The following is a 54,991-nucleotide window of genomic DNA, read 5'->3' as shown; positions in this document are numbered from 1 at the left end:
GCCAGCACGCCGGCCTGACGCATGCCACCGCCGACCATCTTACGCAGCCGCCTAGCCTTGGCGATAAAGGCTTTCTCACCGCATAGCACCGAACCGACAGGCGCACCCAACCCCTTGGACAAACACACCGACACCGAATCGAAATGGCGGCCGATGTCTTGTGCCGTGCAACCCAACTTGACCACTGCATTGAACAGTCGAGCGCCATCCAGATGAAGAGCGAGTCCACGCTCATGCGTAAACGCTCTAGCCTCTGCCAAATAGGCGAGCGGCAGGACTTTGCCATGCATGGTGTTTTCCAGAGCTAGCAAACGCGTGCGGGCGAAATGGAAGTCATCCGGCTTGATTGCATCCGCGACGCGAGCCAGATCCAACGAACCATCCGGCTCCATCTCGACAGGCTGCGGCTGGATCGAACCAAGCACCGCGGCGCCGCCTGCCTCGTATTTGTAAGCGTGGGCCAACTGACCGGCGATGTACTCGTCGCCCCGCTCGCAATGCGCCATCAGCGCCAACAGATTGCTCATGGTTCCGCTGGGGACAAACAATCCAGCCTGTAATCCCAGCTGCGCCGCCAGGCTCTCCTCCAGCTGGCGGACCGTAGGATCCTCGCCATACACATCATCGCCGGTGACGGCACCCAGCATGGCCTCGCGCATCGCCGAGGTGGGCTGCGTGACCGTATCGCTGCGAAGATCAATCAGATTCATCAAAGATCCTTACCCGAATGGATTCGTCCACAGGTCACACGCCGCCTGTGCAGCCGGGACGACCTTAACGCAACAACCGAGTATCCAAAACCTTCGACCCACCACCCAACATTGTTTCAGTGATATCGATGAAGTCTTCAGTGGTTACCCGGTCTAGGCGCATCAAGCCCCGTGCAACGTCATCCAGCGAGTGGCGGCCCTTGCTGCGCTGGCGGATCTCCCGGTCAAGCTCCTGTAGCAGCAGCACAGCTCTGGCTGTGATCGGGCCACTGGATCGCTCGGTACGTAGACTATCGACCTTGCGACTCCATTTGGTCAGGTGCTCCCTGACCGCCTGGTAGCGATCCTCGCTCATGCCGCCAGCGCGGCGCATCAGTTCGATTGCGTAGTACTCGGCCAGCCCTTCGCTGATCCAGTCACTGCGGTCTGCATCGGAGATTCGGCTGAACACATGAACCAGCTCGTGCACCAGCGAACTGGTGCCATTCTCACTGACCAATGGCCGGTCGGCGTGCATGAACAGCGAGTTAGGGCCAGACAAGCCGCCCCGCCACATCGGGTCACCAGCCCCGACAACCAATAGTTTTCCGGGATCGCGCGGGAATACATTCTGCATTTCAGGCCAGACGAAGGTCAGCAAGGTGAGGATATCCATCCTGCGCAGCCCCTCGCCCACCGGACCTGACACCGATACATCAGTCTCGCCCAATTGGGCGCGGCGGCTGCCTAGCTTGCCGGCAAGAACCCAGCCGGTTGGGCGATCAAAAAGGCGCTCGGGATTGTCGATGCGGAAGCGATTCTTGCCGATACGTGGCCAGCCGGTCTCTACGCTCTTCCAACCTGCCGGCAGCTCGAACTGCAGTCGAGAAACCAGCCTGACGCCATCCTGCTGGTCAAGCCGACCGGCAGGCACCAGATCGTCTCCGCGCAGCAATGCCCAGTCGTCGGTCATCCGCGCATCGAAGCGGCCGTTTTTGCGCTGATGACTGATCTTGACCCGGTAATTCAGCCGCGCCTCGCCAGGCGCGGGCCGCCAGACACCGCGACCACCCTGCTGCTCCCAGCTGCTTTCGCCATCGGTTTGGAAATCGCTGTAGGCACCTTCCCCGCCGAGATTCAGATCGAGAAACTTAACGGCGCTGCCATCCTCAAGGAGGAGCTCCACTTCTGCCGCATCCTGTTCGGGAACGAACTTGACGGTGTAGTCCAGATCGACCCGTTTGGCCGCTTGAAGTGGCGTCACGAATGAGAGCAACAGAACGGCAAGCAGCGGTAACTGACGGCGGGGCATCGAGCGGCTCCAGATTGGGTTCAGTGCTATGACGACGCGGGTCGAAGTAGATTCAACCGGCCCGGAATATCAGATGATCTTCCCAGTCTTCGTCAGCCACGGAGCCTTCGGCGATCATACGGCCCGACTGGGAAATTCGCTCGGCATGTACGGCATCCGGATCGCCACACACCAGATGATGCCAAAGCGGAAGATCTTTGCCTTCAGCTACGAGGCGATAGCCGCAGGTTGGCGGCAACCATTTGAATTGCGCCGCGTCTTTAGCTGTCAGCTGGACACAGTCAGGAACACTGGCGCGGCGATTGGGGTAGTCAGTGCATCGACAGCTTTTCAGATCAAGCAGTTTGCAGGCGATCCGTGTGTAATAGACGCTGCCATCCTCTTCATCCTCGAGCTTTTGCAGGCAGCACAGGCCACAGCCGTCGCACAGCGACTCCCACTCGGCCGCGTCCAGCTCGGCCAGAGTCTTGCGCATCCAGAAAGGTTCGACTTTTGCCGCCATGAAAATAGCCATCTCAAGGAAAGTTGCGAGTCTAGCCACTGCCGAGGAGCTGGCCAAGCACGGGGAAGTTCGGAGCGGTTAAGGCAGCGCAAAGCCGACCAACGGCCGCCAGCCCAGAGCTCTACATCGGGTCATTTCGCCGGAGTAATTCTTCCGGCAAGTGCTCGATATACTCCTCCTCGGGCGGCGGCATCTGCAGGTGATAACCTTGTTTCTCGAGGTTATCGAGCACCGTCGCAATGTCCTCCTGCGCCAGCTTGCGTTCAGGCGTAAGGACGATATCAAAGGCAAGCTGCGGCGGGCCGAAGGCGGCAAGCAGGGCTTCAGGGACCTGGGCGAGCGCTTCGCTGCGCTCGACGTACAGGTACATCCCGCTCTTGCGCGGGCTTCTATAAATGGAGCAGATGCGTTTCATGATTTCTCTTCCAGCACTTCGAGAAGGGCCTGCCCCATTCGTTCGCGACGCCAACCACGCAGCGAATCAGGCAGTTCGTAAGGACCGTCGGGATATCCGGTTTTCAACAAGGCTTCCAGCACCTTCTTGCGCAGCATCAGTTCCGGTGCGATGTCCATGACTTGGGCTTCCCGCTGACCGACAGCACGTAGTTTTTTCAGCAGTCCCGACGCATCGAGTGGCAACGGCTCCGGTAAAGATTGCGGCCAGTCCTGCTCGGGCGTAGCGGCGGCCGTACGGATCAGCTCGAGCAAAGTGTCGCCATCCTGGCGCACCGTGCGCGGGTGCATGTCATCGATACGCGCCAGGCTTACCAGATCAGTCGGCTGGGTGCGCGCCAGCGGCCAAAGGCTGTGCTCACGTAGCACCCGGTTGCGCGGCTGATTACGTGCTCGCGCCTGCCGCTCACGCCAGGCCGTCAGGACTCGCAGCACTGCAAGCTGACGCGGTTTGAGGCGCCAAGCCTGTTTGACCTCACGGTAGGCTTCGTCAGGGTCGGTTTCACGCTGTAGATTGGCGACCAGCTCCGCACCATCCTCCAACACCCAAGCACGCTTTTCGTCGGACAGCTTTGGCAGCAGCGCCTCGTACAACTCCGCCAGGTGCTGTGCGTCTTCGGCTGCGTAGCGCACCTGCATCTCACTCAACGGCCGCTGAAGCCAATCGGAACGGGTCTCACCTTTTGGCAGCTCGATGTTCAGCACGCTCTGCACCAACCGCGAGTAGCCCATTGAGAATCCGATGTTCAGATAGCCGGCGGCAAGTTGCGTATCGAACAATGGCACCGGCAGGCTGCCGGTAAGCCGCCAGAGAACTTCCAGATCCTCGCTGCAGGCATGCAGGACTTTCACAACAGACGGGTCCGTCAGCAGACCCGCAAACGCAGACCAATCGGTAATCAGCAACGGGTCGATCAGATAGGCACAACGCCCGTCACCGACCTGCAGCAGCGCAGCGATCGGGTAAAACGTATCGACCCGCATGAACTCTGTGTCCACCGCTACATAAGGCAGCTGGCGCCACTCGGAACAAAGTCGGGTCAGTTGCGCATCGTCCAGCACCCATTGAGTTTCGATGGCCACTAGGCCCTCCTTGTTGTTCAGCGTTACGACCGACGAGCGGGCGAAAAGGCACGCAGTATATATCGCGTCCCGGTATTCGCAGCGCATTGATCGGCTCTAGCAACATGCGTGATAACGTTCTCGAGAAATCCGCACGGAGATCTGCCATGCCGCTTGCTCAACTGATTGACACCGCTGGACTGACCGCACGACGCTCGGAGCCAAACCTGTGCATTCTGGATTGTCGGTTCGCGCTCGAAGACGCTGATCAAGGTAGGCGCAGCTATGAGCAGTCGCATATCCCCGGGGCGCGCTTTCTCGATCTGGAAAAGGATCTCTCAGGCCCAGTAGTTCGCGGCCAGACTGGTCGACATCCGTTGCCGCAGCCGGAGCATCTGATCGCACGCCTTCGCGCTGCAGGCCTGAACAATGACAGCGAAGTCGTGCTCTACGACGATGGTCCTGGCGCATTCGCCGCGCGGGCATGGTGGCTGCTGGCATGGCTAGGCAAACGCAGCGGAGTTTACCTACTGGATGGCGGTTTCAAAGCCTGGTGTGAGGCTGGCGGGCTGGTAACCGAAAAATTGTCAGATTGTCAGCCCGGCCAGTTCGATGGCACGCCCGACGACGATCTGCTGATCTCTGCACAACAGCTCACGGAAAGCCTTGGGCAGCCAGGCCTTACCTTGATCGATGCTCGTGCCCTGCCCCGATTTCTCGGCGAGCTCGAACCAATCGACCCCGTGGCCGGACATATTCCCGGCGCTCGCTGCGCGCCGTTCTCTGAAAACCTTGATGCCACGGGGCACTTTCTCTCCCCCGACCAGCTGCGCTCACGATTCGACCGGTTATTGACCGATCAGCCAGCAGCCACCGTCGTGGCTTACTGCGGATCTGGCGTAACGGCCTGTCATAACCTGTTTGCCCTGTGTCTGGCCGGCTACCCACTGGCCAAACTGTACCCAGGCTCATGGAGCGAGTGGATCACCGATCCTGAGCGCCCCTTGGCCTGACCCAAGCAGCAAAATATGACTGCATGGTCAAACCAGGCCTGATGGCTTTTATCTGCTATTCGACCGCTTATCGGCGCCGATCGTCGCGCTTTACGAAAAATTGCACTCTTTCGTTTGCGACGAATCAGAGAAGCTTGATAGGGTCCGAGCCGCTTTTTCCCCTGGAGTACAACAATGAAAAAAACATGGTTGAAGACCGCGATTGCAGTAGCCGTAGGCACCCTTTCCACTCAGGCCATGGCTGCCGGCTTCGCCCTCAACGAACAAAGCATCAGCGGCATGGGCACCTCGTTCGCCGGTCGCTCTTCTTCTGCCGATGACGCGTCCACCGTTTTCGGAAACCCTGCAGGTATGGCGCTCCTGAAGCGCGAGCAGGTGAGTTTGGGAATGGCGGCGATCCATGCCAAAACTGACATAAGCGATAGTTCCGGCTCTTTTTCTGGCCCAGCCTTAGGTGGGGCAACGTTGCCCTACAGCGGAAGTAGCGACGGGGATATGGTCCCATTCACCGCTGTTCCGATGGGTTACTACGTTAAACCGATCGACGAAAAATGGGCCGTTGGGGTTGGCATTTATGTGCCTTTCGGTCTCGTGACCGATTATGAAAGCGGCTTTCAGGGCCGTTATTTCGGCGATTACAGCGAAGTGCGCGTGATCACAGTGCAGCCCACTGTTAGCTATCGCTTCAATGAAAAGCTGTCGGTAGGCTTCGGGCCGACCATCAACCGTATTGACGGTGAGCTGCAAAGCAAGTCTCCCAACGCCGTCGGCCCGCTGGGCTCCAATGACGGTCGGGTCAAGGTGACTGGCACTGACACTGCGCTAGGCTTCAACGCCGGGGTCTTGTACGAATTCACACCGCAAACCCGCGCGGGCGTAACCTATCGCTCTAAAGTCGCTTATAAGCTTGAGGGGGACACCGAGCTTTCCGGTGGCAGTTTTGCTCTGACAGGTGCAGCGGGCGACTACGACGCGTCGCTTGAACTTGACACGCCTGAATCGGTTGACGTGTCGCTTACCCATGAGCTCAACGATCAGTGGACGCTGTACGGCGGGGCAATGTGGACACGCTGGAGCCGTTTCGAAGCAATCGTCATCGAAAACGACGGTATTCCTGTTCCCCTACAGGGCAACCTAGCACCTATCGTCGAGGAGCAGGATTGGCATGACACTTGGTCCTATGCCATCGGCGCAGCTTACAAGCTGAACAGCGAATGGACGCTTCGGACCGGTTTGGCGTTTGATCAGAGCCCAACCAATAACACCCATCGTTCTCCGCGCATCCCAACGGGCGACCGCACTGCAATCAGCTTAGGCCTGGCATGGAATCCGACCGAAGACGTAACCGTTGACCTTGCCTACTCGTACCTGCGCGAGGAGGAAGTCGAGATCAGCCGCGACCGTTCCTATTCAGGTGGCCTGCTAGAAGCGAACTACGATGCTAGCTACAAGAACAGAGCTCACGGTTTCGGCGCTGCCATGACCTACCGCTTCTGATGCACCCGCCCCGACCGCTCGGTCGGGGCATCCTTCCGCTACTTTGCCAACGCCTTTTCCACCGCAGCGATCAGCTCTGGATCGTCCGGTTCAACTTTGCTCGAGAAGTAATCGACCACCTTGCCGTTGCGATCGACTACATACTTGTAGAAGTTCCAGCGCGGGGCCCCGCCGGCCTGCTCGGCCAGCTCGCGAAACAACGGAATTGCGTCGCCGCCACGCACAGGCTGTGTCTGCGTCATCGGAAACGTCACGCCGTAATTGACGTAGCAAACCTCAGCCGTCTCCGCCGCATCGTCTGACTCCTGAAAGAAGTCATCGGACGGCACGCCAAGAATCATCAGCCCATCATCTTTGTAACGCTGGTACAGCGCCTCCAGCCCTTTGAACTGAGGGGCGAAGCCGCAAAAGCTGGCGGTATTGACCACTACTAACGCCTTGCCCTGAAACTGCTCACAGAGATCGATGGTTTCCTTTGATCGCAGCTTCGGAAGCTCATGCTGAAGCAACGCTGGGCACTGCTCGGCCGCTGCAGGACCAGCCATTAAAAGCAGCGCAAGTGAAGCGGCAATCCATTTGATTTTCATAACAGAGCTCCAGGTGGAATCGAAGCCACGCTACTCCCGAGTCACGCCGGGAGCAACGGTGTCTATCGGCCAAGACAAGGGCCACCACAAAAACGCTATATACAACTCTATATAGCGCTTGCCAGAATGGTCACCCCGACCGGAGCCGATCATGAGCGATTCCAGACAATTCGAGCCATTGCGCATTGACGGACAACTCTGGTTCAACCGTGGCGAAAAAGGCTACCTCGGCGGCAAACGCATCGAGCTGCTCGAACAGATCGAGGCTACCGGATCCATTACCCGGGCTGCCAAGGCCATCAATCTCAGCTACAAGGCGGCTTGGGATGCGGTGGATGCGATGAACAACCTTTCCGAGCGCCCACTGGTAATGCGCAGCGCAGGCGGGGCCAAGGGCGGTGGGACGCAACTGACCGACTTTGGTCGAGAGATGCTGCACATCTGGCAGCGCATGCAGCACGAGTACGAACGCTTCCTGGCACAGGTCGCCCAGGGTATCGATGGATTCGAAGATTTCGACAAACTACTTCGGGCAATCGCGATGAAAACCAGTGCACGCAACCAGTTCCGCGGCCGCATCACCCAGGTAGAAAGAGGCGCGGTGAACGGCAGCGTCAGCCTGGATATCGGCGACGGGCAAACCATGACCGCGACGCTGACCAACGACAGCATCGACGAGCTTCAGCTCGCGACCGGCAAGATAGCCATGGCGCTGGTAAAAGCCAGCTTTGTCCTGCTGTCGCCCGATCCAGAGGTGAAAATAAGCGCCCGCAACCGCTTGAGCGGGACAGTCAGCGCGATCACGCCGGGCGCGGTCAGCTGCGAGGTCAAGCTGCAGCTTCCCGGCAACCGCACGCTGAGTGCGGTCATCACCAACGAAAGCACAGAGGCGCTCGGATTAGCCGTGGGCCAGCCCTGTACGGCATTGGTCAAGGCCTCCCAAGTAATTATCGCGGTAGATTGACGAAGATGATGAATCGAACCCGTATGACGCTCATCGCGGCTTTCGCTGCACTCACCCCCTTGATGGGCCTCGCTGGAGAAGTCCAGGTTGCGGTTGCGTCGAACTTCACCGCGCCCATGCGCGTCATCGCCGAACGATTTGAGCGAGACACCGGGCACAAGGCGCTGCTGGCCTTTGGCTCGACGGGCAAGCTCTACGCACAGATTCGCAACGGCGCGCCCTTCTCGGTACTGCTGGCGGCCGATGAACAGGTTCCCGCCAGGCTGGAAGACGAAGGGTTGGGCGTCGCTGGAAGCCGCTTCACCTATGCCATTGGCACACTGGTGTTGTGGTCGGCCAAAGAAGACCTCGTTAATGATCAGGCCGCTGTGCTCAGTGACCGAGCGTTTCGCCACCTGGCCATCGCCAACCCTAAGACCGCGCCGTACGGGGCCGCGGCTGTGGCCACGCTAAAAAAGTTGGGCCTGTCAGATTCGGTCCGGGGCAAATTGGTGCAGGGCGAAAACATCGCACAAACGCATCAGTTCGTCGCCAGCGGCAACGCCGAACTCGGCTTCGTTGCCCTTTCGCAGGTAGTTGAAGATGGATTGATACGGCAAGGTTCAGGCTGGGTGGTGCCTGCTGCCTACCATCCACCGATTCGCCAGGACGCCATTTTGTTGAACAAAGGTCAGGACAACCCAGCGGCGCGAGCACTGCTCGATTACCTGCAAAGCGCAAAGGCAGCCGAGGTGATCAAAGCCTACGGTTATGACCGGTAGATGATGGAATTGCCCACTCTGGATGACGCCAGCCTCTCTGCCATATGGCTGACACTTAAACTCGCCAGCGTCACCACCCTCCTGCTGCTGCTATTAGGTACGCCGATTGCCTGGTGGCTGGCGCGGACCCGCTCACGCCTTAAAGGCCCCATTGGCGCCGTGGTGGCGCTGCCTCTGGTGCTGCCGCCAAGCGTGCTCGGTTTCTATCTGCTGGTAGCGATGGGACCCAATGGACCCGTTGGGCAACTGACCCAGTCGCTCGGTCTGGGTGTCTTGCCGTTCACCTTTGCCGGCCTGGTTGTGGGGTCGCTTTTCTACTCGATGCCCTTCGTCGTGCAACCGTTGCAGAACGCCTTCGAAGCCATTGGTGTACGCCCCCTGGAAGCCGCGATGACCTTGCGTGCAGGGCCAGTGGATACCTTCTTCAGCGTCGTGTTGCCGCTGGCTCGGCCAGGTTTCGTAACCGCCAGCATTCTCGGCTTTGCCCATACAGTCGGCGAGTTCGGTGTAGTGCTGATGATCGGCGGCAACATTCCGGAGAAAACCCGCGTGCTGTCCGTGCAGATCTACGATCACGTCGAAGCCTTGGAATATACCCAGGCACACTGGCTCGCCGGTGGGATGCTGCTGTTTTCCTTTCTTGTACTGCTCACGCTCTATGCGAGCCCCATTCGGCAGGGGTGGCGCGGATGACCAGCAACCCGAGCGGGATCCATGCTCGCCTGCGCCTGACCCATCCAGGTTTCACGCTGGACGTCGATGTCGAACTACCGGGGCGAGGTGTTACCGCTCTGTTTGGTCCTTCGGGCTCGGGCAAGACCAGTTGCCTGCGTTGCATCGCCGGGCTCGAACGCGGCAGCACGGGCGCGCTGGTGGTCAACGGCGAGTGCTGGCAGGACTCAAGCCGTGAGTGGTTTATGCCACCGCACCAGCGCGCCATTGGCTATGTGTTTCAGGACGCCAATCTTTTTGCCCATCTGTCCGTCAGAGGTAATCTCGAATTCGGCATGAAGCGCATCCCGGCGAAGGACCGGCGCGTCGCTTGGAATCAGGCTGTCGAGTTGCTGGGTATCGAGCACCTCTTGGAGCGCATGCCGGAGCGGCTTTCCGGCGGAGAAAGGCAACGGGTCGGCATCGCGCGCGCCCTGCTTACCAGCCCACGCCTGCTGTTGATGGACGAGCCGCTGGCTGCGCTCGATGTGAAGCGCAAACAGGAAATCCTGCCGTATCTCGAACGTCTACACGACGAACTGGATATCCCCCTGCTCTATGTCAGCCACGCGCCAGACGAAGTGGCGCGACTGGCTGATCACCTGGTTTTGCTCGATGAGGGCAAGGTCGTGGCGCAGGGCGCACTTCATGAAACCCTGGCACGCCTGGATCTGCCGACCGCGTTCGGTGAGGATGCCGGGGTCGTCATCGAGTCGGAGGTTGCCGGCCACGATACCGATTACCACCTCACTCGCCTGACGTTTCAGGGCGGTGATGTGCTGGTAGCGCAGCGGAGCGAAGCGGTCGGGCATCGGCTGCGCTTTCGCGTCCATGCGCGGGATGTCAGCCTGACGCTGGAACGTGCAGAGGGCACCAGCATCAGCAACCTGCTACCGGTGCAGGTGGATGAAGTCGTCAGTGCCGATACGCCCGCGCATGTCCTGGTCCGTCTAAATGCCCAGGGCACACCGCTGCTGGCTCGCATTACGCGGCGCTCGGCCGACCAGCTCGGCGTCATCGAAGGTAAGGCGCTTTGGGCGCAGATCAAGACAGTCGCTCTGCTGGGATGAGGTGCCTGGCTAGCCCAGCAGCGCCAGACCAACCAGCACCGCGCATTCCACCAGTTCCAGCAAAGCTCCGGCAGTGTCGCCTGTGGTTCCGCCCAGACGCCGGACCAGACTACGACGCACCAGCATTCCAACCGCCGCTGCAACCCCCAGCGCAAGCCAGCCACTGGCTCCCATCAGCACGCCAGCAAGCACGATCAGCGCCAGTACGAACCGTGCCTCTGAGCGCGGCATGTGCTCGGCTAAGGCTTGGCCCAAACCACCCGGCCGCACATAGGCAGTGGTAAGAAACAGCCCCAACATTGCGCTTCGCCCCAACAGCGGAACTGCCAACAGCATCAACAGGTTGCCTTGCTCAAGCAGCGTCCATAGCGCGACGAATTTCAACAGCAGCAATAACACCAGCACGGCGACCGCAACCGGACCGCTGCAGGGGTCTTTCATGATCGCCAGAGTGCGTTCCCGGTCGCCGAATCCGCCCAGCCAGGCATCCGCACTATCGGCCAGGCCATCGAGGTGCAACGCACCGGTCAGCCAGACCCACACGGCTAACAGCAGAGCAGCTTTTAGTGGCGCCGCCGCGTTGCCAAGCGCCATGCCAAGGAAGCAGAGCATGCCGCCCAACAGCAACCCCACCAACGGGTAATACAGCAGGGATCTGCCGATCAACCGTGGCTCGGGGATGCTGTGCAGCCGCACCGGGAGGCAGGTCAGAAACTGCAGCGCAATCAGAAAGGGCTGCATCGTTCTTCCAGCCAGAGCGTGGCGTCGTTAAAACCGGTTCTCAGGCCGAACAAAGCGCCATGACTAACCTCGACCTGCAACAGACATTCGCGCGGCAGACCACGGGCCTCTGCCAGCAACAGCCGCATCACGCCTGCGTGGGTGACGAGCAATACACGTTCGCCCGCGCAACGATCGGTCAGACGCTCGATTGCCGCCAGCACGCGCTTCTCAAAGTCCGCGACGGGCTCCGCACCGGGCGGAGTGAATCCGTACGGGTCGTTCCAGAAGCGCCCTAGGGCTTCGCTCTGATCGATCATCAGGTCGGCGGCGGTGCGCCCCTCCCAATCGCCAAAGTCCAGCTCGCGCAGGTCAGGCTCAAGATCGAGCTCAAGGGATTGTTGCTCGGCGAGTTCAGCCGCGAAGTCCGCGCAGCGGCGCAGGGGCGAACTGATGATTCGGTCCCAAGGCCCGGCACCGGCGACGGCGGCACGCATCTGCTGCCAACCCTTTACGGTGAGCGCATCATCCAGCCGCCCCCGAAATCCGCCACCGGACTCGGTTTCGCCATGTCGCAGCAACTCCAGCTGAACGCTCATGAGTGCTTCGCCGCGACAGCGGCTTCGTCGAACGTGGCCATGCCGTCGTGAAGCGCGCAGGCCAGCCGAAGCAGCGGAACCGCCAGCGCCGCGCCGCTGCCCTCGCCTAGCCGCAGACCGAGATCCAAGAGCGGGTGCGCATCCAAGGCTTTAAGCACAGCCAGGTGCCCCGGCTCGGCCGACCGATGCGCGAAGATCAGCCACTCACGACACGCCGGGTTCAGACGCACAGCGCACAGCGCCGCCACGCTGCAGATATAACCGTCGACCAGTGCGACGATTCCTAGCTGCGCGCACGCGATATAAGCGCCGGTGAGCGCGGCCAGTTCGAAACCACCGACCCGCTGCATCCAGCCGAAGGTGTCGTGCGGCCCCGCATGCAGCGACAGCGCCCGCTCGATGACTGCACTCTTATGGGCAATACCCGCCGCATCCAGGCCGGTGCCCGGCCCAGCCAGTTCGTGCGGCGCGCAACCCAGCAAGGCGCAGGCCAGCGCCGCCGCAGTAGTGGTATTGCCGATGCCCATTTCGCCGCCAATGAACAGCTCGCTGCGCTGTTGCTGCGCCCGCAGCACAGTGTCGCGCCCAGCCTCCATGGCGAGCTGGCAGGTTTCGGCACTCATGGCCGATTCTCTGGTGAAATTGCGGGTGCCCGGCCCCAGCGAAAGATGGCGCACCCGAGGCAGCGACAACGGAGCCACCGTTCCCAGATCAATCACCTCCAGCGTCGCGTCGAGCTGCTTGGCAAGCACACTGATCGCGGCGCCGCCGTTGACGAAGTTACCAAGCATCTGAGCAGTGACCGATTGCGGAAATGCCGAGATACCTTCCTCGGCGACACCGTGGTCTCCGGCAAAAATGGCGATGAAAATACGCTGAACCGAGGGTCGCTCGCGCCCTTGCAAAGCCGCCAGCTGGGGGATCACCGCGTCGATACGTCCCAGCGCACCCGCCGGTTTAGTCAGCTGAGCATCGCGCTGCTGTGCCGCCCGGCGTGCCACTTCGTCCGGTATCCGGCAGGCCTCCAACCACCACTGCGTGTTCAAAGCGCCACTCCTTTAAGGGTCATTGGCAAGCCCGCCACGGTAAAGATCACCCGCTGACAACGCTCGGCGATGGCTTGATGTAACAGGCCGGTTTCATCGACATAACGCCGGGTCAGCTCGCCCAGCGGCACCACACCCAGCCCGGTTTCATTGCTCACCATCAGTACCCGTCCCGGCAGCTCATGAAGACACTCGAGCAAGGCATCGCGCTCCTCAACCAGGCGACTCGCGTCGTCCAGCATCAGCAAATTGGTGAGCCATAGTGTCAGGCAGTCCACCAGCAGGCAGCGATCCGCACGGGCGTGTTCGCGCAGTATCGAAGCCAGCGCCAGCGGTTCTTCAATCAGCCCCCAGCTGGCAGGGCGCCGGGCACGATGATGAGCGATGCGTTCGCTCATCTCGCCGTCAAGCGGCTGGCTCGTGGCGATGTAGGTGACCGCCAGGCCACTTTCAACGGCAAGCCGCTCGGCCAACCGACTCTTGCCGGACCGCGCCCCACCGAGGATGAGCTCAATCATGCCCCCGTCTCCCTTGATAGCCCGCAGAGCGCCAACAGGTGCGAGGCGTCCAGATGCTTGTCCACCAGATCCGCCAGGCGCTCGATGTCGCGTTCGCGCAGTGCCTGGTAATCGACCCGCTGCGCCTTCTCCAGCCCGGCCCAGCGCAACAGTGACTCGCAAGCAGCGGGAGACTCGAACAGGCCATGGAGGTAGGTGCCGAGCACCTGACCATCCTCGCTGATCGCACCATCACCGCGCCCCTCTTCGAGTCGTACGGCAGCACGCTCCAGTGCCGGTCCGTCACTGATGCCCGCGTGAATCTCGTAGCCGGTGATGTCGGCGCCATCAATCGCCAGTCGACCCCTGACGTTGCGCAGCTGCTTGTGCGCAGCCAGCGTTGTGGAGAACCTCAGCAGTCCCAGCCCGTCGCTTTGCCCAGCCGGTCCTTCCAGCCCCAGCGGGTCGGCAATTGCGTCGCCCAGCATCTGCAGGCCGCCACAAATCCCCAGCACCTTGCCGCCGTAGCGCAGATGCCGCTGGATCGACGGCTCCCAACCTTGCGCGCGCAGCCATGCGAGGTCCGCGCGCACGCTTTTTGAGCCCGGCAGAATAATCAGATCGGCAGATGGCACAGTTTGCCCCGGCCCGATAAAGCAGAGATCAACCTGCGGATGCAAACGCAGCGGATCGAAGTCGGTGTGGTTGCTGATACGTGGCAACACCGGCACCACCACTTTCAGGGTCTGCTCGCTCTTCGCCGACTGACGCACGTCGACGGCGTCCTCTGCTTCGAGGTGGAAATCCATAAGGTACGGCAGCACCCCGAGAACGGGCTTGCCCGTGCGCTGCTCAAGCCAATCGAGGCCCGGCTGCAGCAGCGCAATATCACCGCGAAAGCGGTTGATAACAAAGCCTCGGACCCGTGCCTGCTCACTTGGGCTGAGCAACTCCAGCGTGCCGACCAGATGCGCGAACACCCCGCCTTTATCGATATCGGCGATGAGGATTACCGGGCAGTCCACCTTTTCGGCAAAGCCCATATTGGCGATATCGTTGGCGCGCAGATTGATCTCGGCCGGCGAACCCGCGCCCTCGACCATCACCACCTGATAGCCATCGCTGAGGCGCTTGTGCGACGCCAGCACCGCTTCCATCGCCACGCGTTTGTAGTCGTGATAGGCCACTGCATCCATGTTGCCGACGGCTTGGCCGTGAATGATGACCTGCGCGCCAACATCGCTGTTGGGCTTGAGCAGGATTGGATTCATGTCGGTGTGCGGCGGCAATCCTGCGGCCTGGGCCTGCACTGCTTGCGCGCGGCCGATTTCGCCCCCGTCGGCGGTAACTGCGCTGTTCAGCGCCATGTTCTGCGGTTTGAACGGCACGACGGTGACACCCATACGCTTGAGCCAGCGACAAAGCGCGGTCACCAGCGTGCTCTTGCCAGCGTCGGAGGTTGTGCCCTGAACCATCAAGGTGCTCATGTGCGTACCGCCTGATAGCTGATCAGCGCCCGGGTCAGCCGCGCCCATCCGGCTTCGTCCGCCGGCAGCCCGAAGCGCACACTCGACGGATACAGGAAGCGACGCACCAGAATGCCCTGGCAGGCCAGAAACTCATGGAGCATCGTGGCTTCCTCCGTCACAACCCAATGAAAAAGCCAGCAGCCCCCGGTGGGCGGCAACCCCTGCTCTGTAAGCAGCTGCGCCAGTCGCTCGCTATCGCCTCGCAAGCGCTCGCGTTGACGGTGCTGCCCCTCACGATCACCAAGCAAGACGGTACCGATGAAACGTGACGGGCCGGCAATCGGCCATGGCCCAAGGGCGTCGCCGAGCACGGACAGCAAGCCTTGCTCCGCCAGCACGAAACCCAATCGCGCACCGGCCATGCCGAAAAACTTGCCGAACGAGCGCAAGACGATCAGCCCTGGTAAGTGGCTATGCGGAGCCAGGCTGTGAGACGGGGTTGGGTCCATGAAAGCTTCGTCGACAATCAGCCAGCCACCACGCTCGGCAAGACGGCCATGCCAGCCGAGTAATTGCTCCGGTGGCAGCAGACGTCCAGTGGGGTTATTCGGGTTGACCACAACCAGCACATCGAGACTATCGAGGGCCCGCGGCACGCTGCCCTCGCTGAATTCGCTGAGGCGGTGCCCTTCCCGGCGCCATGCCGCTGCGTGCTCTGCATAACAGGGCGAGACGATTCCAACCTGCAGCGGCCCGCGCAAGCGCGGCAACATTTGAATCGCTGCCTGAGAGCCGGCCACTGGCAGCAGCGAGGTGGCACCGAAATAGGCCTGTGCGGCGGCCTCCAGTTTGTCTTCTGTTTCCGGCAGACGCATCCAGGCTTCCGCGGGAATGGCCGGCAGATCGAAACCGTAAGGTGCAATGCCTGTGGAAAGATCCAGCCAACCCTGCAGCGGAATATCGAAATGCTCGGCCGCCCTGCGCAGCCTTCCGCCGTGCTCAAGCACTCAACCAATCTCCGAACAACAGCACCAACAACCACAGACCGACGCCCGCCCAGACCATGTCCAGTGCGCGTTCGATGTCGCGCGCCTGAGGCGCATCGCCTTCGCCAAGCACGGGTCTGTGGTGCAGCTCGCCGTGGTAGACCGCCGAACCGCCCAACGCCACGCCCAATGCCCCCGCCCCGGCAGCCATCACGGGCCCGGCGTTGGGGCTGTCCCACTGAGGCGCCTGGGTGCGCCAGCAGCGCCAGGCTCGGCGCGTCTGGCCCAACAAGGCGTAAGTCAGCGCAACCAGCCGGGCAGGTATGAAGTTGAGCACGTCATCGATACGCGCCGCAGCCCAGCCGAATCGCTCGAAGCGCTCATTGCGGTAGCCCCACATGGCATCGAGCGTATTGCTCAGCCGGTACAGGACCACGCCTGGCGCGCCTGCCAGCACGAACCAGAAAAGCGCGGCGAATACCGCATCGCTCCCGTTCTCCAGTGCCGACTCGGTCGCCGCCCGGGCAATGCCGTGCTCGTCGAGCTCGCGCGTATCGCGGCTGACGATGAACCCGACACGCAGGCGCGCCTCGGCCAAGTCACCCTGGCGCAGCGCACGGGCAACCGGCAGCAAATGGTCGCCAAGACTACGCAGACCCAGAGCCATATAGAGCAAGCAGATCTCAACCAGCCATCCAATGCCCGGCAATGAACCGAGTAGCCACGCCAATCCCATAAGCGGCAGCACGGCGAGGCACCAGGCAGTTACGCCGTGGCTGCGCCAACCGCGACCGTCGGGCCCGTTGAAGTGACGCTCGAGCCGGTCAGCCAGCGTGCCGAATGCAACCAGCGGGTGACCGCGACGCGGTTCGCCGAGTGCCGCATCCAGCGCAACCCCCGCTAAACAGCTTAGGGCCACGCTCACGACTGCTGATCCCAGTAATTATCGAACAGCAACTCGGAGAGTTGTCGCGGCTGGGTCCAACCTTCTAGCGCGAGCATTGGCGCAGGGTAGAACTCAGCCACCGGGCCAAGGCAAATCACCGCAACCGGCTTGGCCCCCGTGGGCATCTGCAGCAGATCGGCTAGCGCTTGAGGATCGAAAAGCGATACCCAGCCCATGCCCAGCCCTTCAGCCCGCGCAGCGAGCCAGAGATTCTGGATCGCACAGGCAGCCGAAGCGAGGTCCATGTCCGGCATTGTGCGACGGCCAAACACGTGGGCCTCGCGACCCTCCATCAACGCGACGACCAGCAACTCAGCGCAATCGTGAATGCCCTCAACCTTGAGCTTCATGAATGCCTCGCCACGCTCGCCCAGCGCATCAGCGGTCAGGAGTCGCTCCTCCTCGACCAGATCGGCAATGGCGCTTCGCAATTCAGGAAGGCTGATACGCAGAAAACGCCAAGGCTGCATCAAGCCCACGCTGGGCGCCTGATGCGCGGCTTCGAGCAGGCGCGCCAGCAGCGCCGGTGGGACCTCGCCTCCGTTGAAATGTCGCATGTCGCGCCGCTCGCCAATGGCCCGGTAAACTCCGGCCCGCTGCTCGTCGGTGAAAGCCGAATCGCTCATGGATAGAGCATCGCCGCAGCCGCGCGGAAATCGGACGGCATGTAGAAGTGAATATAGGAAGCCGTCAGCCGACCCTGTCGGTACACCGCCTCAGCCGTTCGTTTGTAGTTCGGGCATTCGCCTCTCGCCAGTGGCTGCATTGGCGATTCGAGCGAGGAATGGTGAAAGGTGTGGCCACGCAGGCGCCCCTCCGGCAGCTGCACCTCCTGCAGCGCCAGTGCGGTAAAGCGCTTCTGCATCTGCGCTTCGCCAGGAATCAAGCCAAGCATGCTTTCCCGGATTCCGTCCTGGCCGGTCAGGCCGTCGAGCAGATAAAGCATGCCGCCACATTCGGCAAGCATTGGCTTGCCTGCATCGTGATGGGCGCGTATCGCCTCGGCCATCGCATGGTTGCGGCTCAACGCTCGCAGATGCAGCTCCGGGTAGCCTCCCGGCAAGTAAAGGCTATCCACAGCAGGCAAACGGGAAAATCGCAGCGGCGAGAAGAACAGCAGCTCCGCGCCCAGCGCTTGCAACAGATCGAGATTGGCCTGATAGACGAACGAGAAGGCGGCGTCACGTGCCACACCGATACGCACCCCGCTCAACAGTTTCGGCAGTGTCTCGGGTGCCGGTGGCGGAAAGCTGATCACTGCTGGCAGGCTGCAATCCGCGCTCGCCGCCAGGGCGTCGGCAGCCGCGTCGAGTCGGGCGTCCAGATCGGCCAGCTCCTGCGCCTGTACGAGACCCAGATGACGGCTGGGCAGGCCAACGGATTCAGCGCGCGGCAGGGCGCCGAACCAACCGAGATTCTCAGGCAGGCAGTCGCGAAGGATTTCACCGTGTCGGCTGCTACCGACCCGGTTGGCCAACACACCGGCAAACGGCAGATCCGGCTGATAACTGGCCAAACCGTGGGCGAGCGCCCCGAAGGTCTGTGCCATCGCCGAACCATCGACTACCGCCAAAACCGGTACTCCGAACTGGCGCGCCAGATCCGCTGCCGAGGGCGTGCCATCGAACAGTCCCATGACCCCTTCGATAAGAATCAGATCGGCATCGCGCGCCGCTTCCCAGAGCAGGCGGCGGCTTTCGGCCTCGCCCACCATCCACAGGTCGAGCTGATAGACCGGGTGGCCGCTGGCGCGCGCCAGCACCATGGGATCCAGGAAATCCGGACCGCACTTGAATACACGCACCCGTTTACCTTGACGGGTGTGCAAGCGAGCCAGGCCAGCCGTTACGGTGGTTTTACCCTGACCTGAGGCGGGCGCGGCTATCAGTAAGGCTGGGCAATTATGCGACGTGTTCATTGCCCGCCTTCGCCTCCAGCAGCACACACCCTTAGCTCAAGCGTCAAAGTTCGATTCCCTTCTGCGCTTTCACACCCGCTTTGAAAGCATGCTTGACCAAGCTCATTTCAGTCACGGTGTCGGCGGCTTCAATCAACCCCGGCGGCGCGCCGCGGCCGGTGACCACCACATGCTGCAACAGCGGTCGCGACTCGATATCAGCCAGCACCGGATCAAGCTCCAGGTAGCCATATTTGAGCGCGATGTTCAGCTCATCCAGCACCACCAGGCCAACCTCCGGATCGGCCAACAGTTGAGCCGCGACGTCCCACGCCTCCTTTGCTTTGGCGATATCACGCTGGCGGTCCTGGGTTTCCCAGGTGAACCCTTCGCCCATCACATGGTAGCGAACCTCGTCGGGAAAGCGTCGGAAGAAACTCTCCTCGCCGGTGCTGGCAGCGCCTTTGATGAACTGCACCACGCCAACCTTGATACCGTGGCCGAGGGCACGAGCCACCATGCCAAAGGCCGAGCTGCTCTTGCCCTTGCCATTGCCGGTGTGGACCAGCAGCAAACCGTACTCGTCCTGTGCTTCGGCAATCTTCTCGTCTACCACGGCCTTTTTACGCTGCATGCGCGCCTTGTGGCGGGCATCGCGCTCACTGGACTCACTCATGCTCGAGCGCCTTCACGCTGTGCAGTCCAGGCACGCAGCCCGACGAACAAGACCGCAGCGGTGCCGACATACAGCGCCAGATTGCCCAGGTAACGGGGGTAGTAGGTGCCGATGCGCTCAGCCAGCTGCGCCAGGCTCGGTTCCGGATAGCGGCCGGAGAAAAACAGGAAACCACCGCCGGAAAACAGGTAGCACACGAAGGCGCTGAGCACCACGACGCCCGCCAGCAACGCCAGGCTGCTCAGTTGGTCACGGTGCAACCGCGCATACATCCGTCCGCCGAACCACAGGGAGCCGTAGGCAGGCACAAGCATCCAGTAAGCCGGTGACATGCAATAACTGCTCACGCCCTGCCATTGGATGGCGGCGAAATCCAGCAGCGACGCCTCGACAAACAAAGCCGGAAACACCCAGCGCGGCGCCAGCAGCACACCCGCCAGAAAGAACACCGCCCATGAAGCGCTTGGCAAATTTACCGAGGCGAAGTGTTGGCCACGGGTCATAGCCATCAGCACCGCCAGCGCAATACCGACAGCCAGTTGGGCTCTTGGGGACAGTTTTATCATCGGTGTTCTCCTTTGGGGCAACGCGCCAGCGGGCGCGATTAGAGTGCCTGGTAGCGGATCGTGAAATGGATCGCGCGGCCTGGCTGTTCATAGGTCTGGGCGGTTTCGTAATCGCGGTCGAACAGGTTGCTCAGCTTTGCCTGCAGTCGCCAGGCATCATCGAGACGGTACTCACCACGCAAGTCTACGAGGGCGTAGCCGGGCAAACGCTCGGCTTCGGTATTGCTGGATTTGTCGAAACGCTCACTCGCTGCGTACAGCGTTGTGCCGACAGCAAAGCGGCCAATGGCACGGTCCAGGTCCACATTCAGCGTCCGTTTGGCGCGCCGCGGCAGCAGATGTCCGTGATTGGCTTTGCTACGGTCCTGTGGGTCTAGGACGGTCACCGAGGTGACGACATCCCAGCCCAGCAGCTCGGTGCCGACCACGCCTTCTATCCCGCGAATGCGCGCCACATCGACGTTCTGCGGCTGCATTGGACTGCTGCCACTCCAGATGATCAGGTCCTCGATCTGATTTTCGAACGCGTTGAGGCTCCACTCGCCCCATTGCTGCTCTCCCTTCAGGCCCAGCTCATAGCTCTGCGACTCCTCCGGCTGCAGGTCGGGGTTGCCGGCAGTGAAGCCGGTGTCCGGCGCGTAGAGATCGTTGAAGGTGGGCGCCTTGAATGCCGTGCCGTAGGACGCGCTCAGTATCAGGTTGTCACGCAGGTCATAGCTCCAGCCAAGATTGCCGGTGTCATGGTTGCCGAACTGCTCGTTGTCATCGCGACGCAGGCCGGCCAACACGCCGTGACGGCCGAAGCGACCCTGGTACTGAAGATAGGCGCCCTTGTTGTCGCGCGTGTCGACCGCATAGTCGTCGGTGACGTCGATGCGGTCTTGCTGGTAGTCGAAACCAAGGGTGAGCAGCTGATCTTCAGCCACGCTGAAGTCATTCTGCCAATTGAAAGAATCGCGCTTGGTATCGAAACGCGAATAGAAACGACCGTCACGGAAGTTGTCGGTGTTGTCTTCGCTATGCCCGGCCTGCAGGGTGACCAGCCATGGATCGATTGGCGTGAATCGTGCCCGGCCGCCGATGACTTGCTGGCTGCCGTCGCTATAGGCAAAGCGGCCCGTAGCACCCGAAGTGGACCGAGAGTCGTAGTCGCTGTGAGTGTCGACGTGCAGCCAGCTGCCATCCAGCACCAGCCCACTGTCGAAGCGGTAGCCGCCGCGCAAGGCGCCCGACAGCTCACGATAACCGTCGGCATCAGCTTCATAGGCGCGAGGCGAAGTGGGCCGATAGGCTCGCGAATTGATGCCGTCGGTTGACGCGCTCGCCACGCCGAGATTGAACCAACCGGCACCCTGGCTACCGGATATGCCGGCGGTACCGTCAAAGCTGGAGCGACTGCCCGCGCCTGCGGAGAAATAGGGTTTGAACCCTTCGCCATCGCCGCGCCGCGTGAAGATCTGCATGACCCCACCCACCGCTTCCGAGCCGTACAGGCTGGAACGCGGACCGCGGACGAGTTCGATACGCTCGATCTGCTCGACCGGTATGTTCTCAAGCGACGCACCACCCGATGTGGCCGATCCGATTTTCACCCCATCAACCAGAACAAGCAGATGCTGGCTGCTGGTACCACGCAAATACACGGAAGAGGTTTTGCCGCGTCCGCCGTTGGAAGCAACGTTGACGCCCGCCAGGCCGCGCAGCAGTTCAGGAACGCTCTGCACCTGACTGCGCACAATTTGCTCGCGGGTAATGACGCTGGTGGAGGCAATCGGGCTGAGCACCTGCTCGGTCCGCGTGGCCGTAACCACCTGTTCGTTGAGATTCAGCGGCTGTACCGGCTGAGCATGGGAAAGCGAAGCATAGCCAAGCAGCACGAACGCTGCCGAGGTATTGAGGGTCTTGCAGGTCAAGTTCAGGTCTCCGTCGTGCCCGCCGCACGACAACAGTCGATAAGGGCAGACGGAGAATGCGAAGGGAGCGCAGGTGCAAGCAGCCGCACCCCGATCAGCGCCCGCCGCACTGCCGTGGAATGCGACAGGCCGGTCTCCGGGCTTGCGAGCGGATGCCTTGCATCCTGGAACCGCGGCCTTCCCATGCCTGTGGCACAGTGGCTGTGAGCGGTGTCCTGTCTCGCCTACCGTTGCGGGGGCAGCGCCGGAATCTTCATCGAATGAACCGGCTTCCCTGTTTCACCCCTCTGGCGTTTCGCCAGGGGGCACCTGAAGCAGCGCGGAGGGTAGTCCAAGGCCCTGCGCAGCGCAACCGAAAGCGATCAGGACCCGAGCCAGAACAGGTTTCGGGAGCGCTGCTTGCGATTTACCGGAACGCCGGGCGCCGATTGGCTTCGAATGCAACAATGCCACCGTCACAGACATCAGACGAGAAGACAGCCACCCATGACCAGCATCGTGCAGATCTCCGACACTCACTTCGGCACCGAACAGCCCGCCGTCGTGCAAGCCATGGAAGACCACGTGCGCGAGCACGGCGCGGACCTGCTGATCTTTTCCGGTGACATCACGCAGCGCGCCAGGGCCGGACAGTTCGCCGATGCTCAGGCCTTCGTGCAGCGCCTGCATGGGCATGGCATCCCGAAGGCGCTGGTGATCCCGGGGAACCATGACATCCCGCTGTATAACGTCTTTGCGCGTTTGTTCATGCCCTACCGCAACTACCGTCGCCACTTTGGTGACGATCTGGAGCCGACCTTCGAAAACGACGAGATGCTGGTCATCGGCCTCAACACCACCCACCCCAGGCGCCACAAGGATGGACTGGTGACCGACGAGCAGGTGCATGCGGTTGCCCGGCGCCTCAAGCAGAGCGACTCGAACAAGATCCGTATCGTGGTGGCGCACCAGCCCTTCGGCGCGATGGTGCTTAGCGATCTGAGCAACCTTCAGCACAACGCAGATAATGCGCTGCACCGTTGGGCCGATGAAGGGTTGGATCTGGTAATGGGCGGGCACATCCACCTGCCCTATGTATTGCCCTTGTCCAAGCAGTACACCGCGCTGTCTCGCGAGATCTGGATGGTCCAGGCAGGCACCACCCTCTCATCACGCGTACGCGGCACCTCCCCAAACTCGTTCAATCGGTTGAAGCTGCACCCGGGCGCGGACAAGAAGGTCTGTGTCGAGCGCTGGGATTTGCTCGATGATCAGTTCGTGCTCGGATCGCACTTCAACCTGCATTGGTAAACGCAGCAGCTCACCCACCGGTTCAGAGCTGCCGCGTCCCGAGCGCGGTTCAGCCCACCGCGCCTGCCACAGCAAGCCCGGTCAGATACACGCCAGCGAAGCCGAGATTGAATGCAACGAACAGGTACAGGCTGTATTTGAGGTAGCTACCGAAGGTCAGCCCCGGCACCTTGCTCATGGCCACGATGCCGGCTGCGGAACCGATGACCAGCAGCGAACCACCGACGCCCACCGCGTAAGTCAGCACCATCCACTCGGCGATGCCCATTTCAAGTCCGGACTTCAGCAGTGCTGCGGTCAGCGGTACGTTGTCGATCGCGGCCGACAGGATGCCCATCAGGTAGTTGGCGCCCACGGCGGGCACCTGGTCATAGATACGCACCAGGCCGTCGAGCACATGGATTTCCTTGAGCATGCCGACCAGCAGCAGGATGCCGAGAAAGAACAGCAAGGTCTCGAACTCAACCTGACGGACGTATTCCAGAATCGGATCGGTTTCGATGTCGTCGCTGAAGAAGCGCGCCACCAGAAACATGATCGACAACCCGGTCAGGAAGGTCAGCACGGGCGGAATCTGGAAGAAGAAGTTGCCAGCGATGGTGCACAGGATTGTGCCGAGAAAGATCAGTGCGATGGCAATGTCGACTCGGCGTACATCGGTGCGATGGCTCTCCACCACGACCTGCCCGCTCATGCCCAGCGAGAGCATCGCCGCTAGCAGCATGACCGCCAAAAAAGCCGGGAGCGCCAGCAGCAACAGCTGCAGGATCTCTACTTTTCCGGCTAGGAAAATCATCAGGGTCGTGACGTCACCGGTGATCAGCGCCACGCCGCCGGAGTTCACTGCAAACACCACCAACGCCGCGTATTTGATGCTCTTCTCAGCGCTGAGCTTGAGCGACATGATCAACGTGATGGAGACCAGCGTCGCGGTAATGTTGTCCGCCAGCGAGGAGAACACAAAGCAGAACGTCGCCGTCAGGAACAGCAGCTGCCGCTCGCTGATCCGCTTTGGCAAAACCAGGTAGATCAGGTTCTCAATCAGGCCTTTCTTGTTCAGGTAGGCGACAAAGGTCATCGCCGCCACCAGAAAGATCCACAGCCCGGCGATCTCCGCGATGTTTTTGTTGAGGCTGGTGAGCACCAGGTCGCGTTCGGCGCCCTGCGGGGAAAAGATGAACAGCAGCATCCACGCTAATGTGCCGAAGAACAGCGTGACCTTGGCTTTGTTTACATGGGTAATTTCTTCAAGAACGACACCGAGCAGAGCGGCCACGGCGAGGCCGATCAGCACGTACTGAAGTATTTCAGGCATGGGACACCTAACGGATAAGGAGGGACGGTTCGTGCGCGGATGCGCACCCGAGAAGTTGGGGCGCCGATCATAGCCAAAGTGCGACAATTCGACACCTGACAAATGTCAATTCGAAGATATTTCGAATTATTCCGCCGCACGGGTGTGGCTTGGCAGCCGTTTAATGGCGTGGCACGAAGCCGGCAGGCTTGGCCGACAACCAGTCAACGAAGGTGCGCAGCCGAGCATCGGCCAGCAACGCGTCGCGGCTGTTGAAGCTGAGCGCCAGCTCCTTTTCTGTAAACAGGCGATGGATCTGGTTGTGGCAGGGCCGGCAGACCCACAGCGTGGCGGTAATACGCTCCTCACGAGGGAAGCGCTTTCGGATATAGGTTTTGCCGTGCAAGGCTTTGGGAATGAGGTGATGGCGGGTCAAAGGCGCCTGCCGCAGGCACAGCTCGCACACTTCAGGCTGGTCGGGCAAACGCAGGAGTGGCGCCATCTAACGACCTCTTACTCGCAGCGCCTGAAATCCGCACCAGCTCGGCGTCGCGGGGAGCAGAGAAAGTAAATGCCGGCGCCTATCATGTTCGACTCCCGCCAGCGTTAGGGGTTTTGAGCGAGACGGTCACCGTCCAGCACGCGCTTGGCGCTGAGGTAGCTCTTCTGCCAATAGCTGTTGGAAAGACTGTCCAGGCGTACCGTTCCGCCGGTTGAGGGTGCATGGACGAAACGCCCTTCGCCGACGTAGATGGCCGCGTGACTGACACGACGCCCGCCGCTGGTGGCAAAGAACAGCAGGTCACCTGCTTTCAAGGCATCACGCCTGATGGTAGCGCCCCGCATGGCGTTCATCTCGCGAGTCGTACGCGGTAATGCAACGCCGGCTGCGCCTCGGTAGACGTAGGTAATCAGACCACTGCAATCGAAGCCGCCATCAGGGGAATTGCCGCCGTAGCGATACGGCGTACCCACCAGTCCCAGAGCCGTGAACAGTACGTCTTCAGCAGTGCCGGGAAACTCGTGCGGTGTTGGCAAAGGCGCGACGACTACCGGTTCGACCGGCGCTTGGCTGGAACAGGCAGCAAGCAGCATCGCGGCTAGCAGAACAGCTGTAGAACGAGCCAGAAGAGGCATGGCAGAGCAGTCCAGGCAAATGAGCCATCACTCTGCCGGCATGCAGAAATGGATGCAAGCCCGATGCAGATCTATCTCAGCACTCAGTGATGACTGGAAACAGCGCTTGAGTTATGGGCAAGGACCAGGACGCGCTTGGCTTGCATGAAGCTGGAACGCCAGTACTTGTCATCAAGGCTGTCGACGCGAACGCCGCCGCTGCGACTACTGGACGAGTGAATGAACCGGTCACCGCCGATGTAGATACCGGCATGGCTGACCTGACCGCGCCCACGGTTGTTGAAAAAGACCACGTCGCCCGGCTCCAGCTCGCTGCGTTTGATCTTCGGTGCTTCCAGATTGATCATTTCGCGGGTAGAGCGTGGCAGCTCGATGCCGGCCTCCTTGCGAAACAGAAAACTGACGAAACCACTGCAATCAAAGCCGGTTTTCGTCGAGCTGCCACCGTAGCGGTACGGGGTGCCCACCAGCGTGAAGCCGCGCTCAAGCACGCTATCGGCCAGAGCTGGCAACTCGTAGCTCTCGTCATCGGCGAGTTCACGAAGTTGCTGCTCGGTGGGTTCGTCTGTTACGGCTTGAGAGTCGGCATCAGCCTCTGCTATCTCGACCGGGAAATCGAACTGGAACTCCTGCGACAGCAGCGGACTTTCAGTCTGCTCCGGCTGCGCGGCACAGGCCGCCAACAGCGTAATGAGAGCAAAGGGCAACAGGGGTGCGAGGCGTTGGCGCATAGCACTGACAGGTCGGGAAGTTGAAAGTGGCGAAACTATGCCTGCGGTCGCTCCGATGAGCAAATTCTATTGCCGCAAATGTGACCGACTAGCTGCGGCAAAACGTCTGCGCGACCTGCACTTCAACTCACAGTTGATCATCCGTCGCGGCGATTTTCTCGGCCCAAACCGAAGATCGCCCCTAACAGGTTATCGCCTCTGAGTTGGTGGACCACAGCGAACATTACGTGGCCATACCAGTAGTACCAGAGCAGCTGGCCGAAGAATTTATGCTGCAAGGTGTAGCGTGTGAACGCCAAACCATCGGCTGGTGGGCCGACGTGCCCGGGTGGGATCATCGCGAACAGAATCATACCGGTAGCTGCACAGCCGCTGAGTGCCAGCAGGCCCAGCCCATGCACGAAGCTGGAAAGCCCACGACGCGGGCCGCTTGGCGGCAACTTGCCGTGCACCAGGTCAATACCCTCACGCAACACCATACGGCGCCCGTCGCGCCCCCACGGAAACAAGCGCTGCAGGTCGTACACGGCATAGCTGTAAAGCCAGAACAACAGCACGATCAGTGCCGCCAGCATGCCGACCAACCGATGCCAGGGAAACAGGTATTGGCTACCAGGATCGGACATCCACAAGCTGCTGAACTGCTGGAACATCGCGGTCAGGGCGACGGCCCAGTGCAACAGGCGCAACCTGATATCCCAACGCTCAGCCATGATCGTCCCGCTGTTCAACGCCCACAGCGCTCGCCCCCAGGCGTCAAGGCCGAGCAACCGAAGCCGCCACCATCGCAAGTACGTGGCGCATCGTTGCGCAGCATCTCGGCCATTTGCATGATCGCCTGCTCGAGCCGAACCCTCAGGGTAGCGTCCATGGTGATCTCTGCCAATGCTTGGCGCATGCACAGCATCCATTGGTCGCGCTCGGCGTCACCTATCTGGAAGAAGCGATGTCGCATTCGCAGCCGCGGATGGCCGTGCTTCTCAATGAAGCGGGAAGGTCCGCCCAGCCATCCGGAGAGAAAGTCGAAGAGCCGCTCGCGGATTTGAGTGGTATCCGCGCGGTGCATGTCGCGCACTGTCTCGACGCTGGGCTCGCTGAGCATGACGTCATAGAAGCGGTCGACCAGCTGGCGTAGCGGCGTATCGCCGCCCAGTTGCTGGTAAGGAGTGAGTTCAACGGTTGCGTTCACGTATTGCTCCTCTGAATAAGCCGAAACGGTTGCAAAGAACTGTGCCGCCGTGGCAGATCAGCCAGCCGCGCTACTGCTGCGCGCGCCACAGGATCAGGTAGCCAAGCCCCATCAGCAGCCAGGCGGCCGCTGGATGGAATAGCAGGCGCCATAGCCAATGCTGTGGCACGAAGCCGACTCCATGAATGAAGCCCGCTGATATGCCCCACATCACCAGCATCAGCTGTGCGTGGTTGTAACTACCTGCTCCGTCGAGCATCACCGCGGGGTGAATCAGCAACAGCAGGGCCAGCGGCGAGGCCAGCAGCAGCGAGAGCACGCAGCCGGGCCTGCGGTAGAGAATGCTATTGACCGAGCCGATCACGGCCTGGCTCCGCATCGAGGTCTTGGGTCGCTTCGAACCAGAGCGCGCTGATGATGCCGAAGCTGCAAGCCAGCAGTACGCCGAGAATCCAGGTGAAGTACCACATGATGATTTCTCCGTAGGGTCGTTCTGGCCAGACGCGTTGGCGCCTGGCCATAGGGTCAATACAAGCCGTGCGGGTTGGCGTTGATGGTCTGATCGTTGAGCCTCCCCCACATGCGGACATAGCTCCACAGCGTGTAGCAGAGGATCAGCGGCACGAAGATGCAAACCACCACGAACATGATGCCCAGCGTCTTGTAGCTCGATACGGCGTCCCACAGGGTAAGGCTGGAGGCCGGGTCGAGACTCGACGGGAAGACAAAGGGGAACAGGGCGAAGCCGGCGGTGCAGATGCTGCCGACAATCATCAGACTGGTACCGAGAAAGCTCACCCCGCCGCTGTTACGACTGGCGCCCAGCAGCGCTATCAGCGCGCCGAGGATTCCGGCGACTGGTGCAATTTGGGTGCTTGGGTAGCGGCTGTAGTTGCCCAGCCAACCCGCATTGCTCTGCACCACCTGCTTGTCTAGCAAGGGGTTGAGTGCAGCCCCCGGATCGGTGACAGACAGCTGGTTGAAGCCCTGAATGCCGAACGCCAGCCACAGACCCGCCCCGACGAAGCCAATCAGGAATACCAGCGCGCACAAGCGGGTTGCCAGGCGCGAGCGCTCGCCCAATGCACCTTCAGTGCGCATCATCAGCCAGGCACCGCCATGTGCGCAGAGCATGCTCAGGCTGACGATGCCGCAAAGCAGCGCGAAGGGGTTGAGCAATTCGAAGAACGAGCCGTGATAGCTGGACCGCATTAGCTCGTCGAGCTGGAACGGCAGGCCGAGGAACAGGTTGCCGAAGGCCACACCGAACACCAGCGCTGGCACCGCGCCTCCGACGAACAGGGCCCAGTCCCAGGCACTGCGCCAGCGCGGGTCTTCCACCTTGCTGCGGTAGTCGAAGCCCACCGGCCGGCAGAACAGGGCGAAGAGCACCAGTAGCATTGCCCAGTAAAGCCCGGAAAACGCCACTGCATAGACCATCGGCCAGGCCGCGAACAGCGCACCGCCGGCGGTGATGAACCACACCTGGTTGCCATCCCAATGCGGCGCGATGGTGTTGATCGCCACGCGCCGCTCGTTGTCGGTCTTGCCAACGAAAGGCATCAGCGCCATGGCGCCCATGTCGAAGCCGTCGGTCAGGGCAAAGCCGATCAGCAACACACCGATCAACACCCACCAGATGAGTTTGAGCACTTCGTAGTCGAACATCTTGTTTACCTCACACAGGGGTCGGTTCGATAGGTGCGTCTTTCGCTGCTGCCGGTACGGCACCGGCGTCGCGGGGCTTGCGAATATGCCTGGGGGTGGCCGGTGCGAGCTCGAAGTGGTAGCGGCCGGTGTGCAGGCTGCTTGGCCCGAGGCGGGCGAAGCGGATCATCAGGAACATTTCCACCACCAACAGCAACGTGTAGAACGCCACCAGCGCCACCAGCGAACCCCAGATATCCCCCACCGCCAACGTCGACGCGGACAAATGCGTCGGCAGCAGCTCAGCGATCGACCAGGGCTGACGGCCGTGCTCAGCCACGTACCAGCCAGTCTGCGCGGCGATCCAAGGCAGCGGCAGGCTGAACAAGGCGAACTTGAGTAACCAAGGTTTGTTCTCCGCATTACGTTTGATCGAAGCCCAGCTGGCCAAACCAAACAGCAACAGCATGAGGAAGCCCGCCAGGACCATCGCACGGAAGGTCCAGAACAGGCTGAACACGTCGGGAATCGTATCCAGCGCGGCCAGGCGGATCTGCTCATCACTGGCGTCAACCACCTTGTCGGTATAGCGCTTGAGCAGCAGGCCATAACCCAGGTCCTGCTTGACCTCGTTGAACGCGGCGATGGCCTGTGGCGACTTGTCCCCGCTACGGAGTGTTTGCAATCGCTGATAGGCAAGCATGCCGTTGCGAATGCGCAACTCGTGCTCGGCGACCAGCTGCTTGATGCCCTTCACCTCCTCGTCCAGCGAGCGCGTCGCGATCAGCCCCAGCGCATAGGGAATCTTCACCGCGTAGTCGGTACGCTGCTCCTGCTGATTGGGCAGACCGAACAGGGTGAAGCCGGCCGGTGCCGGGTGGGTTTCCCACTCGGCCTCGATGGCCGCCAGCTTGACCTTCTGCACGTCGCCAATCTCATAGCCGGACTCGTCACCGAGGATGATCACGGAGAGGGTCGAAGCCAGACCGAATACCGCCGCGATGGCAAACGAGCGCCGGGCGAAGCCAAGGTCACGTTTCTTCAGTAGATAGAAGGACGAAATCGCCAAAACAAAGATCGCCCCAGTGACATAACCAGCCGAAACCGTGTGGACGAACTTGACCTGGGCGACCGGGTTGAACAGCAGCGCGCCGAAATCGACCAGTTCCATGCGCATGGTTTCGAAGTTGAACTCCGAGCCCACCGGGTTCTGCATCCAGCCGTTAGCGATCAAGATCCACAATGCCGACAGGTTCGACCCCAGCGCCACCAACCAGGTGACCGCCAGATGCTGCACCCGGCTCAGGCGATCCCAGCCGAAGAAGAACAGCCCGATAAAGGTCGACTCCAGGAAAAACGCCATCAGGCCTTCGATTGCCAACGGCGCGCCAAAGATGTCACCCACGTAGTGGCTGTAGTAGGCCCAGTTGGTGCCGAACTGGAACTCCATGGTCAGCCCGGTGGTGACACCGAGAGCGAAATTGATACCGAACAGCTTGCCCCAGAACTGGGTCATGTCCTTGTAGACCTGCTTGCCGGTCATGACGTAGACCGACTCCATGATGGCCAGCAGGAAGGCCAGGCCCAAGGTCAGCGGCACGAAAAGAAAGTGATACATCGCCGTCATGGCGAACTGCAGGCGTGACAGATCGACAACGCTTTCCGAGATCATCTCGGTCCTCCCTCAGGGATCGAACCCCGTGAATCAAGCAAATACTCGGCAATCCGCGCCGAACCGTTTTCCGGAGTGCTGGGCGCATCGAACCAGATCGTTTTTATGGTTATGAGGATCGCAAGCTTGACCAGCAGAACCAGCGCGATGTCCCGTCTGAGCGATGACCTAAGCATGCCTAGCTCTCCTTGCACATCAGTGCCGAAATCCGTTCGAGCGCATCGGACTCCGACCACATGAGGCGATTGCAGCCCCCTTTGGGGAGGGGGCCAAAACCCGGTTGTCGCGGCCCGGGCTCAATCGCTACACCTCGAACCTACCGTGGAACTCTGCTCGGATCCGAGGCAAGGAAAGTGTCCGGCGTCACCGTCTTAGCAACAACTGCGACAACCTGCCCCGCCCCGCCGACACTGCCCACTGCATCCACGTCGTTGCACGCTAGATCAGCGATACGGCGCCCCGCGCAGAGCATCGCGGGAACTTGCGCCTGCATCACGCGCCGCATCGACAACCTGGCTGGCAGAGGCCAGCACGTCCGCGGCGCACTGTCGCAGTCAGGGCCCCCTTAACCAGCGCCGAAAACCGCTGCCACTCGTCGTGGCAAGCGGGCTCCAGGCGAAGTCCCAAGGCGCCGGAGGAAGCTCTTCCTGCTCAGCTGCAAGCGACCGCGTGCCCAGGCGAACGTGTGGCTTCCAGTCGAACACGTGCTGATTGCTACCTTGCCAGCCAAGCACAACGCCGATTGCCGCGCTGTCGTCGCTGGCTACCCAGCGCGCGGCAGCGGCGATCATCATGGTCTCGATATGCTCCGGCGCGACCAGATCTCGGTAACCAGAACTCAGCAGCCAGCGGCAGACGCCGAGGTGAAACGTCCAGCCCAGCGCCAGCTGGCAGCCGTAGGCCCACGTCATGAACTGGCGGAATATGTCCAGGCCATCTGGCGGATCAAGCTTGAGCAACCCTGGGCAAACGTCGAACAAGGCATGCCAATAGGGCAACAACCGGGCGTCCAGATGCACAAAACTGCGGGCATTGCTGGGGTAATCCGGGAAGGGAAGCCGATAGCCGATGCGGCCCTCGGTGCGAGCGAATTTTTCCATCATAACCATGGTAAAAGCCCCTGAATTGACCGTACCGTCGGGTCACCGACAGTCTTTTCGTCCGCTCCGCAGCCAGGCTGCATTCGGACGGTGAGGGAGTCCGGTCAGGGGTATCAGGGGGCGCGGGGATTCAGCGATGGCCAGTGGTAACGCGGACCACGCCGTTGCGGGCCAGGTCGAGGCAGCGACGCGGTTGCCGGAATTCCCAGCCAGCCCAGCGCAAACAGCACCACAATGGCGAGAAAGACCGAGCCGCATAGCGGGCAATCCAGCATGTGCTCAGCCAGCTCATGAACATCGGCGGGGAACACATCGCCGCCAACTGACGATGCATTGCTGGCGCAGAACGACTCCTGCCCCATGGCAAGCTCGAATCCCATGTGGGAGCCATGGTTCAAGCTGCAGACAAAAGCATTGAGCAGGATGCAGGTGAACAGCACCCATATGATCTGAATACGCTTGTCTTTGACGATGGTCATGTTTTGACTGTACACCGCCCATGCTTGGGCGGCGCTGCGCCAAACCGCCGCAGAACATCGGGCTAAGCGCTGTTCCTGCCACGCGCGACATCGCCGACCAACGAAGCTTCGACACTCCACTCGTAGGTCGAACCCGTCAGTGGTTTACCGTAAACGCCAGCATCGCCGAAAGCTGAGACATGGGACGGCCACTGTCGCTGTGCCATTGGTTGAACACCGATTGCACGGCTGCCTGGTCCCGCTGGCTGCTGGGCATCTTGTCCACCACCTTCTGTGCTTTGAGCGCAGCGACCACGTCATCGCTGGGGATGAACGTATCTTTACCCGCCATGCGCAGCAGACGCGGCGCCGAAAGGCCTCCCAGCTGGGTACCGTGCTTGGCCAGGTAGCGCCACAGGCCGACAATATCGGTGACCGGCCAATCCGCGATCAGGTTGCCGAAACTCCCCTTCTCCTTCGCCACGTCCAGCACGAACTGGGCGTTGCGCGGCACGCTCTTGAGTTTGCCCAGGTGGCGGATGATGCGGGCGTCCTGCATCAGCCGCTCAATGTGTTCGCCGCCCATCAACACCAGCTTCTCAGGGTCGAAACGAAAGAAGACCTCTTCGAACGCCGGCCATTTGGCGTCGACCAGGCTGTGCTTGAGCCCGGCGCGAAAGATACGCAGGCTGATCAGCGAAAGGTAACGGTCATCCGCAACGGCGCGAAGCTCATCGGGACGCTTGGGTTGCGGCAGGCGGCTCTCCAGTGCTGCGGCCGAGCCGAAACGATTGAGGCAGTATTCGTGCAACCATTTGTAGTCGCGCATGCAGGTCCTGATTCATCGATCGAAACGAGCCGCACAGGTTGCCCTTGGCAACCCGACGTCGCAAGCCCGGCCGTCGCAGCCGGGCTGGTTCGCTCTAGCGGCGCAGGCGATCCGCTTCGCCAAGCAGCATCCGCTCGGTCGCACTCCAACCAAGGCAGCCGTCGGTAATGGAAACGCCATATCTCAGCTCGCCGGACAGGGGCTGGCAGCCGTCGAACAGGTGGCTCTCGAGCATCACGCCGCGCAGACTTGAATCGCCAGCCATGCGTTGATCGACAACGGACGACAGTACTGCTGGCTGACTCAGTGGGTTTTTACCGCTGTTGGCATGACTGCAGTCGACCATGATGCGCTGGGCAATGCCCTGGCGCAGCAACGTGTCGCGGGCCTTTGCGACGCTGTCCTCGTCAAAATTCGGCCCTGAGTGTCCACCACGCAACACCAGATGAGTATCCCCATTGCCGCTCGTGCTTAGCAGCGCTGGATGCCCCAGCTCGTCGATTCCGAAGTGCTGATGCGGGTGCTCAGCCGAGCGCATGGCATCACAAGCAATCCCGAGGCTGCCATCGGTCCCGTTCTTGAACCCCACCGGCAGGTCGAGCCCGCTGACCATCTCACGGTGAATCTGCGACTCGCTGGTACGTGCACCGATCGCCGCCCAGCCAAGCAGGTCATCAAAATAGCCCGCCGCCAGGGGCTGCAACAATTCGGACGCGATCGGCAACCCGCACGCCAGGATATCCAGCATCAACCGCCGCGACAGGTGCAGCCCTTCGGCCATGTCACCGCTGCCATCGAGCTGCGGATCGTAAACCAGCCCCTTCCAGCCGACGGTAGTTCGTGGTTTCTCGACATAGGCGCGCATTACTAGCAGCAGCTGATCGCTGACCTTCGGGGCCAGTTCAGCCAGCCGCTCGGCGTATTCCAGTGCGGACGCCGGATCATGCAATGAGCAAGGGCCAACCACCACCAGCAGGCGCGGGTCATCGCCGTTAAGCACGGCGCGAATGGCCTTTCGATCATCTCGGACGCGCTCGTCAAGCGATGCGCTGAGGGGCAGCCGTTGCCGCAGTAAAGCGGGACTCGGTAACGGAAGAGCGCTACGTCTGGCTGGTGTGGAGGAAGTGTTGCAGCTAAGGGTTGAGGCGTTGATTGATGCATTCATGACTGGCGGTCCTTTGGCCGACGCGGCATCTGTGCCGCGTCGGCGCTAGCGAAGTGTTCGGTCTGGGTGTGTAAGTACTGCGGCCGTGAAGCGGCTAAATCGCCAGTCATAGCGGTAGGTGCGGTAAGCGCTGGTCTCGTGATACATGGTGCTGTCCTCGGTGTGTAAGGCCTTCTAGGCCAGAAAAACAAAACCCCCGGTCGGGTGGCCGACCGGGGGTTCGAAAACTGTCTGGTGGCGACCCGGGTTGCTAGGGCGCCTGTGGGGTATCAGGCGCGCCGATGGCTAAACCAATACCCAAAATAGTAACCGTCAGCCGCAATCGCCTGCCCACGCAGCGACGCCGTGCGCATGGCGCCGGTGGTCGCAAGGATCGAGGGAATCAGATTGAGCAGCATGCTGTTCTCCAAATGATGCCCGAACCATACTCCAGCGCGCCGACTGGTTTCAACCGGCAGTGCAGTAAGAATCAGCCCCCGCTGCTCTGTGGGCAGCGGGGGCTCGCGCTGTCACGAGATTGTCTGGGGCTGTGAGCTGAAGACGCGTCTGTTCGGCTGAGCATCAGAGCCGCCGTCCCGATGCAGGTTGAGTGGAGGCAACCTCGCAGGGTAGGCACCTCTCCCGTGTCAGGTCCTACCGTTCAGATGAACCGTAGTGCCTGACGCTCCGCTTGCTGCTTTCCACGAAGAATGCAGACACCGCGCGACCGGCCCACCACATATCACCGGCCACAGAAAAACGAAACCCCGCAATAAGCGGGGTTCGGTCTCAACTAGCCCGGCGCCAGGCCGGGCTCGTCCGCGCAGGGCTGTAATCAGGCCTTGATGCGGGACTTGTACTCGCCGGTGCGCGTGTCGATTTCGATCGAGTCGCCGATTTCGCAAAAAGCTGAAACCTGCAGCTCAGCGCCATTCTTCAGGCGCGCAGTCTTCATTACCTTGCCGGAAGTGTCGCCTCGAACGGACGGCTCGGTGTAGACGATTTCACGAACGATAGTGTTCGGCAGATCGACCGAAATCACCTTGTCGTTGTAGAAAGTGGCTTCGCAGACGTCAGTCATGCCGTCTTCGATGAAGGTCATCACGCCTTCAAGGTCGTCTTTTTCGATTTCGTACTGGTTGAACTCTTCGTCCATGAATACGTAGAGCGGGTCAGCGAAGTAGGAATAGGTCACTTCCTTGCGCTCGAGAATGACCGGTTCCAGCTTGTCATCAGCCTTGTAAACGGTCTCGGTCGCCGAACCATTGAGCAGGTTCTTCAGCTTCATCTTGACCACGGCACTGTTACGACCGGACTTGTTGAACTCGGCTTTCTGGATGATCCAGGGCGCGCCGTTGATAACGGCCACTTGGCCGGCACGGAACTCTTGTGCGGTTTTCATACGAATATCCGAATGGAATTAGAGACATAAAATCAGGCCGCGTATCATAGGGTCTGTTCCTGTTTCGTCGCAAGCCGCGTTACTGCGACGCATCGCCCCCTTTGCTGTCCCATACTAGCAGGCTTACCGAACGGTCAAGCCGGAGCAGCCGGGTGTCGCGCCGGAGCAGGCCCTAACCAGTCCGCGTAAAACAGCATCAGTTTCCCGGCCAGATCTCCGTTGGCGACCTGTTTGTGTGTCCAGCGGTCCGCATGCGCCTGCAGCTCCGCCTCGTGCTCGAGCATCGCGGTCCAGGCGATGCCGCTGCCTATACCCTCGTTCCAGGCACGCCAGAATTCACGTAGCGCTTCCGCAGCCGGTGGTGAGAGGTCGCGGACATACAGATCCAGATATGCGTTGAGCTTGTCCCAGTGCGCATCCTCATCTTGAGGGTAGATGTGCCAGACCAGTGGCCGCCCTGCCCACTGCGCCCGAATGAAGGACTCTTCGCCGCGCACGGCATTGAAATCGCAACACCACAGCAGCATGTCGTACTGGTTCTGGGTCATGAACGGCAGCACTGCAATCTGCAGCGCACCACGGACATGACGATCACCGGCCCTGAGCTGTTCGAGCCCCAGCCAGGCGGCTACGTCGCCTAAGACTCGCCCCTCCGGCACAAGTAACTGTGATGGACGTTCATCAACAGCCAGCGCATCGAGCCATCCGGCAACGGCGCGATTTTCATAGGCGAACAGCGAGAGCAAGCGCGCGTTGGCCGGCACGGTCAGATCGAAGCTCTGCAGAAAGGCTTCACGTAGCACCGGGTTGGCTTGAAACGCCTCCCGGCGGGCCAGCAGATCGCCCTCGCGAATCAGACCGCCGGTGCCCTGCTCGAATCCCGGAAAGAAAAAGTACTTCTGCAAGCCATCGGGCTGCATAGAAGGCAGCGCATGGCAGCCCACCACCCAGTCTTCTGCACTGAGGTACTCGAGGTTGAGCCAGAGGCTGCGGCGCCCACTGCAAGCCATTGCCTTTATATAGGCGTCGGGAAGCTGGCAGGCAAAAGCCTCGATCACCACCTCAGCCGGCTCTGCCCCTGGCCACTCAGGTGTCCAATGACGCACCTCGACGCCTTCGTGCCATTGCTGAGCGGAGGTGATGCTGGCGCCCGGGCAAAGCCGAGCGAAGGTATCGAGGTCATCGACCCATAACCGCACGCACTGGCCGTACTCGGCCACCAACTGCCGCGCCAGTCGCCAGGTCACGCCAATGTCACCGTAGTTGTCGACGACAACGCAAAAGATGTCCCAGCTTGTTTTAACTGACAAACGAAACCCCTCGAATTTGCCGTTTCAGGCCAATTGACCTGCAGGATGTCAGCAGAAGAATCCCGATCCAACCACATTTCCAGCCGGACGCATGGTCAGCAATGCCAAGCGCGCTCGACTTGCTAGCTGTAGGCGAGCTTGAGTACTTTCGAGCACTGGAGTCTGAAGATGTCGCCTCATCTCGATGAATGGGCGTGAGCACTCGCTCGGACTCGCAGGGAGCCGATGCTTGGCAATCGAAGGAGGGAATATAGATCGTCATGGAGGTGAACCCTACCAGCCACACCCCGGCACACAATGTCACCGCTGCGGCTGCTCCCTTCCGGGCCTGACCGGGTTCACGGCTGATCGTTGCGGGGGGACCGGCAGGGCCCACCATGACAAACCCGCCTGGCGGCGAGCGGCGCCATTGTACCGGCTTATCAGCAACTTACAACCACTGCCTGCGAACGCCAGTTTCACTGGCGCATAGCCTACTCCACCGACCAGCATGACCGCCGGTCAGCAACCCCGAAAACGGCGAGACCGTTTAGTCCATTGCGTCAAAACCCTCTAGCCAAACACGAGCGTCTGTCCGAGGATGGGGAGGCTAAACGCTATCGAACACTTGTCATGAAATCATGCCGCAACCAATCGTTTGTGCGGCTGATGACACAGCACTCGAGGTAATCATGAGCAAGGCTCCAATCGCCATCATCGGTACCGGAATCGCGGGCTTGTCCGCAGCCCGTACACTTCACGATGCCGGGCAGCCCGTACACCTGTTCGACAAAAGCCGCGGCAGTGGTGGTCGGATGGCCAGTAAACGCAGCGATGCGGGTTCGCTCGATCTGGGCGCGCAATACTTTACCGCGCGGGACCGCCGCTTCACCGAGGCCCTGCGCCAGTGGCACGCCGAGGGTTGGGTCGATCAGTGGGCGCCGAACTTGTACCAGGCTCGCGACGGACAGCTGACCCCCTCTGCCGACGAGCAAGTGCGCTGGGTTGGCACACCGACCATGAGCGCGATCACCCGCGGCCTGCTGGGCGATATCCCGGTCACCTTCAGTTGTCGCATCACCGAGGTGTTTCGCGGTGAGCAGTTCTGGACATTGGTAGACGCCTCAGGCGCCAGCCATGGCCCCTTCAGCCAGGTAGTGGTTGCGGTTCCGGCGCCTCAGGCCGCAGCGTTACTACCCAGTGCCCCCAAGCTTGCCGCCGTTGCAGCAAGTGTCGCGATGGAACCGACATGGGCGGTTGCGCTGGGCTTTGCCACACCGCTGAGCACTCAGGTGGAAGGCTGTTTCGTTCAGGACGATGCCCTTGACTGGGTGGCTCGCAATCGCAGCAAACCGGGGCGAGACGGCGGGCTAGACACCTGGGTGCTGCACGGCACCAGCAACTGGAGCCGCCAGCATCTCGATCTATCAAAGGAAGCGGTGATCGAGCGCCTGCATGGCGCGTTCGCGGAGCTGATCGATTGTGTAGTGCCGGCGCCGGAGTTCACGTTGGCGCATCGCTGGTTATATGCCCGACCGGCCCAGGCCCATGAATGGACGGCACTGGCCGATGCCAGACTGGGCCTGTACGCATGTGGCGACTGGAGCCTGTCCGGCCGAGTCGAAGGCGCCTGGCTCAGCGGCCAGGAAGCCGCCCGCCGGCTGCTGGAAAACCTCTAAGCACAGTCACGGCCTCCTTCGCGCAGTGCTGCATGACTGCGGAACGCGGGGCCGCTCAGCACCACACAGCTGTATTCAACCCAGCGCCGTGTCTAGAAACATCATCACAGCGAAGCCCAGCATCAGCCCGAGCGTGGCCGGCGTCTGGTGGCCGTTGCGGTGCGTTTCTGGAATGACTTCATGGGACACCACGAAGATCATGGCGCCCGCCGCCAACCCGAGGCTGACCGGGTAAGCAATGGCAAAGCCGCTGGACATGCCTATGCCGACCAGCGCCCCGATGGGTTCCATCAGCCCGGAAGCTGCCGCAATCAGCACGGACGTCCGCGCAGACAAACCGGTGGTGCGCAGTGCGAGCGCGACCGCCAGCCCTTCAGGGATGTCCTGTATCGATATCGCGGTGGTCAGCGGCAACCCGACACTCAAGTCGCCAGTGGCGAAACTCACGCCGATAGCCATCCCTTCGGGAATGTTGTGCAGTGCGATAGCCAGGACAAACAGCCACACCCGATTGAGCCGCGCGAATTCGGGGCCGCGGGGTCCGGTGCTCTGGTGCTCATGCGGTGTGAAGTGGTCCAACCCGAGCATCAGCAAAACGCCGAGGCCGAGCCCGACCACGACGGTCAATGCTGCAGCGGGCCCGTTGCCAAACAGCTCACGGCCGGCTTCCAGTCCCGGCAGGATCAATGAGAATGCGCTAGCTGCCAGCATCATCCCCGCTGCGAAACCCAGCATGCTGTCCTGCGTGCGAGTGGAGATATCACGCAAGCCGATGGCCAGAAACGCGCCAACAGCCGTGGCTACGAAACCGGCGCTCCCCCCGAGCAGGGCGTAGCGAACATTACTGGACTCGTTATTGAACGCGTTGACGCCACCGGCCACGAGCAGTAGCAGGACAACCACTGCCGCTGCGGCAAGGCTGAGGGTAATCCAAGGACTGGCCTGGGCCTGAGCGAGCCAGACGGCGCGCAAAGTGGCAGCGGGGCTTTGAGCGGTTGACGCCATGATCAGCAAATCCTGAAAGCGGGAACGTTGATTGTACGCAGCCCCTTCTAAGGGCGAGGCTATCGCTGCGATAGTCCCGTACCACGAAGGGGCTCACTCTTTGAGCCCAAGAGCCTGCCGATGATTCAACGCGGTTGGGTATCTCCGCCGAGGGATACCCGCGCTGTACCAATAGCAGGTGATTATCCGTAAGCTTGTGCGTCCGATGGTCGTCATGTGTCGCACAGGGAGTGGTCCGTTTGCCTGCCGCCAAATCAATCCGCCGCGCGTTCCTGTTCCTCATTGTGCTGCTGTTGATTGCAGGCTGGCTGGGCTGGCGTCAGCTGCAAGGGCCGGAGTTGCCAGGTTACCGGTTGGAAACACGACCATTGGTGCAACGCGTGGTCGCCAGTGGCGAAGTGGACACCCAGTCGCTGGCCCAGGTCGGCAGCGAGATCACTGGCGTGATTGCCGCGCGGCATGTGCGTGAAGGCGACGCGGTAAAAGCCGGTGATCTGCTGCTGGAGCTGCGCGATGACGAACAGCGTGCCCGCTTGCGCGAAGCCGAAGCGGCCCTGCAGCAACTGATCGATTCCGCTCGCCCACAGGCAGAGGCGACGGCGCGCGAGACCCAGCACAATCTCGAGCAGGCAAGCCGCGAGCTGAAGCGCCGGAAAGCACTGTTCGACCGCAAGTTGCTGGCTTCCGAGCCGCTCGAACAGGCGCGCCGCGCGGAACTGACGGCACGCGCTGTGCGTGATCGCGCACGCTTCGCCGCTGCAGCGTTGGCCGAGGGCGGCAGTGAAGAGCGGGTGCAGCAACAGCGCCTGGAAGCAGCACGCGCGGCACTGGCCAAAACCCGTGTTCACGCGCAGGTGGATGGCATCGTCCAGACACGGGACGTCGAACCCGGCGATCTGGTGCAGCCGGGCCGCACACTGCTGACTATCGCGCGCTCCGGCAGCAGCGAAATTCTCCTTCCCCTGGACGAGAAGAACCTGGCACCGGTCGAGCTCGGCCAGGCCGCCAAAGTGATCGCCGACGCCTATCCCGAGCGGGTGCTGCAAGCTCGGGTCAGCTTCATCGCGCCGAGTGTCGATACCGCGCGCGGCACCATCGATGTCCACCTCGACCTGCTGGAGCCAGCCGATTTCTTGCGTCAGGGCATGACGGTATCGGTGAACATCGAGACCGGCCGCCGTGAACAGGCGCTGGTGCTACCCAACGATGCCCTGCTCGCCCGCAACGGCACTCGCGCTCAGGTGCTACGGATAAATGAGGGCGTCGTCGAGCGCGTCGAGGTTCGCCTGGGTCTGCTGGGCACTGCACTGAGCGAAGTGATAGAGGGCCTGACCGCTGGCGACTTGGTGCTGGCTGCCGAAGCCGAAGCCGGTCAGCGCGTGCGGGTTCGCGAACAGCCGATGCCCCACGGCATCCGGGATTGACCGCGGTGCGCCTGGCCGACTCTCTATGGACGGAATGGCTGATTGCCCTGCGCTTCCTGCTGGACAACCGCATGCAATCCCTGCTGATCATCTTTGGCATCGCTGTCGGTTCCGCGGTCATCGTGTTCATCACAGCGCTGATCACCGGCCTACAGGCCAACGTCATCGAACGGACCTTGGGCACACAGGCGCATATTCGTATCCTTCCGCCCGATGAGGTCAACCGTGTTCTGCCCGCCGATGATGGCAGCTGGTCGCTGGTGCTGGAGAGTCCGCGAGCGCAGCGCCTGCGCTCGATCATCAACTGGCAGGACATCCGCGACGTGCTTGATGAAGATCGGCAGGTACTTGCCGTTTCACCGGTCATCAGCGGTCCGGCTATCGCTCGGCGCGGTGTGGCGCGAGCATCCGTCGCGCTGCTCGGCATCGATCCGGTGCGCTATCAACAGATCATTCCACTGGCCAAGGATCTGATAGCCGGCCAATTCACCGTCGGCGCCGGTCATGCCGTGATCGGCAAGGAACTCGCCCGCGACCTAGGCCTTGGCATCGGCGACAAGCTAAGGCTGGACGCCGGCGAAGGCCGCGAAGCCGTGGTCGACATCGCCGGTATCTTCGAGCTAGGGGTGCGCGAGCTGGATGCGCGCTATGTCTACCTCGACCTGAAGCAGGCTCAGACCCTGCTCGACCTGGCCGGAGGCGTCACCGTGATCGATACCACGGTCGGCGAAATATTCGAAGCCGATCGCATCGCCGAACGGCTGGCCCGCCTGACCGGACTGCGCGCCGAAAGCTGGATGGAAACCAATGGCCAACTGCTCAACGCCCTCAGTTCGCAAAGCATGACCACAGAGATGATCCGTGTGTTCGTCGGGGTCTCGGTGGCCTTCGGCATCGCCAGCGTGCTGGCGGTAAGCGTCGTCCAACGCACCCGCGAGATCGGCATTCTGCGGGCCATGGGCAGCCCGCGCGGACAGATCCTCCGAGTGTTCCTGCTGCAAGGTGGGCTGCTCGGTTTGCTTGGCTCGGCCTGCGGCGGCGCTGTCGGCTGGGGCTTGGTGCAGGTCTTCAATCTGGCCGGGCCACGGCTGTTCTTCATACCGGTCGACCCGACGCTGGTACCACTGGCGATGCTGGTCGCAACGGTCACCGGCGTGTTGGCCGCTGCCATGCCGGCACGCCGCGCAGCGCGCTACGATCCTGCCGTGGCGATCCGCTATGTCTGAGTCTGCTGCCAGCCCCATCGTCGAAGAGGTTCTGCGTCTCGAGCAGGTACGTAAAGCGTTCAATCTCGGCACCCCGCTGGAAACGGAAGTGCTGCATGGCATCGACTTGCAGCTGTGCCGCGGTGAACTGACGGCGCTCATCGGGCCATCCGGTTCCGGCAAAAGCACCCTGCTCAACCTGATCGGTCTGCTCGATGCGCCCAGTTCGGGCGAGCTGTACCTGCTCGGCCAGCCCACCCGCAACAGCGATGATGAAACCCGTACCCGGCTGCGCAACCAGGCCATCGGTTTCGTGTTTCAGTTTCACCATCTGATTTCTGCGTTCAGCGTACTGGAGAATGTGCTGATGCCATTGATGATCCGCCACGGCAAGCCGTCGAGTGCGGATATCGAGCTGGCTCGCAGTTTGTTAGACGAAGTCGGGCTGGGTGCGTTTGCCGACAAGAAACCCACGCAAATATCCGGTGGTCAGCAACAACGGGTCGCCATTGCCCGCGCACTGGTCACCCGCCCTCCACTGCTGCTGGCCGACGAGCCAACCGGCAATCTCGACACTCGCACCGCGCAAAATGTCTTCGAGCTGTTCCACCGTATCAATGCGCAGTTCGGCTGCGCGGTACTGGTGGTGACCCATGATCCCCGGCTGGCTGCCGACTGCGCACGAACCATACAACTGGTTGACGGCCGTATTGTCAGTGACCAATCCGGCACCAAGACACGCTGACCCTTCACCGGCAAACCACCCGACGCTCTCCCCTGCCACCCCAGCTTCGCCTTGAAACACCAGCAGAATTGGTTCGCACCCGTTAATAACTATTAAGTCTAAACATATAACCGTATCTAGCGCTAAGATCCTTGCAGGCATACCCCCACCCGTATCTAGCCAAGCAAAGGAGCAAGCCATGAATGCCCGCGTTGAAGCGTTCTTCGATCCCGCGACCTTTACTTACAGTTATGTTGTCAGCGACCCGGAAACGCGTCTGTGCGCGTTGATCGACTCGGTGCTGGATTACGATCCGGCGTCGGGCCGTATCTCGCATGCCGGGGCTGAGCGCTTGGTCGACTATGTGCGCGAGCACGACCTCAAGGTGCAATGGCTGCTCGAAACCCATGTGCACGCGGACCACCTGAGCGCCGCGCCGTACCTGAAACAGCGGCTGGGCGGGACGCTGGCGATCGGCGACCAGATCACCGTCGTACAAAACACCTTTGGCAGCCTGTTCAATGCGGGCAGCGAATTCGCCACTGATGGCCGTCAGTTCGATCGTCTGTTTCACGACGGTGATGTCTTTCAGGTCGGCCACATCCAGGCGCGGGCGATTCATACGCCAGGCCATACGCCGGCCTGCATGACCTATGTGATCGGCGACGCCGCGTTCGTCGGCGATACCCTGTTCATGCCCGACTATGGCACCGCACGCTGCGACTTCCCCGGCGGAAATGCACGGACGCTGTACCAGTCAATCCAGAAACTGTTCACGCTACCAGCCGAGACCCGCGTGTTCATGTGCCACGACTACAAGGCACCGGGCCGCGAGGAGTTTCGCTATGAGACGAGCATTGCAGCCGAACGAGAGCGCAACATCCACGTGCACAGTGGCATCAGCGAGGACGACTTCGTCGCCATGCGCACCGCGCGCGACGCCACCTTGGCGATGCCCACGCTGATCCTGCCGTCAGTGCAGATCAACATGCGTGGCGGTGAGCTGCCAGCGCCTGAAAGCAACGGCACCCGCTATTTGAAGATTCCTTTGGACGCGCTGTAACTGCCTGTGTGGAGGACGTCATATGCAAACCTTAAAACGCCTGACACCCTTCATCTCGGTGGCCGGCCAGCTGGATCCGGCCGATATGGCCCTGCTGGCGGGAAGCGGCTTTCGCTGCGTCATCAACAACCGCCCGGACAACGAGGGCGAAGGCCAGCCTTCCAGTGAGGCTATACGCGTCGCGGCTGAGGAGTCGGGGCTCGAATACCATCACCTTCCGGTAGTGTCGGGGCAGATCAGCGAGAGCGATGTCGCCGCCTTTCGCGCGCTTCTGGAGCAGATCAAAGGCCCCGTGCTGGCGTTCTGCCGGACCGGCACCCGTTCAGCATCGCTCTGGGCGTTGGCCGAGGCTCATCATCTGGACCCACACGAGCTCATCCAAACGGCTCGACAGGCCGATTACGATTTGACCGCCCTGCGACCGCGCCTGGACCAGTATTGGCAATCTTCAGCGGAGGGTCCGCTGAGCCCTGCACCCACGTTCGCCGCCACGCCACGTTATGACGTGCTGGTTGTCGGCGGCGGCGCGGCTGGCTGCGCCGTGACGGCCAGTTTGCTAAAGCGCGACCCGGATCTGCGCATCGCAATCATCGAGCCACGCGAACAGCATTACTATCAGCCAGGCTGGACGCTGGTCGGTGCCGGGGTGTTAGATCGCGCTAACACCGAGCGGCCCATGAGCTGTTGTATCCCGACAAGGGCGCAGTGGATTCGCGCGGCTGTGGAGGCCTTCGATCCGGAGCATCAACAGGTGGTGCTTGAAGACGGCAGCCGCATCGGTTACCGCTCGCTGGTGGTCTGTCCGGGCCTGAGCCTTGATTGGGACGCCATCGAAGGCGTGCGCGACAGCCTCGGAAAATATGGCGTGACATCCAATTACGCCTTCGAGCTGGCACCGTATACCTGGCAGCTGGTACAGCACCTGCGCCACGGCAAAGCCCTGTTCACCCAACCACCCATGCCCATTAAGTGTGCCGGCGCGCCGCAGAAGGCCATGTACCTTTCCTGCGACCACTGGCTCAAGAAAGGCGCACTGAAGGACATACAAGTGGACTTCTGTTCAGCTGGAGCGGTGCTGTTCGGCGTCGCCGAGTTCGTTCCCGGCCTGATGCGCTACGTTGAACGTTACGGCGCTACGCTCAACTTCAATAACAACCTGATCGCAGTCGATGGTCCGGCGCAAAAAGCCTGGTTCAAAGTGTCCGACGGAACCGGCCAGAGCAGTACGGTCGAACGTGAATTCGACCTGCTGCACGTCGTACCGCCCCAGCATGCACCGGATTTCATTCGCCAGAGCGCACTGAGTAACGCCGACGGCTGGTTCGAAGCCGAGCATGAAACTCTCCGCCACCCCCGCTTCGGCAATATTTTCAGTCTCGGTGATGTTTGCTCTGCACCAAACGCGAAGACTGCTGCAGCGGTGCGCAAGCAAGCACCGGTGGTAGCGGAGAACGTATTAAGCGTGCTCAGCGGTAAGGGACCGCAGGCCATCTATGACGGCTATGGTTCCTGCCCCTTAACTGTCGAATTCGGCAAAGTGATCCTCGCTGAGTTTGGATACGGCGGCAAACTGTTGCCGACTTTCCCGCTCGACCCCAGAGTGCCTCGGCGCCTGGCCTGGAAGCTGAAAACCCGGTGGATGCCCTCGATCTACTTCGACATGATGCTCAAGGGCCATGAATGGCTGGCCGAACCGAAACATCTGGACTTCGAGCCGCGGCCGGCCGAGGCGCTCAACGCCTGTGATTTTACTCAGGAGAAGAAGGGATGATGCAGCGGCTCGCCCGCCACCTACCGTGCCTGGAATGGGGGAAACAGTACAACAAGGCTGCTGCGGCCAAGGACAGTCTGGCCGCGGTGATCGTAACGCTCATGCTGATCCCGCAGAGTCTGGCCTACGCGATGCTTGCCGGCCTGCCACCAGTAGCGGGCCTTTACGCCAGTATCCTGCCGTTGCTCGTATACACGCTTTTAGGCACCAGCCGAACCTTGGCGGTTGGCCCCGTCGCCGTGGTATCGCTGATGACAGCCGCCGCCCTCGGCCCGTTGTTCGCTTCCGGCAGCGCCGCGTATGCAGGCGCAGCGCTGCTGCTGGCAATGATGTCCGGCGCGATCCTGCTGGCCATGGCGGTTCTGCGGCTGGGTTTCCTGGCCAATTTCCTCAGTCATCCGGTGATTTCAGGGTTCATCAGCGCCTCGGGCATTCTTATCGCCATCGGTCAACTCAAGCACATCCTTGGTATCTCAGTCACCGGTGACAACGCTGCTCAGCTGCTGCGGGGGTTGATCCAAGGCTTGCCAGAAACGCACCTGCCCACACTCGCCATCGGAACCACCAGCCTGGTTTTCCTGTTTCTGGTGCGCAGCCGCCTTGGCCGCTGGCTGCAAGGGCTGGGCATGGCGCCCCGCACAGCCGGCACGCTCACTAAAGTCGGCCCGGTCGTGGCCCTGCTCCTGGCAATAGCGGCGGTCAGCGGCTTTCAGCTCGCCGCTGCAGGCGTGCGAGTGGTTGGCGAAGTGCCCAAGGGCCTTCCTTCTTTGAGTCTGCCCCCACTAGACCTCGCGCTGATCATTCAACTCCTGCCTGCGGCAGTTCTGATCAGCCTGGTGGGCTTCGTCGAGTCAGTTTCGGTAGCGCAGACCTTGGCGGCCAAACGTCGCGAACGCATCGAACCCAATCAGGAGCTGGTCGCCCTGGGCGGCGCCAATATCGCCGCTGCCCTGAGCGGAGGTTTCCCGGTCACCGGCGGTTTCGCCCGCTCGGTGGTCAACTTCGATGCTGGCGCCCAGACGCCGCTGGCTGGCGCACTCACAGCTGCCGGCATAGGCCTGACGGTATTGTTCTTTACACCGCTGTTTCACAACCTGCCACACGCTGTGTTAGCCGCGACCATCATCGTCGCGGTACTCAGCCTGGTCGACCTTACCGCGCTCACGCGCACCTGGCGTTATTCCCGCCAAGACGCCGCCGCCATGGCCGCCACCATGCTCGGCGTGCTGCTGATTGGCGTCGAGACTGGCATCATCATGGGGGTGGGGTTATCGCTGCTACTGTTTCTCTGGAGAACCAGCCAACCGCATATTGCGGTGGTAGGACAGCTACCTGGCAGCGAGCACTTTCGCAATATCGAGCGTTTCGCCGTGGTACAGAGCCCCAGGGTACTTTCGGTGCGCGTCGATGAAAGCCTCTATTTTCCCAATGCACGCTTTCTCGAGGACCGCATTGCCGAACTGTTGGGCCAATACCCGCACGCCGAGCATCTGGTGCTGATGTGCCCTGGAGTCAATCTGATAGATGCCAGCGCACTGGAAAGTCTCGAAGCCATCTCCGCTCGTCTTCACACGGCAGGCGTTCAGCTTCACCTCTCCGAAGTGAAGGGGCCGGTGATGGACCGGCTACGCCGCACCGATTTACTCGAACATTTTGGCGGACAAGTGTTCATCAGCCAGTACGAAGCGCTGCTCGCCCTGGATTCGCAGACCACTCGACACGCACTTGAACGCCAGCGTTGCAACGGAACCAGCATGGGAGACTGCAAATGAAAAACGCACATGACCTCGTCGAACAGGCCCGAACCCGCATCCAGGAAATACCACTTGGCGATGCCGAAGCGGCAATCCAGGCCGCGGATGTCGTGATCGATGTACGCGAAGCCGATGAGTTTCACGAAGGCCATATACAGGGTGCCACGAACATTCCGCGCGGCCTGTTGGAGTTCAAGCTAAGCGGTACGCCCGAGCTAGGCGCACGGGATATGAACATCGTGCTCTACTGCAAAACCAGTGGCCGCGCAGCGCTGTCAGCTGCATCGCTACAGGACATGGGCTATCTGCAGGTTAAATCGATCGCCGGCGGTTTCGATGCCTGGACCGAAGCCGGCAAGCCGGTAGCAAAACCGAGCCTGCCGAGCTTTGAGTAACCACGCAAGATCAGCATATCCATGATGCAGAAAACCGACGTCGCTGTCGGTCTTCTGCCGGGTAGTCACGCCTCTGTTTCCCAGATCAGGGCTTGGGACTGCATGCCTTGCACGTTTTGATGCCGAGCAGCGTATAAGCCGGACAGAAGCGGAAAAGGCCGGTGGCGAGCGGTACCAGCCCGATCCATCCCCACACGCCAATTACCCCGGCCAGTGACAGGCCGATGAGTGTGAGGCCGATGACGATCCGCAGTGTGCGGTCGATGGTTCCAACGTTGGTTTTCATAATGACCTCCCGGTCAGCAAACGCGCCGGCGTTCCAGCGCGGAGAACAGCAGCATCCCGCCAAGCATGGCAAGGACAAACAAGAGCACCTGCCAGTGTCCACTGAGCAACACGGCTATCGCCGGGCCCGGACAAATACCGGCAATGCCCCAGCCAATACCGAATAGCAGACTGCCGCCAATCAGGCGCCGGTCGACCTCGCGTTTGCTGGGCAATTGCATCGGGGCGTCGAGCAATGAGCGCCGGCGCGCCTTGGCCAAACTGAAAGGCACCAGCGCGGTACCGATCGCACCAGCCATGACCAACGCCAGCGATGGATCCCAGGCACCGAACAGATCGAGGAACCCGATGACCTTGGCAGGGTTGGCCATACCCGAAAGCAACAACCCCAGTCCGAACAACAGGCCGGCGGCAAACGAACTCAGCTTGCGCATATTCAGGCCCCAAGGAGATGACGAAGGACAAAGACTGTGGCGAAACCGGCAGCCATGAATGTCAGCGTCGCCACGATCGAGCGAGGTGAAAGCCGGGAAATGCCGCACACTCCGTGGCCACTGGTGCAACCGGCGCCGTAGCGCGTGCCGATACCAACCAACAGTCCGGCCACCAGTAGCCCAAGCCAACCCGACTGAAATTCCAGGACTGGCAAAGCAGTAAACGAGACCCACAACAATGGCGCCAGCAATACGCCAAGAATGAACACCAACTTGTCCCCTCGCCCCTCGGCATCGCGCTCCAGCTGGCTGGCGAGCAGGCCGCTAATGCCAGCGATACGGCCGTTGAGGAGTGCGAACATCCCAGCCGCGGCGCCAATCAGCACGCCGCCCGCCAGCGAGGTCCAAGGAGTGAAGTTGCCCCAATCGATCGTCATAGCTAGTTCCGAAACAAGTGACAGTGGGACGTAATCTCGACCACCCCGCCGAAACCGGCTCTTCGACGGGGCTGTTCGCTCTAACGCCTAACGCCTAACGCCGAAGAATGCCGGCAACAGCTCTAAGGGCAGGTGAGATCCGCCGGTGCCGATGGCTATAGTTAATCTCATTACAATATATTTATCAATATATTGTAAGAGTTGATGGATCGAAAGAAGTTGGCCGTATGCAGTGGCATCGCTAGCATGCAGCGATGGGTATGCCAGCCTGACAAATGCTGGTGACCGAGCTTGTCAGCAGACGCCCTTTCCGTGACGCCAGGTATCAGCATGAATGACCAGATAACCCCCGCCGAAGCCCTACAGCTACAGGAACAACAGCAGGCCATGTTGAAACGGCTCGCAAGGGTGGAGGGACAGGTACGAGGCATCCAGGCAATGATCAAGCGTGGCGAGGATTGCGAAGCGATAGCACAGCAGTTTTCTGCCGCTCGCAGCGCACTGGATAAAGCCTATCGGCTGATGCTGACTTGCCTGATCGAAGAGGCCATGCACGATCAGACTCAGGACACTGGCGAGACGCTGGCGCGCGTGCGCAGCATTTTTACCAAGTACACCTGACAGTAAGGTGCTCACAGGCCGGGCCTGTGTATGGCGCATTGTCTCGAGCGCCAGGAGGCGTCAGAAGGCGAACCCCTGACAATCCAGATTTCTTCAGAGGCTATGGACAATCGGCTGATTGATTGGCAGAAACGAAAAAAGCGACCCTAAGGTCGCTTTTTCGCGCTTCGATATCTTCTAAGAAGACTCGAAGCTAATTTGGAGCGGGAAACGAGACTCGAACTCGCGACCCCGACCTTGGCAAGGTCGTGCTCTACCAACTGAGCTATTCCCGCGTATCTACAACAAAAATGGCGTCCCCTAGGGGACTCGAACCCCTGTTACCGCCGTGAAAGGGCGGTGTCCTAGGCCACTAGACGAAGGGGACGCTGCCCGGAAGCTACTGCTTTTATCCGGCTTCCAACGTTTCGCTTCAGAGCTTCACGCTGCAAGTGGCGCGCATTCTATGGACGTCCAAGAGGGTCGTCAAGCACCATCTGCAAATATTTTATGAACCTAACGTCTAGCCAGCGTTGAGCTATCAGCTTGCCATCCAACGCTCTACACTCGGAAAAAATCGCTCGGTCAGAGAGGTGCGTTTCGTGTCCCCAGTTCTGATTACTGGATTGGTCATCGCCGGCCTGTTCATCCTGATTGCAATCGGCGTCATCAACCAGATCGTTGAAAAGAACAGTCTGGAAAAGGCGCGCATACGCGCCGAGCTCAGCGACCGTATGCGCCGCTGTGCCAATCTCTCCGCGAGCATCCCAGGCCAGATGATGACGCCGGAGCTCAAGCTGTTGCTGACACGCCTGGAGCTGGGGCTGGCCGAACAACTTCTTCCCCTAGACAAGAAGAACGCCACGCTCGAACCTCGGGTAGCCGCTCTGCGTAGCGCTGTTGCCAAGGGTGAAGATATACCTGTGGAAAACGCGCCAGTCAGGATCACCACCGAAGCCCAAGCGAAGGAGATTCGCTTGCTGATGGAAGACCTGCATACCCAGATCGTTTGGGCTGCCAAGCAGAACCAGCTGGAAACGGCTGCCGCCAAGCGCTGGATTCAACAGATCCAGCGGATGATGGTGATCTTGCATGTCGAATACTTCAGCAATGTTGGCCAGCAGGCGCTTCAACAGGGCAGCGCGCACAAGGCACGCCTGGCATTCGAGCGCGGCATCCAGCACATCCGCAAGCAGCCCAACCCGGCCGAGTATCAAGCCCAACTGAGCAAGCTCGAAGCAAGCTACAGCCACGCCAACAAGCTCGAGCAGACGCAACAACAGCCGAAGCTTGACGAACCAAGCGAGCTGGCCGAAGGTTTGAAGAGCCTTGAAAGCGAAGACGACTGGAAGAAAAACAACATCTACTAGGCACTGACCGGACAAAAAGAGACGGCGCCATCGCGCCATGCACTTGATCCTCTCACGTCTGGCGGTTGCCTCCCTGCCTTGGTGGAGAACTCGCTATGCCCATAACCGTATTCGGTGCCCCCCTATCGCCCTTCGTTCGCAAAGTACGCCTTTGCTTACAGGAAAAAGGATTGGATTATGGGCTCGAATTCGTCATGCCGTTCACCCCACCGGAATGGTATCTGCAGCTCAACCCACTCGGCCGCATTCCTGCCATGAAGGATGGGGAGCTCTGTCTTGCTGACTCCAGCGTGATCTGTCAGTACCTCGATGAGGCCTACGAACAAACCCTGCGGCTGTACGGCGACAACCCGGCCGGTCGGGCACAAATACGCTGGCTGGAAAAATACGCCGATTACGAACTCGCACCGCTGACGACGTTCGGGGTTTTCCGCAACCGCGTGCTGAAGCCCAGTTCGGGCAAGCCCTGTAACGAGGAAACCGTGCAGGCCGCCTTGAACGAGAAGCTGCCACCGCACTTCGACTACCTCGAACGGCGGCTGGGGGAGAACGTCTTTTTCACTGGCGAGCAACTCTCGATGGCGGACATTGCCGTCGCATGCCAGCTGATCAACATGGAACACGGCGGCGAAGTAGTAGACGCGGGTCGTTGGCCAGCGCTTGCCGCGCACTACTCACGAATGAAGGCGCGCGCGTCTGTTGAGAACGTGTTGCCCGGTGAGCAACGCATGGCCGCAAAGCTCATCGACATGGGGAAAACGCCAACACCCGCAAACTGAGGCTGATCTGCGCCGCCTGGTTGCCACTAAAGTGGCTACCACTGGGCGGCCCTTCAGCAAAGCCGCCCATTCCAGGGCAAAAATCAACAAGCCTTGCCTCGTGGCCATCTGATACATCAGTTGTGCAATAGCTATGGAGGCGCATCTCCAGGCAGGTCGTCTAGGCTGAGCTCATCAGATCGGGCCGCGTTCACAACGAATGCGACAAGGCTTGCCAATCCTCAGAGCAAGCGAACACCCACCCATTGCCGAGCGAACTGGTAAGCGCAGCGACCGTTGCGATTGCCACGCGCCGTGGCCCATCGCACAGCCTCCTTCTCGAGCTCATCATCCCAACGCCAGCTCAGCCCCGCCTGCGGAGCCAGCGAACCGATCCAATGTCGCACCACGTTCAGGTAATGCTCCTGGCTGAACGGGTAGAACGACAGCCAGAGTCCAAAGCGATCTGACAGCGCAATCTTGTCCTCGACCGCCTCGTTCGGATGCAGCTCCCCATCAACCATCTGCCAATTTTCGTTGTCGCTCTGACGCTCTGGCACGAGGTGTCGGCGATTCGAAGTGGCATACAGCAGAACGTTGTCGGGTGCGCGCTCCAGCGAGCCGTCCAGCACGCTTTTCAAGACTCGATAGTCACCCTCACCCGCCTCGAACGAAAGGTCATCGCAAAACACCACAAAATGCTGCGGCTCTCCGGCAAGCTGATCGACCAGCTTGGGCAGATCAGCCAGATGGTCGCGCTCGATTTCTATCAGGCGCAGGCCTTGTGGTGCATGTTCAGCCAGCAGCGCTCGGATCAATGAAGATTTGCCCGTACCACGGGCGCCCCACAGCAGGACATGGTTTGCCGGCAAGCCGCTAACGAACTGGCAGGTGTTGCGCGATAACAGCTCGCGCTGTCGATCGATTCCGATCAGGTCGTTCAGCTTCATGTCGAGCGACACGTTCAGCGCCTGCAGGTAGCCACCCGCCCCTTCACGGTGCCAGCGGGCCGCTAAACTTGTTGCCCAATCCATCGGTGCCCGCTGCGCAGGCAGCAAGGGCTCCAATCGCGTGATCAGCGCATCGGCGCGCTGCAAAAAAGCCTTCAGCTCGGCATCCATTCGACGACTCCAGAACGATCGCGCCAGCTACCTGCAAAGCGCTGTAGCAAGAATTACAGATTACAGGCGAGCTTCGATATGCGCTGCCAGCGCGTCCGGAGAGGTGCGCGAAGAAAAACGCTTGATCGAGCCGCCCTGATCAGTCACCAGGAATTTGGTGAAATTCCACTTGATCGCTCTGCTGCCCAGAAAACCGGGGGCGCGCTTCTTCAATTCGCTAAACAAGGGGTGGGCATCGACTCCGTTGACCTTGACCTTGGCAAAGAGCGGAAAGCTGACACCAAAATTGCGCTCGCAGAATGCAGCGATCTGCGCCTCGTCCCCCGGCTCCTGATGACCGAACTGATCACAGGGGAACCCGAGTACCACCAGCCCCTGGTCGCGATAGCGCTGCCACAGTGCTTCCAGTCCTTTGTACTGGGGCGTGAAACCGCATTTGCTAGCCGTATTGACCACCAGCAGCACTTTCGCATCGTACTCACCCAGAGAGACCTGCCGCCCATCAAGGGTCATGCAAGGAATATCCAGCATTGGGTCATGCATGATCGGACCTCACTGCCACGTTTCGAACCATATTCAGGCCTCGCTCGGCTTGTGGTTCAAAGAGGCAGAATTGATGCAGTAGCGCAGCCCGGTCGGTGCCGGACCATCCGGGAATACATGACCAAGATGGGCATCACAGCGAGCGCACTTGACTTCGATGCGGTGCATGCCATGGCTGAAGTCGTCGACGCTGGAAATTGCCGTATCGCTGACCGGCTGAAAGTAGCTCGGCCAGCCGCAGCCAGAGTCAAACTTGGCAGCCGAATCAAACAGCGGCGCATCGCAGCAGACGCAGTGATAGATGCCAGGGGTTTTCATATCGTTGTACTGGCCGGTGAATGGGCGCTCGGTGGCACCCAGGCGACAGACCTGAAATTGTTCGTCGGAGAGCTCTGCACGCCAGGTTTCCAGCGGTTTCTCTAGCTTGTCCATCGGTACACCTCGTGATCTCAAAAAAGGCGGATCTGTACCTTTTCCGGTAGTCGGGCCGCACGTATGATGCGTTGCTCTTAGACGCCTAGTCTGGCAGCGGGGTTTCAGACTGCCAAGGCGCCCGGGTTCATGCCAAACGTCGCCAGCCATCGAAAGCTGGGCGCGTCTTCACTTCGGGACACTCAGGATCATGCAGGTCAGCAAATCGAACAAGCTCGCCAATGTCTGCTACGACATCCGTGGGCCAGTGCTCAAGCACGCCAAACGCCTGGAAGAGGAAGGCCATCGCATCCTCAAGCTGAATATCGGCAACCCTGCGCCGTTCGGTTTCGAAGCGCCGGAGGAAATCCTCCAGGACGTGATCCGCAACCTGCCCACCGCGCAGGGCTACAGCGACTCCAAAGGCCTGTTCAGCGCACGCAAGGCGATCATGCAGTACTACCAGCAGAAGCAGGTAGAAGGCATCACCATTGAAGACATCTACCTTGGCAACGGTGTGTCCGAGCTGATCGTGATGTCCATGCAGGCACTGCTCAATAATGGCGATGAAGTACTGATTCCGGCGCCTGACTACCCTCTGTGGACCGCCGCCGTGAGCCTGGCGGGCGGCAAACCAGTGCATTACCTCTGTGATGAACAGGCCAACTGGTGGCCGGATCTGGCCGACATCAAGGCCAAGATCACGCCGAACACCAAGGCGCTGGTACTGATCAACCCGAACAATCCCACGGGCGCGGTTTACCCGCGCGAAGTGCTGGAAGGCATGGTCGAGCTGGCTCGTCAGCACAAGCTTGTGCTGTTCTCCGACGAGATCTACGACAAGATCCTCTATGACGATGCGGTGCACATCTGCACCGCATCCCTTGCCCCGGA

62 protein-coding genes, 2 tRNA genes, 1 other RNA gene and 1 riboswitch (2 of these 66 running past the window's edge) are annotated in these 54,991 nt (G+C 60.9%); of the genes, 19 read left to right on the top strand and 46 right to left on the bottom strand.

Annotation, left to right across the window (positions count from 1 at the left end; genetic code table 11):
• The 5 genes from ltaE to rnd form a co-directional block, all read right to left on the bottom strand.
• A protein-coding gene (ltaE, locus tag ACSSNI_RS03495; RefSeq protein WP_200639347.1) for a low-specificity L-threonine aldolase crosses the window boundary here: on the bottom strand, positions 1-710 show its 5' portion. It extends 295 nt beyond the left edge of the window; only the first 710 of its 1,005 coding nucleotides appear in the window; the start codon lies at positions 708-710; its stop codon lies off the left edge, out of view.
• Positions 711-774: 64 nt separating this feature from the next.
• Complete coding sequence (locus ACSSNI_RS03490) at positions 775-2,001, bottom strand: hypothetical protein (protein ID WP_200639346.1); 1,227 nt, start codon at positions 1,999-2,001, stop codon at positions 775-777.
• 52 nt (positions 2,002-2,053) lie between these two features.
• Positions 2,054-2,503: a YcgN family cysteine cluster protein gene (locus tag ACSSNI_RS03485; RefSeq protein WP_102836411.1), complete on the bottom strand. Its 450-nt coding sequence runs from the start codon at positions 2,501-2,503 to the stop codon at positions 2,054-2,056.
• Between the two features lie 121 nt (positions 2,504-2,624).
• Positions 2,625-2,918 carry a YcgL domain-containing protein gene (locus ACSSNI_RS03480; RefSeq protein WP_200639345.1) on the bottom strand — a complete coding sequence of 98 codons (294 nt, stop codon included), beginning with the start codon at positions 2,916-2,918 and terminating at the stop codon, positions 2,625-2,627.
• Positions 2,915-4,039, bottom strand: coding sequence for a ribonuclease D (gene rnd / locus ACSSNI_RS03475; RefSeq protein WP_200639344.1), 1,125 nt, complete (start codon positions 4,037-4,039; stop codon positions 2,915-2,917). The genes ACSSNI_RS03480 and rnd overlap by 4 nt, the downstream gene beginning before the upstream one ends.
• Before the next feature lie 146 nt (positions 4,040-4,185).
• On the opposite strand from rnd, the gene ACSSNI_RS03470 reads away from it, so the two are divergent.
• On the top strand, positions 4,186-5,031 hold the full coding sequence (locus tag ACSSNI_RS03470; protein WP_200639343.1) for a sulfurtransferase: 846 nt from the start codon (positions 4,186-4,188) through the stop codon (positions 5,029-5,031).
• 174 nt (positions 5,032-5,205) lie between these two features.
• Positions 5,206-6,528: an OmpP1/FadL family transporter gene (locus ACSSNI_RS03465; protein ID WP_200639342.1), complete on the top strand. Its 1,323-nt coding sequence runs from the start codon at positions 5,206-5,208 to the stop codon at positions 6,526-6,528.
• 38 nt (positions 6,529-6,566) lie between these two features.
• Here ACSSNI_RS03465 and ACSSNI_RS03460 read toward each other — a convergent pair whose 3' ends face one another.
• Entirely contained in the window at positions 6,567-7,115 is a 549-nt protein-coding gene (locus tag ACSSNI_RS03460; protein WP_200639341.1) for a glutathione peroxidase, read from the bottom strand.
• A gap of 151 nt (positions 7,116-7,266) precedes the next feature.
• Between ACSSNI_RS03460 and ACSSNI_RS03455 the strand changes: the two genes are divergently transcribed.
• From ACSSNI_RS03455 to modC, 4 genes are read left to right on the top strand one after another with little or no spacing between them, the layout of a single operon-like run.
• Positions 7,267-8,079: a TOBE domain-containing protein gene (locus ACSSNI_RS03455; RefSeq protein WP_200639340.1), complete on the top strand. Its 813-nt coding sequence runs from the start codon at positions 7,267-7,269 to the stop codon at positions 8,077-8,079.
• Between the two features lie 8 nt (positions 8,080-8,087).
• Positions 8,088-8,840 carry a molybdate ABC transporter substrate-binding protein gene (gene modA, locus ACSSNI_RS03450; RefSeq protein ID WP_200639339.1) on the top strand — a complete coding sequence of 251 codons (753 nt, stop codon included), beginning with the start codon at positions 8,088-8,090 and terminating at the stop codon, positions 8,838-8,840.
• Positions 8,841-8,843: 3 nt separating this feature from the next.
• Positions 8,844-9,533 carry a molybdate ABC transporter permease subunit gene (gene modB / locus ACSSNI_RS03445; RefSeq protein WP_200639773.1) on the top strand — a complete coding sequence of 230 codons (690 nt, stop codon included), beginning with the start codon at positions 8,844-8,846 and terminating at the stop codon, positions 9,531-9,533.
• The gene (gene modC, locus ACSSNI_RS03440) at positions 9,530-10,621 is read left to right on the top strand and encodes a molybdenum ABC transporter ATP-binding protein (protein ID WP_200639338.1); all 1,092 of its coding nucleotides are present in this window, start codon (positions 9,530-9,532) and stop codon (positions 10,619-10,621) included. The genes modB and modC overlap by 4 nt, the downstream gene beginning before the upstream one ends.
• A gap of 9 nt (positions 10,622-10,630) precedes the next feature.
• Here modC and ACSSNI_RS03435 read toward each other — a convergent pair whose 3' ends face one another.
• Genes ACSSNI_RS03435 through btuB form a run of 12 tightly spaced genes read right to left on the bottom strand, consistent with a single transcriptional unit; the run spans position 10,631 to position 21,936 of the window.
• Complete coding sequence (locus ACSSNI_RS03435; protein WP_200639337.1) at positions 10,631-11,362, bottom strand: adenosylcobinamide-GDP ribazoletransferase; 732 nt, start codon at positions 11,360-11,362, stop codon at positions 10,631-10,633.
• Positions 11,347-11,940 carry an alpha-ribazole phosphatase family protein gene (gene cobC, locus ACSSNI_RS03430; protein ID WP_200639336.1) on the bottom strand — a complete coding sequence of 198 codons (594 nt, stop codon included), beginning with the start codon at positions 11,938-11,940 and terminating at the stop codon, positions 11,347-11,349. Before cobC ends, ACSSNI_RS03435 begins: the two co-directional genes overlap by 16 nt.
• A complete protein-coding gene (gene cobT, locus ACSSNI_RS03425) occupies positions 11,937-12,986 on the bottom strand; it encodes a nicotinate-nucleotide--dimethylbenzimidazole phosphoribosyltransferase (protein ID WP_200639335.1) in 1,050 nt (349 codons plus the stop codon). Before cobT ends, cobC begins: the two co-directional genes overlap by 4 nt.
• Positions 12,983-13,504, bottom strand: a complete 522-nt coding sequence (gene cobU / locus ACSSNI_RS03420; RefSeq protein WP_200639334.1) for a bifunctional adenosylcobinamide kinase/adenosylcobinamide-phosphate guanylyltransferase — start codon at positions 13,502-13,504, stop codon at positions 12,983-12,985. Before cobU ends, cobT begins: the two co-directional genes overlap by 4 nt.
• Entirely contained in the window at positions 13,501-14,970 is a 1,470-nt protein-coding gene (locus tag ACSSNI_RS03415) for a cobyric acid synthase (RefSeq protein ID WP_200639333.1), read from the bottom strand. Before ACSSNI_RS03415 ends, cobU begins: the two co-directional genes overlap by 4 nt.
• A complete protein-coding gene (gene cobD / locus ACSSNI_RS03410) occupies positions 14,967-15,959 on the bottom strand; it encodes a threonine-phosphate decarboxylase CobD (protein WP_200639332.1) in 993 nt (330 codons plus the stop codon). Before cobD ends, ACSSNI_RS03415 begins: the two co-directional genes overlap by 4 nt.
• A complete protein-coding gene (gene cbiB / locus ACSSNI_RS03405) occupies positions 15,952-16,863 on the bottom strand; it encodes an adenosylcobinamide-phosphate synthase CbiB (RefSeq protein WP_200639331.1) in 912 nt (303 codons plus the stop codon). The genes cobD and cbiB overlap by 8 nt, the downstream gene beginning before the upstream one ends.
• Complete coding sequence (bluB, locus tag ACSSNI_RS03400) at positions 16,860-17,510, bottom strand: 5,6-dimethylbenzimidazole synthase (protein WP_200639330.1); 651 nt, start codon at positions 17,508-17,510, stop codon at positions 16,860-16,862. Before bluB ends, cbiB begins: the two co-directional genes overlap by 4 nt.
• The gene (locus ACSSNI_RS03395; RefSeq protein WP_200639329.1) at positions 17,507-18,802 is read right to left on the bottom strand and encodes a cobyrinate a,c-diamide synthase; all 1,296 of its coding nucleotides are present in this window, start codon (positions 18,800-18,802) and stop codon (positions 17,507-17,509) included. Before ACSSNI_RS03395 ends, bluB begins: the two co-directional genes overlap by 4 nt.
• A gap of 43 nt (positions 18,803-18,845) precedes the next feature.
• A complete protein-coding gene (gene cobO / locus ACSSNI_RS03390) occupies positions 18,846-19,457 on the bottom strand; it encodes a cob(I)yrinic acid a,c-diamide adenosyltransferase (protein ID WP_200639328.1) in 612 nt (203 codons plus the stop codon).
• On the bottom strand, positions 19,454-20,023 hold the full coding sequence (locus ACSSNI_RS03385; RefSeq protein ID WP_159968240.1) for a hypothetical protein: 570 nt from the start codon (positions 20,021-20,023) through the stop codon (positions 19,454-19,456). The genes cobO and ACSSNI_RS03385 overlap by 4 nt, the downstream gene beginning before the upstream one ends.
• Positions 20,024-20,061: 38 nt before the next feature.
• Complete coding sequence (gene btuB / locus ACSSNI_RS03380; RefSeq protein WP_200639327.1) at positions 20,062-21,936, bottom strand: TonB-dependent vitamin B12 receptor; 1,875 nt, start codon at positions 21,934-21,936, stop codon at positions 20,062-20,064.
• A gap of 110 nt (positions 21,937-22,046) precedes the next feature.
• Positions 22,047-22,264: riboswitch (cobalamin riboswitch) on the bottom strand.
• 158 nt (positions 22,265-22,422) lie between these two features.
• On the opposite strand from btuB, the gene ACSSNI_RS03375 reads away from it, so the two are divergent.
• Positions 22,423-23,226, top strand: coding sequence for a metallophosphoesterase family protein (locus tag ACSSNI_RS03375; protein WP_200639326.1), 804 nt, complete (start codon positions 22,423-22,425; stop codon positions 23,224-23,226).
• A gap of 49 nt (positions 23,227-23,275) precedes the next feature.
• On the opposite strand, the gene nhaD is transcribed toward ACSSNI_RS03375, so the two are convergent.
• From nhaD to ffs, 19 genes are all read right to left on the bottom strand, one after another.
• Positions 23,276-24,541 (bottom strand): sodium:proton antiporter NhaD, encoded by a 1,266-nt coding sequence (gene nhaD, locus ACSSNI_RS03370; protein WP_200639325.1) that lies wholly within the window; start codon positions 24,539-24,541, stop codon positions 23,276-23,278.
• A gap of 160 nt (positions 24,542-24,701) precedes the next feature.
• Complete coding sequence (locus tag ACSSNI_RS03365; protein WP_102836126.1) at positions 24,702-25,022, bottom strand: hypothetical protein; 321 nt, start codon at positions 25,020-25,022, stop codon at positions 24,702-24,704.
• Positions 25,023-25,126: 104 nt separating this feature from the next.
• Positions 25,127-25,657, bottom strand: coding sequence for a C40 family peptidase (locus ACSSNI_RS03360; protein WP_200639324.1), 531 nt, complete (start codon positions 25,655-25,657; stop codon positions 25,127-25,129).
• A gap of 83 nt (positions 25,658-25,740) precedes the next feature.
• Positions 25,741-26,388 (bottom strand): C40 family peptidase, encoded by a 648-nt coding sequence (locus ACSSNI_RS03355; protein WP_102836124.1) that lies wholly within the window; start codon positions 26,386-26,388, stop codon positions 25,741-25,743.
• A 137-nt stretch (positions 26,389-26,525) separates the two neighbouring features.
• The gene (locus ACSSNI_RS03350) at positions 26,526-27,101 is read right to left on the bottom strand and encodes a cytochrome b/b6 domain-containing protein (RefSeq protein WP_200639323.1); all 576 of its coding nucleotides are present in this window, start codon (positions 27,099-27,101) and stop codon (positions 26,526-26,528) included.
• 14 nt (positions 27,102-27,115) lie between these two features.
• A complete protein-coding gene (locus ACSSNI_RS03345) occupies positions 27,116-27,577 on the bottom strand; it encodes a group II truncated hemoglobin (RefSeq protein WP_200639322.1) in 462 nt (153 codons plus the stop codon).
• 70 nt (positions 27,578-27,647) lie between these two features.
• Positions 27,648-27,941 (bottom strand): cyd operon YbgE family protein, encoded by a 294-nt coding sequence (locus tag ACSSNI_RS03340; RefSeq protein ID WP_372239365.1) that lies wholly within the window; start codon positions 27,939-27,941, stop codon positions 27,648-27,650.
• Entirely contained in the window at positions 27,922-28,047 is a 126-nt protein-coding gene (gene cydX / locus ACSSNI_RS03335) for a cytochrome bd-I oxidase subunit CydX (protein ID WP_102836409.1), read from the bottom strand. Before cydX ends, ACSSNI_RS03340 begins: the two co-directional genes overlap by 20 nt.
• 55 nt (positions 28,048-28,102) lie before the next feature.
• A complete protein-coding gene (cydB, locus tag ACSSNI_RS03330; protein WP_102836121.1) occupies positions 28,103-29,245 on the bottom strand; it encodes a cytochrome d ubiquinol oxidase subunit II in 1,143 nt (380 codons plus the stop codon).
• A 10-nt stretch (positions 29,246-29,255) separates the two neighbouring features.
• Positions 29,256-30,896, bottom strand: a complete 1,641-nt coding sequence (locus ACSSNI_RS03325) for a cytochrome ubiquinol oxidase subunit I (protein WP_200639321.1) — start codon at positions 30,894-30,896, stop codon at positions 29,256-29,258.
• Entirely contained in the window at positions 30,893-31,072 is a 180-nt protein-coding gene (cydP, locus tag ACSSNI_RS03320; protein ID WP_148926292.1) for a cytochrome oxidase putative small subunit CydP, read from the bottom strand. The genes ACSSNI_RS03325 and cydP overlap by 4 nt, the downstream gene beginning before the upstream one ends.
• A 378-nt stretch (positions 31,073-31,450) precedes the next feature.
• On the bottom strand, positions 31,451-32,005 hold the full coding sequence (locus ACSSNI_RS03315) for a putative natural product biosynthesis protein (protein WP_448258964.1): 555 nt from the start codon (positions 32,003-32,005) through the stop codon (positions 31,451-31,453).
• 104 nt (positions 32,006-32,109) lie between these two features.
• Positions 32,110-32,475: a DUF2946 domain-containing protein gene (locus ACSSNI_RS03310; protein WP_200639318.1), complete on the bottom strand. Its 366-nt coding sequence runs from the start codon at positions 32,473-32,475 to the stop codon at positions 32,110-32,112.
• A gap of 136 nt (positions 32,476-32,611) precedes the next feature.
• Complete coding sequence (locus tag ACSSNI_RS03305) at positions 32,612-33,283, bottom strand: DNA-3-methyladenine glycosylase I (RefSeq protein WP_200639316.1); 672 nt, start codon at positions 33,281-33,283, stop codon at positions 32,612-32,614.
• Positions 33,284-33,377: 94 nt separating this feature from the next.
• Positions 33,378-34,448: a 3-deoxy-7-phosphoheptulonate synthase gene (locus ACSSNI_RS03300; protein ID WP_200639314.1), complete on the bottom strand. Its 1,071-nt coding sequence runs from the start codon at positions 34,446-34,448 to the stop codon at positions 33,378-33,380.
• Between the two features lie 269 nt (positions 34,449-34,717).
• Entirely contained in the window at positions 34,718-34,846 is a 129-nt protein-coding gene (locus ACSSNI_RS03295; RefSeq protein ID WP_267908325.1) for a hypothetical protein, read from the bottom strand.
• Between the two features lie 416 nt (positions 34,847-35,262).
• Positions 35,263-35,829 (bottom strand): elongation factor P, encoded by a 567-nt coding sequence (efp, locus tag ACSSNI_RS03290; RefSeq protein ID WP_102836115.1) that lies wholly within the window; start codon positions 35,827-35,829, stop codon positions 35,263-35,265.
• A 134-nt stretch (positions 35,830-35,963) separates the two neighbouring features.
• Positions 35,964-37,139 carry an elongation factor P maturation arginine rhamnosyltransferase EarP gene (earP, locus tag ACSSNI_RS03285; RefSeq protein WP_200639312.1) on the bottom strand — a complete coding sequence of 392 codons (1,176 nt, stop codon included), beginning with the start codon at positions 37,137-37,139 and terminating at the stop codon, positions 35,964-35,966.
• A gap of 271 nt (positions 37,140-37,410) precedes the next feature.
• An RNA gene (gene ffs, locus ACSSNI_RS03280) (signal recognition particle sRNA small type) lies at positions 37,411-37,507 on the bottom strand.
• Between the two features lie 303 nt (positions 37,508-37,810).
• Here ffs and ACSSNI_RS03275 point away from each other — a divergent pair.
• Complete coding sequence (locus tag ACSSNI_RS03275; RefSeq protein ID WP_200639309.1) at positions 37,811-38,797, top strand: NAD(P)/FAD-dependent oxidoreductase; 987 nt, start codon at positions 37,811-37,813, stop codon at positions 38,795-38,797.
• Between the two features lie 75 nt (positions 38,798-38,872).
• Here ACSSNI_RS03275 and ACSSNI_RS03270 read toward each other — a convergent pair whose 3' ends face one another.
• The gene (locus tag ACSSNI_RS03270; protein ID WP_200639305.1) at positions 38,873-39,802 is read right to left on the bottom strand and encodes a ZIP family metal transporter; all 930 of its coding nucleotides are present in this window, start codon (positions 39,800-39,802) and stop codon (positions 38,873-38,875) included.
• 239 nt (positions 39,803-40,041) lie between these two features.
• On the opposite strand from ACSSNI_RS03270, the gene ACSSNI_RS03265 reads away from it, so the two are divergent.
• The 7 genes from ACSSNI_RS03265 to ACSSNI_RS03235 all read left to right on the top strand — a co-directional run bounded on the left by ACSSNI_RS03265 (position 40,042) and on the right by ACSSNI_RS03235 (position 48,138).
• Positions 40,042-41,226, top strand: coding sequence for an efflux RND transporter periplasmic adaptor subunit (locus ACSSNI_RS03265; protein ID WP_200639304.1), 1,185 nt, complete (start codon positions 40,042-40,044; stop codon positions 41,224-41,226).
• A gap of 5 nt (positions 41,227-41,231) precedes the next feature.
• Positions 41,232-42,452 carry an ABC transporter permease gene (locus ACSSNI_RS03260; RefSeq protein ID WP_200639302.1) on the top strand — a complete coding sequence of 407 codons (1,221 nt, stop codon included), beginning with the start codon at positions 41,232-41,234 and terminating at the stop codon, positions 42,450-42,452.
• A complete protein-coding gene (locus ACSSNI_RS03255; protein ID WP_200639300.1) occupies positions 42,445-43,176 on the top strand; it encodes an ABC transporter ATP-binding protein in 732 nt (243 codons plus the stop codon). The genes ACSSNI_RS03260 and ACSSNI_RS03255 overlap by 8 nt, the downstream gene beginning before the upstream one ends.
• Before the next feature lie 178 nt (positions 43,177-43,354).
• On the top strand, positions 43,355-44,218 hold the full coding sequence (locus ACSSNI_RS03250; RefSeq protein ID WP_200639298.1) for an MBL fold metallo-hydrolase: 864 nt from the start codon (positions 43,355-43,357) through the stop codon (positions 44,216-44,218).
• 22 nt (positions 44,219-44,240) lie between these two features.
• Positions 44,241-45,989: a bifunctional protein tyrosine phosphatase family protein/NAD(P)/FAD-dependent oxidoreductase gene (locus tag ACSSNI_RS03245; protein WP_200639297.1), complete on the top strand. Its 1,749-nt coding sequence runs from the start codon at positions 44,241-44,243 to the stop codon at positions 45,987-45,989.
• Positions 45,986-47,761, top strand: a complete 1,776-nt coding sequence (locus ACSSNI_RS03240; RefSeq protein WP_200639296.1) for a SulP family inorganic anion transporter — start codon at positions 45,986-45,988, stop codon at positions 47,759-47,761. The genes ACSSNI_RS03245 and ACSSNI_RS03240 overlap by 4 nt, the downstream gene beginning before the upstream one ends.
• The gene (locus ACSSNI_RS03235) at positions 47,758-48,138 is read left to right on the top strand and encodes a rhodanese-like domain-containing protein (protein WP_200639295.1); all 381 of its coding nucleotides are present in this window, start codon (positions 47,758-47,760) and stop codon (positions 48,136-48,138) included. Before ACSSNI_RS03240 ends, ACSSNI_RS03235 begins: the two co-directional genes overlap by 4 nt.
• An 85-nt stretch (positions 48,139-48,223) precedes the next feature.
• Here the strand turns inward: ACSSNI_RS03235 and ACSSNI_RS03230 are convergent, their stop codons facing one another.
• From ACSSNI_RS03230 to ACSSNI_RS03220, 3 genes are read right to left on the bottom strand one after another with little or no spacing between them, the layout of a single operon-like run.
• A complete protein-coding gene (locus ACSSNI_RS03230) occupies positions 48,224-48,424 on the bottom strand; it encodes a YgaP family membrane protein (RefSeq protein WP_159968258.1) in 201 nt (66 codons plus the stop codon).
• A 13-nt stretch (positions 48,425-48,437) separates the two neighbouring features.
• Positions 48,438-48,857, bottom strand: a complete 420-nt coding sequence (locus ACSSNI_RS03225) for a YeeE/YedE family protein (RefSeq protein WP_200639294.1) — start codon at positions 48,855-48,857, stop codon at positions 48,438-48,440.
• 2 nt (positions 48,858-48,859) lie between these two features.
• A complete protein-coding gene (locus ACSSNI_RS03220; protein WP_200639293.1) occupies positions 48,860-49,294 on the bottom strand; it encodes a YeeE/YedE family protein in 435 nt (144 codons plus the stop codon).
• Positions 49,295-49,624: 330 nt separating this feature from the next.
• Here ACSSNI_RS03220 and ACSSNI_RS03215 point away from each other — a divergent pair, with 330 nt between their 5' ends.
• Positions 49,625-49,915 carry a metal-sensing transcriptional repressor gene (locus ACSSNI_RS03215; protein ID WP_102836102.1) on the top strand — a complete coding sequence of 97 codons (291 nt, stop codon included), beginning with the start codon at positions 49,625-49,627 and terminating at the stop codon, positions 49,913-49,915.
• Between the two features lie 199 nt (positions 49,916-50,114).
• Here ACSSNI_RS03215 and ACSSNI_RS03210 read toward each other — a convergent pair.
• Both ACSSNI_RS03210 and ACSSNI_RS03205 read right to left on the bottom strand, forming a co-directional pair.
• Positions 50,115-50,190: transfer RNA gene (locus ACSSNI_RS03210), tRNA-Gly, on the bottom strand.
• A gap of 16 nt (positions 50,191-50,206) precedes the next feature.
• A tRNA-Glu gene (locus tag ACSSNI_RS03205) sits at positions 50,207-50,282 on the bottom strand.
• Between the two features lie 214 nt (positions 50,283-50,496).
• Here ACSSNI_RS03205 and ACSSNI_RS03200 point away from each other — a divergent pair.
• Positions 50,497-51,264, top strand: a complete 768-nt coding sequence (locus ACSSNI_RS03200; protein ID WP_102836406.1) for a hypothetical protein — start codon at positions 50,497-50,499, stop codon at positions 51,262-51,264.
• A 95-nt stretch (positions 51,265-51,359) separates the two neighbouring features.
• Entirely contained in the window at positions 51,360-52,043 is a 684-nt protein-coding gene (locus ACSSNI_RS03195; RefSeq protein WP_159968260.1) for a glutathione S-transferase family protein, read from the top strand.
• A 221-nt stretch (positions 52,044-52,264) separates the two neighbouring features.
• On the opposite strand, the gene ACSSNI_RS03190 is transcribed toward ACSSNI_RS03195, so the two are convergent.
• The 3 genes from ACSSNI_RS03190 to msrB are packed head-to-tail and all read right to left on the bottom strand — an operon-like array spanning position 52,265 to position 54,118.
• Positions 52,265-53,143, bottom strand: a complete 879-nt coding sequence (locus ACSSNI_RS03190) for an ATP-binding protein (RefSeq protein ID WP_200639292.1) — start codon at positions 53,141-53,143, stop codon at positions 52,265-52,267.
• A 60-nt stretch (positions 53,144-53,203) separates the two neighbouring features.
• Entirely contained in the window at positions 53,204-53,686 is a 483-nt protein-coding gene (locus ACSSNI_RS03185) for a glutathione peroxidase (protein ID WP_200639290.1), read from the bottom strand.
• A gap of 33 nt (positions 53,687-53,719) precedes the next feature.
• Complete coding sequence (msrB, locus tag ACSSNI_RS03180) at positions 53,720-54,118, bottom strand: peptide-methionine (R)-S-oxide reductase MsrB (RefSeq protein ID WP_102836098.1); 399 nt, start codon at positions 54,116-54,118, stop codon at positions 53,720-53,722.
• A 190-nt stretch (positions 54,119-54,308) separates the two neighbouring features.
• Here msrB and ACSSNI_RS03175 point away from each other — a divergent pair, with 190 nt between their 5' ends.
• On the top strand, positions 54,309-54,991 hold the 5' portion of the coding sequence (locus ACSSNI_RS03175) for a pyridoxal phosphate-dependent aminotransferase (protein WP_102836097.1). 529 nt of this gene lie beyond the right edge of the window; only the first 683 of its 1,212 coding nucleotides appear in the window; its start codon is at positions 54,309-54,311; the stop codon falls past the right edge of the window.

Source organism: Stutzerimonas tianxiuensis, assembly GCF_053470365.1.
The sequence above is the reverse complement of the archived record's forward strand: the minus strand, read 5'-3'. Positions and strand labels throughout refer to the sequence as shown.

Bases quoted from the DNA above. Each gene is read 5' to 3' on its own strand.
- ACSSNI_RS03355 (WP_102836124.1), bottom strand. From the start codon at position 26,388: ATGCGCCAACGCCTCGCACCCCTGTTGCCCTTTGCTCTCATTACGCTG.
- modC (WP_200639338.1), top strand. From the start codon at position 9,530: ATGACCAGCAACCCGAGCGGGATCCATGCTCGCCTGCGCCTGACCCAT.
- ACSSNI_RS03460 (WP_200639341.1), bottom strand. From the start codon at position 7,115: ATGAAAATCAAATGGATTGCCGCTTCACTTGCGCTGCTTTTAATGGCT.
- ACSSNI_RS03240 (WP_200639296.1), top strand. From the start codon at position 45,986: ATGATGCAGCGGCTCGCCCGCCACCTACCGTGCCTGGAATGGGGGAAA.
- ACSSNI_RS03465 (WP_200639342.1), top strand. From the start codon at position 5,206: ATGAAAAAAACATGGTTGAAGACCGCGATTGCAGTAGCCGTAGGCACC.
- cobU (WP_200639334.1), bottom strand. From the start codon at position 13,504: ATGATTGAGCTCATCCTCGGTGGGGCGCGGTCCGGCAAGAGTCGGTTG.
- ACSSNI_RS03195 (WP_159968260.1), top strand. From the start codon at position 51,360: ATGCCCATAACCGTATTCGGTGCCCCCCTATCGCCCTTCGTTCGCAAA.
- ACSSNI_RS03485 (WP_102836411.1), bottom strand. From the start codon at position 2,503: ATGGCGGCAAAAGTCGAACCTTTCTGGATGCGCAAGACTCTGGCCGAG.
- ACSSNI_RS03395 (WP_200639329.1), bottom strand. From the start codon at position 18,802: ATGAACACGTCGCATAATTGCCCAGCCTTACTGATAGCCGCGCCCGCC.
- ACSSNI_RS03415 (WP_200639333.1), bottom strand. From the start codon at position 14,970: ATGAGCACCTTGATGGTTCAGGGCACAACCTCCGACGCTGGCAAGAGC.
- cydB (WP_102836121.1), bottom strand. From the start codon at position 29,245: ATGTTCGACTACGAAGTGCTCAAACTCATCTGGTGGGTGTTGATCGGT.
- cydP (WP_148926292.1), bottom strand. From the start codon at position 31,072: ATGCTTAGGTCATCGCTCAGACGGGACATCGCGCTGGTTCTGCTGGTC.
- ACSSNI_RS03375 (WP_200639326.1), top strand. From the start codon at position 22,423: ATGACCAGCATCGTGCAGATCTCCGACACTCACTTCGGCACCGAACAG.
- cydX (WP_102836409.1), bottom strand. From the start codon at position 28,047: ATGTGGTACTTCACCTGGATTCTCGGCGTACTGCTGGCTTGCAGCTTC.
- modB (WP_200639773.1), top strand. From the start codon at position 8,844: ATGGAATTGCCCACTCTGGATGACGCCAGCCTCTCTGCCATATGGCTG.
- ACSSNI_RS03275 (WP_200639309.1), top strand. From the start codon at position 37,811: ATGAGCAAGGCTCCAATCGCCATCATCGGTACCGGAATCGCGGGCTTG.
- cobC (WP_200639336.1), bottom strand. From the start codon at position 11,940: ATGAGCGTTCAGCTGGAGTTGCTGCGACATGGCGAAACCGAGTCCGGT.
- ACSSNI_RS03470 (WP_200639343.1), top strand. From the start codon at position 4,186: ATGCCGCTTGCTCAACTGATTGACACCGCTGGACTGACCGCACGACGC.
- msrB (WP_102836098.1), bottom strand. From the start codon at position 54,118: ATGGACAAGCTAGAGAAACCGCTGGAAACCTGGCGTGCAGAGCTCTCC.
- ACSSNI_RS03245 (WP_200639297.1), top strand. From the start codon at position 44,241: ATGCAAACCTTAAAACGCCTGACACCCTTCATCTCGGTGGCCGGCCAG.
- ACSSNI_RS03225 (WP_200639294.1), bottom strand. From the start codon at position 48,857: ATGCGCAAGCTGAGTTCGTTTGCCGCCGGCCTGTTGTTCGGACTGGGG.
- ACSSNI_RS03295 (WP_267908325.1), bottom strand. From the start codon at position 34,846: ATGCTGCTCAATCTGATTCCCTCGATCCTTGCGACCACCGGCGCCATG.
- ACSSNI_RS03230 (WP_159968258.1), bottom strand. From the start codon at position 48,424: ATGAAAACCAACGTTGGAACCATCGACCGCACACTGCGGATCGTCATC.
- ACSSNI_RS03385 (WP_159968240.1), bottom strand. From the start codon at position 20,023: ATGATAAAACTGTCCCCAAGAGCCCAACTGGCTGTCGGTATTGCGCTG.
- ACSSNI_RS03325 (WP_200639321.1), bottom strand. From the start codon at position 30,896: ATGATCTCGGAAAGCGTTGTCGATCTGTCACGCCTGCAGTTCGCCATG.
- ACSSNI_RS03310 (WP_200639318.1), bottom strand. From the start codon at position 32,475: ATGACCATCGTCAAAGACAAGCGTATTCAGATCATATGGGTGCTGTTC.
- ACSSNI_RS03235 (WP_200639295.1), top strand. From the start codon at position 47,758: ATGAAAAACGCACATGACCTCGTCGAACAGGCCCGAACCCGCATCCAG.
- ACSSNI_RS03490 (WP_200639346.1), bottom strand. From the start codon at position 2,001: ATGCCCCGCCGTCAGTTACCGCTGCTTGCCGTTCTGTTGCTCTCATTC.
- bluB (WP_200639330.1), bottom strand. From the start codon at position 17,510: ATGAGCGATTCGGCTTTCACCGACGAGCAGCGGGCCGGAGTTTACCGG.
- ACSSNI_RS03270 (WP_200639305.1), bottom strand. From the start codon at position 39,802: ATGGCGTCAACCGCTCAAAGCCCCGCTGCCACTTTGCGCGCCGTCTGG.
- ACSSNI_RS03455 (WP_200639340.1), top strand. From the start codon at position 7,267: ATGAGCGATTCCAGACAATTCGAGCCATTGCGCATTGACGGACAACTC.
- ACSSNI_RS03305 (WP_200639316.1), bottom strand. From the start codon at position 33,283: ATGCGCGACTACAAATGGTTGCACGAATACTGCCTCAATCGTTTCGGC.
- modA (WP_200639339.1), top strand. From the start codon at position 8,088: ATGAATCGAACCCGTATGACGCTCATCGCGGCTTTCGCTGCACTCACC.
- ACSSNI_RS03435 (WP_200639337.1), bottom strand. From the start codon at position 11,362: ATGCAGCCCTTTCTGATTGCGCTGCAGTTTCTGACCTGCCTCCCGGTG.
- nhaD (WP_200639325.1), bottom strand. From the start codon at position 24,541: ATGCCTGAAATACTTCAGTACGTGCTGATCGGCCTCGCCGTGGCCGCT.
- ACSSNI_RS03480 (WP_200639345.1), bottom strand. From the start codon at position 2,918: ATGAAACGCATCTGCTCCATTTATAGAAGCCCGCGCAAGAGCGGGATG.
- efp (WP_102836115.1), bottom strand. From the start codon at position 35,829: ATGAAAACCGCACAAGAGTTCCGTGCCGGCCAAGTGGCCGTTATCAAC.
- cobO (WP_200639328.1), bottom strand. From the start codon at position 19,457: ATGAGTGAGTCCAGTGAGCGCGATGCCCGCCACAAGGCGCGCATGCAG.
- ACSSNI_RS03220 (WP_200639293.1), bottom strand. From the start codon at position 49,294: ATGACGATCGATTGGGGCAACTTCACTCCTTGGACCTCGCTGGCGGGC.
- ACSSNI_RS03360 (WP_200639324.1), bottom strand. From the start codon at position 25,657: ATGCCTCTTCTGGCTCGTTCTACAGCTGTTCTGCTAGCCGCGATGCTG.
- ACSSNI_RS03350 (WP_200639323.1), bottom strand. From the start codon at position 27,101: ATGGCTGAGCGTTGGGATATCAGGTTGCGCCTGTTGCACTGGGCCGTC.
- ACSSNI_RS03315 (WP_448258964.1), bottom strand. From the start codon at position 32,005: ATGGTTATGATGGAAAAATTCGCTCGCACCGAGGGCCGCATCGGCTAT.
- ACSSNI_RS03250 (WP_200639298.1), top strand. From the start codon at position 43,355: ATGAATGCCCGCGTTGAAGCGTTCTTCGATCCCGCGACCTTTACTTAC.
- ACSSNI_RS03255 (WP_200639300.1), top strand. From the start codon at position 42,445: ATGTCTGAGTCTGCTGCCAGCCCCATCGTCGAAGAGGTTCTGCGTCTC.
- ACSSNI_RS03185 (WP_200639290.1), bottom strand. From the start codon at position 53,686: ATGCATGACCCAATGCTGGATATTCCTTGCATGACCCTTGATGGGCGG.
- ACSSNI_RS03190 (WP_200639292.1), bottom strand. From the start codon at position 53,143: ATGGATGCCGAGCTGAAGGCTTTTTTGCAGCGCGCCGATGCGCTGATC.
- ACSSNI_RS03365 (WP_102836126.1), bottom strand. From the start codon at position 25,022: ATGGCGCCACTCCTGCGTTTGCCCGACCAGCCTGAAGTGTGCGAGCTG.
- ACSSNI_RS03300 (WP_200639314.1), bottom strand. From the start codon at position 34,448: ATGAATGCATCAATCAACGCCTCAACCCTTAGCTGCAACACTTCCTCC.
- ACSSNI_RS03215 (WP_102836102.1), top strand. From the start codon at position 49,625: ATGAATGACCAGATAACCCCCGCCGAAGCCCTACAGCTACAGGAACAA.